This window comes from Micromonospora marincola (assembly GCF_056150385.1).
The window spans coordinates 1-57,509 of record NZ_JAXCFT010000008.1 but is presented as its reverse complement, the minus strand read 5'-3'; the positions used below and the strand labels follow the sequence as shown (position 1 = coordinate 57,509).

At 72.6% G+C, this 57,509-nt stretch carries 47 protein-coding genes and 1 pseudogene; 22 read left to right on the top strand and 26 right to left on the bottom strand.

Annotation, left to right across the window (positions count from 1 at the left end; all coding sequences use genetic code 11):
- Nucleotides 1-26 precede the first annotated feature (26 nt).
- The 3 genes from SM450_RS18670 (at nucleotide 27) to SM450_RS18660 (ending at nucleotide 2,014) form a co-directional block, all read left to right on the top strand.
- On the top strand, nucleotides 27-773 hold the full coding sequence (locus SM450_RS18670; RefSeq protein ID WP_474621022.1) for a TetR/AcrR family transcriptional regulator: 747 nt from the start codon (nucleotides 27-29) through the stop codon (nucleotides 771-773).
- Between the two features lie 151 nt (nucleotides 774-924).
- On the top strand, nucleotides 925-1,554 hold the full coding sequence (locus SM450_RS18665; protein ID WP_474621021.1) for a DUF6230 family protein: 630 nt from the start codon (nucleotides 925-927) through the stop codon (nucleotides 1,552-1,554).
- Nucleotide 1,555: 1 nt separating this feature from the next.
- A complete protein-coding gene (locus tag SM450_RS18660) occupies nucleotides 1,556-2,014 on the top strand; it encodes a DUF6114 domain-containing protein (protein WP_474621020.1) in 459 nt (152 codons plus the stop codon).
- 1 nt (nucleotide 2,015) lies between these two features.
- Here SM450_RS18660 and murD read toward each other — a convergent pair whose 3' ends face one another.
- Nucleotides 2,016-3,362 carry a UDP-N-acetylmuramoyl-L-alanine--D-glutamate ligase gene (murD, locus tag SM450_RS18655; RefSeq protein ID WP_474621019.1) on the bottom strand — a complete coding sequence of 449 codons (1,347 nt, stop codon included), beginning with the start codon at nucleotides 3,360-3,362 and terminating at the stop codon, nucleotides 2,016-2,018.
- 88 nt (nucleotides 3,363-3,450) lie between these two features.
- Here murD and SM450_RS18650 point away from each other — a divergent pair, with 88 nt between their 5' ends.
- The gene (locus SM450_RS18650) at nucleotides 3,451-4,800 is read left to right on the top strand and encodes a MurL-like N-terminal domain-containing (RefSeq protein ID WP_474621018.1); all 1,350 of its coding nucleotides are present in this window, start codon (nucleotides 3,451-3,453) and stop codon (nucleotides 4,798-4,800) included.
- A gap of 471 nt (nucleotides 4,801-5,271) precedes the next feature.
- Here the strand turns inward: SM450_RS18650 and SM450_RS18645 are convergent, their stop codons facing one another.
- The 5 genes from SM450_RS18645 to SM450_RS18625 all read right to left on the bottom strand — a co-directional run bounded on the left by SM450_RS18645 (nucleotide 5,272) and on the right by SM450_RS18625 (nucleotide 12,402).
- On the bottom strand, nucleotides 5,272-7,107 hold the full coding sequence (locus tag SM450_RS18645; RefSeq protein ID WP_474621017.1) for a PucR family transcriptional regulator: 1,836 nt from the start codon (nucleotides 7,105-7,107) through the stop codon (nucleotides 5,272-5,274).
- A gap of 50 nt (nucleotides 7,108-7,157) precedes the next feature.
- A complete protein-coding gene (gene argG, locus SM450_RS18640) occupies nucleotides 7,158-8,609 on the bottom strand; it encodes an argininosuccinate synthase (RefSeq protein WP_474621016.1) in 1,452 nt (483 codons plus the stop codon).
- Nucleotides 8,610-8,637: 28 nt separating this feature from the next.
- Nucleotides 8,638-9,450 carry a TrmH family RNA methyltransferase gene (locus SM450_RS18635; RefSeq protein ID WP_474621015.1) on the bottom strand — a complete coding sequence of 271 codons (813 nt, stop codon included), beginning with the start codon at nucleotides 9,448-9,450 and terminating at the stop codon, nucleotides 8,638-8,640.
- Nucleotides 9,451-9,505: 55 nt separating this feature from the next.
- The gene (locus SM450_RS18630) at nucleotides 9,506-10,066 is read right to left on the bottom strand and encodes a dihydrofolate reductase family protein (RefSeq protein ID WP_474621014.1); all 561 of its coding nucleotides are present in this window, start codon (nucleotides 10,064-10,066) and stop codon (nucleotides 9,506-9,508) included.
- A 155-nt stretch (nucleotides 10,067-10,221) separates the two neighbouring features.
- Nucleotides 10,222-12,402 (bottom strand): transglycosylase domain-containing protein, encoded by a 2,181-nt coding sequence (locus SM450_RS18625; RefSeq protein WP_474621013.1) that lies wholly within the window; start codon nucleotides 12,400-12,402, stop codon nucleotides 10,222-10,224.
- Nucleotides 12,403-12,621: 219 nt separating this feature from the next.
- On the opposite strand from SM450_RS18625, the gene SM450_RS18620 reads away from it, so the two are divergent.
- Nucleotides 12,622-14,307, top strand: a complete 1,686-nt coding sequence (locus tag SM450_RS18620; protein ID WP_474621012.1) for a glycoside hydrolase family 27 protein — start codon at nucleotides 12,622-12,624, stop codon at nucleotides 14,305-14,307.
- A 10-nt stretch (nucleotides 14,308-14,317) separates the two neighbouring features.
- Here the strand turns inward: SM450_RS18620 and SM450_RS18615 are convergent, their stop codons facing one another.
- From SM450_RS18615 to SM450_RS18605, 3 genes are all read right to left on the bottom strand, one after another.
- The gene (locus SM450_RS18615; RefSeq protein ID WP_474621011.1) at nucleotides 14,318-15,136 is read right to left on the bottom strand and encodes a hypothetical protein; all 819 of its coding nucleotides are present in this window, start codon (nucleotides 15,134-15,136) and stop codon (nucleotides 14,318-14,320) included.
- Between the two features lie 129 nt (nucleotides 15,137-15,265).
- Nucleotides 15,266-16,372, bottom strand: a complete 1,107-nt coding sequence (locus SM450_RS18610; protein ID WP_474621010.1) for an SPFH domain-containing protein — start codon at nucleotides 16,370-16,372, stop codon at nucleotides 15,266-15,268.
- Between the two features lie 5 nt (nucleotides 16,373-16,377).
- The gene (locus SM450_RS18605) at nucleotides 16,378-16,851 is read right to left on the bottom strand and encodes an NfeD family protein (RefSeq protein WP_474621009.1); all 474 of its coding nucleotides are present in this window, start codon (nucleotides 16,849-16,851) and stop codon (nucleotides 16,378-16,380) included.
- An 89-nt stretch (nucleotides 16,852-16,940) separates the two neighbouring features.
- Between SM450_RS18605 and SM450_RS18600 the strand changes: the two genes are divergently transcribed.
- Nucleotides 16,941-18,254 (top strand): serine hydrolase domain-containing protein, encoded by a 1,314-nt coding sequence (locus SM450_RS18600; protein WP_474621008.1) that lies wholly within the window; start codon nucleotides 16,941-16,943, stop codon nucleotides 18,252-18,254.
- 21 nt (nucleotides 18,255-18,275) lie between these two features.
- On the opposite strand, the gene SM450_RS18595 is transcribed toward SM450_RS18600, so the two are convergent.
- Entirely contained in the window at nucleotides 18,276-19,085 is an 810-nt protein-coding gene (locus SM450_RS18595; protein ID WP_474621007.1) for a DUF3097 domain-containing protein, read from the bottom strand.
- A gap of 162 nt (nucleotides 19,086-19,247) precedes the next feature.
- Between SM450_RS18595 and SM450_RS18590 the strand changes: the two genes are divergently transcribed.
- Nucleotides 19,248-20,042 (top strand): hypothetical protein, encoded by a 795-nt coding sequence (locus tag SM450_RS18590; RefSeq protein WP_474621006.1) that lies wholly within the window; start codon nucleotides 19,248-19,250, stop codon nucleotides 20,040-20,042.
- 9 nt (nucleotides 20,043-20,051) lie between these two features.
- On the opposite strand, the gene SM450_RS18585 is transcribed toward SM450_RS18590, so the two are convergent.
- From SM450_RS18585 to SM450_RS18555, 7 genes are all read right to left on the bottom strand, one after another.
- The gene (locus SM450_RS18585) at nucleotides 20,052-20,831 is read right to left on the bottom strand and encodes an HAD-IIA family hydrolase (protein WP_278104715.1); all 780 of its coding nucleotides are present in this window, start codon (nucleotides 20,829-20,831) and stop codon (nucleotides 20,052-20,054) included.
- Between the two features lie 36 nt (nucleotides 20,832-20,867).
- Nucleotides 20,868-21,899 carry a ferrochelatase gene (locus SM450_RS18580; protein ID WP_474621005.1) on the bottom strand — a complete coding sequence of 344 codons (1,032 nt, stop codon included), beginning with the start codon at nucleotides 21,897-21,899 and terminating at the stop codon, nucleotides 20,868-20,870.
- A 135-nt stretch (nucleotides 21,900-22,034) separates the two neighbouring features.
- Nucleotides 22,035-22,802, bottom strand: a complete 768-nt coding sequence (gene fabI, locus SM450_RS18575; protein ID WP_474621004.1) for an enoyl-ACP reductase FabI — start codon at nucleotides 22,800-22,802, stop codon at nucleotides 22,035-22,037.
- 24 nt (nucleotides 22,803-22,826) lie between these two features.
- Nucleotides 22,827-23,531 (bottom strand): 3-oxoacyl-ACP reductase FabG, encoded by a 705-nt coding sequence (gene fabG, locus SM450_RS18570; RefSeq protein WP_474621003.1) that lies wholly within the window; start codon nucleotides 23,529-23,531, stop codon nucleotides 22,827-22,829.
- A 570-nt stretch (nucleotides 23,532-24,101) separates the two neighbouring features.
- Entirely contained in the window at nucleotides 24,102-25,052 is a 951-nt protein-coding gene (locus SM450_RS18565; protein ID WP_474621002.1) for a VWA domain-containing protein, read from the bottom strand.
- Nucleotides 25,049-26,008, bottom strand: a complete 960-nt coding sequence (locus SM450_RS18560) for a DUF58 domain-containing protein (RefSeq protein WP_474621001.1) — start codon at nucleotides 26,006-26,008, stop codon at nucleotides 25,049-25,051. The genes SM450_RS18565 and SM450_RS18560 overlap by 4 nt, the downstream gene beginning before the upstream one ends.
- Entirely contained in the window at nucleotides 25,987-27,093 is a 1,107-nt protein-coding gene (locus SM450_RS18555; protein WP_474621000.1) for an AAA family ATPase, read from the bottom strand. Before SM450_RS18555 ends, SM450_RS18560 begins: the two co-directional genes overlap by 22 nt.
- Before the next feature lie 240 nt (nucleotides 27,094-27,333).
- Between SM450_RS18555 and SM450_RS18550 the strand changes: the two genes are divergently transcribed.
- From SM450_RS18550 to SM450_RS18540, 3 genes are read left to right on the top strand one after another with little or no spacing between them, the layout of a single operon-like run.
- Nucleotides 27,334-27,564, top strand: a complete 231-nt coding sequence (locus SM450_RS18550) for a hypothetical protein (RefSeq protein ID WP_474620999.1) — start codon at nucleotides 27,334-27,336, stop codon at nucleotides 27,562-27,564.
- 48 nt (nucleotides 27,565-27,612) lie between these two features.
- Nucleotides 27,613-28,149: a PH domain-containing protein gene (locus SM450_RS18545; protein WP_474620998.1), complete on the top strand. Its 537-nt coding sequence runs from the start codon at nucleotides 27,613-27,615 to the stop codon at nucleotides 28,147-28,149.
- Complete coding sequence (locus SM450_RS18540) at nucleotides 28,146-29,624, top strand: PH domain-containing protein (RefSeq protein ID WP_474620997.1); 1,479 nt, start codon at nucleotides 28,146-28,148, stop codon at nucleotides 29,622-29,624. The genes SM450_RS18545 and SM450_RS18540 overlap by 4 nt, the downstream gene beginning before the upstream one ends.
- A 123-nt stretch (nucleotides 29,625-29,747) precedes the next feature.
- Here SM450_RS18540 and SM450_RS18535 read toward each other — a convergent pair whose 3' ends face one another.
- On the bottom strand, nucleotides 29,748-30,806 hold the full coding sequence (locus SM450_RS18535) for a phosphatase PAP2 family protein (protein ID WP_474620996.1): 1,059 nt from the start codon (nucleotides 30,804-30,806) through the stop codon (nucleotides 29,748-29,750).
- A gap of 104 nt (nucleotides 30,807-30,910) precedes the next feature.
- Here SM450_RS18535 and SM450_RS18530 point away from each other — a divergent pair, with 104 nt between their 5' ends.
- Both SM450_RS18530 and SM450_RS18525 read left to right on the top strand, forming a co-directional pair.
- A complete protein-coding gene (locus SM450_RS18530; protein WP_474620995.1) occupies nucleotides 30,911-31,315 on the top strand; it encodes a thioesterase family protein in 405 nt (134 codons plus the stop codon).
- Complete coding sequence (locus tag SM450_RS18525) at nucleotides 31,312-32,142, top strand: MBL fold metallo-hydrolase (protein WP_474620994.1); 831 nt, start codon at nucleotides 31,312-31,314, stop codon at nucleotides 32,140-32,142. The genes SM450_RS18530 and SM450_RS18525 overlap by 4 nt, the downstream gene beginning before the upstream one ends.
- A 50-nt stretch (nucleotides 32,143-32,192) precedes the next feature.
- On the opposite strand, the gene SM450_RS18520 is transcribed toward SM450_RS18525, so the two are convergent.
- Entirely contained in the window at nucleotides 32,193-32,636 is a 444-nt protein-coding gene (locus tag SM450_RS18520) for a MarR family winged helix-turn-helix transcriptional regulator (protein ID WP_474620993.1), read from the bottom strand.
- A 79-nt stretch (nucleotides 32,637-32,715) separates the two neighbouring features.
- On the opposite strand from SM450_RS18520, the gene SM450_RS18515 reads away from it, so the two are divergent.
- On the top strand, nucleotides 32,716-33,957 hold the full coding sequence (locus SM450_RS18515) for a multidrug effflux MFS transporter (protein WP_474620992.1): 1,242 nt from the start codon (nucleotides 32,716-32,718) through the stop codon (nucleotides 33,955-33,957).
- 116 nt (nucleotides 33,958-34,073) lie between these two features.
- Here the strand turns inward: SM450_RS18515 and SM450_RS18510 are convergent, their stop codons facing one another.
- A complete protein-coding gene (locus SM450_RS18510; protein WP_474620991.1) occupies nucleotides 34,074-35,003 on the bottom strand; it encodes a carbohydrate kinase family protein in 930 nt (309 codons plus the stop codon).
- Between the two features lie 323 nt (nucleotides 35,004-35,326).
- On the opposite strand from SM450_RS18510, the gene SM450_RS18505 reads away from it, so the two are divergent.
- The gene (locus tag SM450_RS18505; RefSeq protein ID WP_474620990.1) at nucleotides 35,327-36,466 is read left to right on the top strand and encodes a lytic polysaccharide monooxygenase auxiliary activity family 9 protein; all 1,140 of its coding nucleotides are present in this window, start codon (nucleotides 35,327-35,329) and stop codon (nucleotides 36,464-36,466) included.
- 57 nt (nucleotides 36,467-36,523) lie between these two features.
- On the opposite strand, the gene asnB is transcribed toward SM450_RS18505, so the two are convergent.
- Complete coding sequence (gene asnB, locus SM450_RS18500; protein ID WP_474620989.1) at nucleotides 36,524-38,485, bottom strand: asparagine synthase (glutamine-hydrolyzing); 1,962 nt, start codon at nucleotides 38,483-38,485, stop codon at nucleotides 36,524-36,526.
- 114 nt (nucleotides 38,486-38,599) lie between these two features.
- On the opposite strand from asnB, the gene SM450_RS18495 reads away from it, so the two are divergent.
- The 3 genes from SM450_RS18495 (at nucleotide 38,600) to SM450_RS18485 (ending at nucleotide 44,450) form a co-directional block, all read left to right on the top strand.
- Nucleotides 38,600-40,075, top strand: a complete 1,476-nt coding sequence (locus SM450_RS18495) for an aminopeptidase P family protein (protein ID WP_474620988.1) — start codon at nucleotides 38,600-38,602, stop codon at nucleotides 40,073-40,075.
- A 289-nt stretch (nucleotides 40,076-40,364) separates the two neighbouring features.
- A complete protein-coding gene (locus SM450_RS18490) occupies nucleotides 40,365-42,155 on the top strand; it encodes a hypothetical protein (RefSeq protein WP_474620987.1) in 1,791 nt (596 codons plus the stop codon).
- A gap of 273 nt (nucleotides 42,156-42,428) precedes the next feature.
- On the top strand, nucleotides 42,429-44,450 hold the full coding sequence (locus SM450_RS18485; RefSeq protein WP_474620986.1) for a hypothetical protein: 2,022 nt from the start codon (nucleotides 42,429-42,431) through the stop codon (nucleotides 44,448-44,450).
- Between the two features lie 68 nt (nucleotides 44,451-44,518).
- On the opposite strand, the gene pulA is transcribed toward SM450_RS18485, so the two are convergent.
- Nucleotides 44,519-50,014 carry a pullulanase-type alpha-1,6-glucosidase gene (pulA, locus tag SM450_RS18480; RefSeq protein WP_474620985.1) on the bottom strand — a complete coding sequence of 1,832 codons (5,496 nt, stop codon included), beginning with the start codon at nucleotides 50,012-50,014 and terminating at the stop codon, nucleotides 44,519-44,521.
- Nucleotides 50,015-50,145: 131 nt separating this feature from the next.
- The gene (locus tag SM450_RS18475) at nucleotides 50,146-50,847 is read right to left on the bottom strand and encodes a cellulose binding domain-containing protein (RefSeq protein ID WP_474620984.1); all 702 of its coding nucleotides are present in this window, start codon (nucleotides 50,845-50,847) and stop codon (nucleotides 50,146-50,148) included.
- A 189-nt stretch (nucleotides 50,848-51,036) separates the two neighbouring features.
- Between SM450_RS18475 and SM450_RS18470 the strand changes: the two genes are divergently transcribed.
- Nucleotides 51,037-51,636, top strand: coding sequence for a GNAT family N-acetyltransferase (locus SM450_RS18470; RefSeq protein WP_474620983.1), 600 nt, complete (start codon nucleotides 51,037-51,039; stop codon nucleotides 51,634-51,636).
- Nucleotides 51,637-51,727: 91 nt separating this feature from the next.
- On the opposite strand, the gene SM450_RS18465 is transcribed toward SM450_RS18470, so the two are convergent.
- The gene (locus SM450_RS18465; RefSeq protein WP_474620982.1) at nucleotides 51,728-52,381 is read right to left on the bottom strand and encodes a GOLPH3/VPS74 family protein; all 654 of its coding nucleotides are present in this window, start codon (nucleotides 52,379-52,381) and stop codon (nucleotides 51,728-51,730) included.
- 194 nt (nucleotides 52,382-52,575) lie between these two features.
- On the opposite strand from SM450_RS18465, the gene SM450_RS18460 reads away from it, so the two are divergent.
- On the top strand, nucleotides 52,576-54,084 hold the full coding sequence (locus SM450_RS18460; RefSeq protein WP_474620981.1) for an APC family permease: 1,509 nt from the start codon (nucleotides 52,576-52,578) through the stop codon (nucleotides 54,082-54,084).
- A gap of 62 nt (nucleotides 54,085-54,146) precedes the next feature.
- Here the strand turns inward: SM450_RS18460 and SM450_RS18455 are convergent, their stop codons facing one another.
- A complete protein-coding gene (locus SM450_RS18455) occupies nucleotides 54,147-54,536 on the bottom strand; it encodes a hypothetical protein (RefSeq protein WP_474620980.1) in 390 nt (129 codons plus the stop codon).
- A gap of 40 nt (nucleotides 54,537-54,576) precedes the next feature.
- On the bottom strand, nucleotides 54,577-55,302 hold the full coding sequence (locus SM450_RS18450) for a hypothetical protein (RefSeq protein ID WP_474620979.1): 726 nt from the start codon (nucleotides 55,300-55,302) through the stop codon (nucleotides 54,577-54,579).
- Between SM450_RS18450 and SM450_RS18445 the strand changes: the two genes are divergently transcribed.
- The 3 genes and pseudogenes from SM450_RS18445 to SM450_RS18435 form a co-directional block, all read left to right on the top strand.
- Nucleotides 55,301-55,489, top strand: a complete 189-nt coding sequence (locus tag SM450_RS18445; protein WP_474620978.1) for a hypothetical protein — start codon at nucleotides 55,301-55,303, stop codon at nucleotides 55,487-55,489. The genes SM450_RS18450 and SM450_RS18445 overlap by 2 nt on opposite strands.
- Nucleotides 55,490-55,532: 43 nt before the next feature.
- Entirely contained in the window at nucleotides 55,533-56,264 is a 732-nt protein-coding gene (locus SM450_RS18440; RefSeq protein WP_474620977.1) for an alpha/beta hydrolase, read from the top strand.
- A gap of 1,001 nt (nucleotides 56,265-57,265) precedes the next feature.
- Nucleotides 57,266-57,509, top strand: a pseudogene (locus SM450_RS18435) (C39 family peptidase); the annotation flags it as partial.

Sequence of the window (57,509 nt, the reverse complement as noted above, 5' to 3'; positions counted from 1 at the left end):
TCAACGCATCAAGGAGGGCCGATCTTTTGACCATCCAGAGCCCGCCCCCGCCGGCCCCCCTGCCGGGCGCGCGGCACGGCCGCGATCCCGACCGGGCGATCAAGCGCGGCCCGCGCCGCGTACCGGCCGAGGAGGTGGCGGCGACCCAACGCGACCGCCTCTTCGACGGGCTGGTGCGGGAGGTCGCCGCCCGGGGGTACGACAACGCCCGGGTCAGCGACATCTGCCACGCCGCCGGGGTCACGAGGCCGGCGTTCTACGCCCTGTTCAGCGGCAAGCAGGACGCGTTCCTCGCCGCGTACCGGCACGGCATCGCCGTGGTCTCGCAGTTGATGGAGGCCGCCTACGCCGAGGCCGGTCCGGCTTGGCCGGAGGCCGCCCGCGCGGCGCTGCGTACCCTGCTCGACGTGCTGGCGAGCGTGCCCGCCTTCGCCCGGATGGCGCTTGTCGAGGTGGACGCGGCAGGTCCGGACGCGCGCCGGGAGCGGGACGCGCTGGCGCACAGCTTCCGCTGGTTCTTCGCCGACGCCGGTCCGGGGCCGGCGGTGGCCGGGGTGGACCGCGACGTGCTCGTGTCCACGGTGGTCGGCGGCATCTACGCGACGGTCCGCGCCCGGGTGGCCCAGGGGCGGGCGGAGGAGTTGCCGCTGTTGCTGCCGGTCCTCACGTACGCGGCCGTCGCGCCCTTCCTCGGCCCCGAGGACGCGCGCCGGGCCACCCGGCCGGACCACCCGGACGACGGACCGACCACTGTGGCTCCCTGCGCGCCCTGACGGGTCGAAAACCGCAGCGGTTTTTCACTTTGGCCGCAATTGGCAGATGCCGGGCAACGATCTGTTGACCCTCCCTTTACTCAGCGGTAACTTCGGCCTGCGCGAGCAATTCACATCGTCCCGAATGAATTGATCTCGAAAGGGAGCCGCCATGTCGGAGCAGACCGCACCGATCGAGTCCGGCCAACCGAGCAGCGGCGTGCGCTGGCGCCGGTTCGCCGTCACGCTCGGCGCCGTCGCGGCCGGCGCGGCCGGCATGGTCGTGCTCACCGCCCAGGGCGTGCTCGGCGCGCAGTTCGCCATCTCCGGCATGCCGTTCACCGTCACCGCCGACAAACTCGAAGGCACCGGGTTCGAACAGTTCGCCACGCTCGACCAGATGATCCCGGACAGCCCCAACCAGGGCGACACCGGCGGTCAGGTGGTGGTGATCGTGTCGGCCATCGACAAGGCCGAGCTGACCAACCTCTGCCAGAGCATCAGCCTGGGCGGGATCAACCTGCGGATCACCGCCGGCGGCTCCGGCAAGCCGGTCACCGCCCGCACGCTCGTGGTCGACGGCGACGAGGTGGCCGGCAACGCCTCGTTCAAAAACATCAACGTCGGCCAGGACGCCAGCACGGTGGACCAGGTCCCCGGCGTGAAGGGCAACGCGGGTGTCTTCGCCCAGCAGGCCGACTCGGTGACCATCACCAACCTGCGGCAGAACAACTACGCCACCACCGCTGCCGTCTTCACGCTGCCCAACCTGCACATGGGCTTCAGCTCCGACGGGTGCTGAGGTGACCGCCGGAGCGCACGCGGCGCCTCTCGCCCGTGCACGGTGGCGCCGCTGGCGGCGGGCCCGGCCGTTCACCGCCGGTGTGCTCGTCGCGCTCGGCGGCGCCGAGATGCTCGTGACGCTGCGCGCGCCGCTCGGGGTGCTGCTGCACGTCGGGCCGCAGGGGCTGGCCGCGTACCTGGTGCCGGCCGTCCTCGTGCTCTGCGGGGTGCTGCTTGTCGCCACCCCGCAGCAACGGGTCTTCTACGCGCTGCTGTCCCTGCTGCTCGGGCTGGTGTCCTGGCTCACCTCGAACCTGGGCGGCTTCCTGATCGGCATGCTGCTGGCGCTTGTCGGCGGCGCGCTCGCGTTCGCCTGGACCCCGGACAAGCGACAGGCGCCGCCCGCGCCACCCGCGCCCGCCGCACCGGCACCGGCACCGGCACCGGCACCGGCCGACGACGCGCTGCCCGCCGGGTGACTCAGCGGGCGGTGTCGGCCACCGCCTGCGCGAACACCTCCGAGCGGTGCTCGAAGTTGCGGAACCGGCCGTAGCTCGGCGCGGCCGGGGACAGCAGCACCACCCCGCCGGCCGGGGTGACCTTGCGCGCCAGCCCGACGGCGGCGACCAGGTCCTCGGCCAACTCGGTACGCACCGCCGGCAGCCCGGCCAGCGCCTCCACGATGCGGGGGCCGCTGTCCGGGATGCCGATCACGGTGATCTCCCGCTCGGCGAGGTGCTCCCGCAGCGGCGCGTAGTCGAGCCCCCGGTCGGTGCCGCCGACGATCACGGTCAACGGCCGCCCCTCGTACGCGTCGATCGCGTGCATCGCCGCGTACGGGCTGGTCGCGAGCGTGTCGTCGACGAAGGTCAGGCCGGACGGGTCGGGGATCTCGGTGAGCCGGTGGGCCAGCCCCTGAAACTCGGCGACCGCCACGGCCAGGCTGTCCCGCCGCGCGACCACGTCCACGCCGAGCGCGTCAAGCACGGCAAGCGCGACGCACAGGTTGCCCTCGTTGTGCCGGCCGACGAGCGGCAGCACCGCGCGCGGGAAGAGCGGGGCGTCGCGCATGTGGAACCACGGCGTGCCGTCCGGGCCGGTGGCCACATGGGTGGTGTCAGGTGAGCCGGCCCGGACCGCGGCCCGGCCGCCCAGCTCCACGGCCAGCCGCGGGTCGACGCCGTTGACCACCACCGTGTGCGGGCCGTGCGCGACCAGGTTCAGCTTGTCCCGGTAGTACTCCCGCTCGCCGCCGTGCGCGTCCAGGTGCTCGGGGAAGAGCGCGGTCACCACCGCCACCCGGGGCGAGTCGGTCAGGTCGGCGCACTGGTAGCTGGACAGCTCCAGCACGTACAGCTCGGCCTCGGGCAGGTCGAGCAGCGGCACCCCGATGTTGCCGCCGAAGACGTTCGGCCGGTCCATCGCGGTGAGCAGGTGGCTGATCAGGCTGGACGTGGTGCTCTTGCCCTTGCTGCCGGTCACCCCGACGGTCCGGTCGGCGTGGTCGGCCATCCAGAGCGCGCTGCCCTGGGTGATCGGGACACCACGGCGGCGCAGCTCCCCCATCCACGGGTGGGTGTTCGGCACCCCCGGCGAGCGGACCACCACGTCGGCGGCGGCCAGCCGCTCGAAGCCCTCCTCGCCTGTCACCAGCGGCGCCGCGGCGGCGAGCGGACCCTCCCAGGGCAGGCTGAGGAAGTTCGCGCTGTCGTCGACGGCGACCAGGCCGGCCGGGCCGTGCGCGGCGATCGCGGTCACCGCGGCCCGGCCCTCCCGGCCGGCGCCCCAGACGGCGACATGACGTCCGCGCAGATCAGACAGGCGCACGGGCTCTCCTCGGACTCGGTCGGTGGGCGGCGGGCGGGGGTCCCGCCCAGCCGGACACGGGCGGACGAACCAGGGCCTAGTATGGCGTGTGCCCAACGAGCAGCTCCGGCGGATGGACGCCTTCACCTTTCCGTCCTACTCGATCGACTTCGCCACCGGTGAGGTCCTGTTCGACTACGCCCTGACCGGTCCCGACGGCGAGCAGCGGTTCACCGAGGTGATCACGCTCCCGCTCCCCGCCGAGCCGGTCTCCGACGCCACCGCGGCCACCCTCGGCCGGGTGCTGGACCTGCTGCACGTGATCGCCGGCGTCAGCTACTACAAGGCCGCCGCGCCGCCCCGGCTGGTGCTGCCCGCGCCGCTGGGCGCCGCCGCCGTCGAGCTGGTCACCGCCGTCTACACCAAGGGCCTCGCCGAGTACGCCTACCGCAACGACCTGTCGTACGTGCTGACGTTGCGCCCCGAGGTGCCGGCCGGCTCGGTCGAGGCGGCTGCCCCACTCGACAACTCCGACCGCCGTCCGCTGTCGGCCGTCGGCGGCGGCAAGGACTCCATCGTCACGCTTGAGGCGCTGCGCCGGGCCGGGTTCGACCCGGTGCCCTTCTCGGTCAACCCCAACCACGTGATCGTCTCCGTCAACGAGGCGTCCGACCTGGTGCCGCTGGCCGCCCGACGGCGGCTCGACCCGGCGCTGTTCGAGCTGAACGCGGCCGGCGCGCGCAACGGGCACATCCCGGTCACCGCGATCAACTCGCTGATCGCGGTCGCCACCGCCGTGCTGCACGGGCTCGGGCCGGTGGTGATGTCGAACGAGCGCTCCGCGTCAGACCCGAACCTCATCTGGCAGGGCCACGCGATCAACCACCAGTGGTCCAAGGGGGTCGAGGCGGAGGGGTTGCTGCGGGCCGCGCTGGCCGAGCACGCCGGGCTCACCGAGCCGTACTTCTCGCTCCTGCGCTCCCTGTCCGAGCTGCACATCGCCCGGCTGTTCGCCGAGATCGACAGGTACGACGCGGTGGTGACCAGTTGCAACGCGGCGTTCAAGCTGCGCGACGCGAGCGAACGCTGGTGCCGCGACTGCCCGAAGTGCCGGTTCGTCTTCCTGGCCATGGCGCCGTTCATGCCCCGCGAGCGGCTCACCGGCATCTTCGGCGGCGACCTGCTGGCCGACGGGTCGCAGCTCCCCGGCTATCGGGAGTTGCTCGGCATCGACGGGCACAAGCCGTTCGAGTGCGTCGGCGAGGTGGAGGAGTCGGTGGTCGCGCTGAGCCTGCTCGCCCAGCAGGACCAGTGGCGGGACGCCCCGGTGGTCCGCGCCCTGGTCGCGGAGTTGCCCGACACCGCCTGGCAGGCGGCGTCCACCTCCGACGTCTTCACCCCGGCCGGCCCGAACTTCGTCCCCGCCCCCTACGCGAAGGCCCTCGCCGCCCTGACCTGACCGTACGGCCGGCCCCATTCCGTGATCGGCACCTCCGATATCCCAACTCCATGGTCGACTGCCGGCTCCGGCCCGCAACTCAGGGCGGTCCGTCCCTCCCGAATCGAGTAGCGGAGAACTGGCAGGCGCCGAACGGGGTGATCAAGGAGTTTGCGTAGCCCTGGAGGCGGCGACGCGAACTCCTTGATCACCCCGGCAGTGGGCCGGGGCCGAGGGCCGAGGCGGGGTGATCATGAAGTTAGACCGAGGTTTCGCCTTATTTGTCCCCGCCAACCTCATGATCAGGCATCGGTCCGCCCCGGCCCAGCCCGGCCCAGCCCGGCCCAGCCCGCCACGGTCCGTCGATCTTGGAGTTGTGGCACCTCGCAAGACCGGCTTTTCGGGCGCATCTTGGCACCACAAGTCCAAGATCGACGAGGCAGGGCGGGGCAGGGCAGGGCGGGGCGGGGCGGGGCGGGGCGGGCGAGGGGGTCACACGGTGCGGACGGCGTCCAGGGCGAGCAGGGCCACGTGCAGGGAGAGGCACTGGTCGACCGAGTCGAGGTCGGCGTCGAGGATGCGGCCGATGCGAGCCAGCCGCTCGTAGAAGGCGGGGCGGGACAGGTGCGCCGCCGATGCCCCCGCCGACTTGTTCCGCCCCTGCTCCAGATAGGCCCGCAGGGTGCCGAGGAGCTGCTCGCGGGGGTGCTGGGCGTCGTAGGCGAGCAGCGGACCGAGTTCCCGCTCGACGAACGTCTGCAACCGGGGTTCGTCGCGCAGCAGGTGCAGCAGCCCGGCCAGCCCGACGTGCGGCAGCCGGAAGCAGGGCAGGTCCCGCGCGTCCCGCCGGGCCGCCTCGGCGATCTGCCGCGCCTCGACAAGTGACCGGCGCGCCTCCCGCAGGCTGCCCACCCCGGAACCAGCCGCGACCACGATCGCCGGTCGGGCCGGAACGTCAACCGGGCGCCCCGACCCGGCCGAGCCACGAACGACCCCGTCAACCGGGCGCCCCGACCCCGCCGAGCCACGAACAGCCCCGTCAACCGGGCGCCCCGACCCCGCCGAGCCACGAACAGCCCCGTCAACCGGGCGGGCCGGGTGGGGAGCGGGCGGGCGGACCGGGGCGGCGTCGAGGCGTACCCGGCGCAACGCCGTGGCGAACGCGGCGAGCGACTTCTCCTCGGCGGCCGGGTCGGGCAGCGCCAGCAGCGCGCCCACGGCCTGGTCGTCGACGGCGCTGGTGAGTGCCGTGAGGTTGGCTTCCCGCACGGCCTGGCCGACGGCCTCGGCGAGGTCGCGCAGCCGGGCCGGGCCGGCCTCGGGCCCGGTGTCGGCCCCCGGCGCGGCGGCGTCGCCGGCCGGGTCGTCGCTGCGGTGCCGGACCACCACGCCGACCAGGTGGCGGCGGTCCAGGGTGACGCCGAGCGCCTTGGCGCGCAGCGCCACCTCGTCCACCGGGCGGGAGTGGTCGATAAGCGCGGTCAGCAGGGTGCGGTGGATCTGCCGTTCCAGGCCCTCGGCGTCGCGGCGGATCAGCCGGCCCAGGGCCAGCGTGGAGGCGGCCCGCTCGATCAGGATGGTGAGCCGCGTGGGCGGCGCGGCCTCGGCCGCCGCCCAGCGCAGCAAGAGCCGCCCCCAGTCCTGCCCGCGCGCGCCGACGGTGGTGACCAGCCAGCCGCTGTCCGGGTCGTACGCGGTGCGTCCGGCCGGCCGGATCCGCCGGGAGTGCTGCTCCCAGCCGTCCAGCAGCAGCTCCGCGTTCTCCCCCGCCGGGTCGTACGCGAGCACCTGCCGGGACAGGTTCTCCAGCACCACCGGGCAGCCGGCCAGCTCGGCGGCCTGGCGCAGCACCTCGGCCGGTTCGGCGCCCTCCACGGACAGTTCGGTGAACCGCTGGTGGATCTCCTCGGTGGCGCGCAGCTCGGTGAGCTGGGCGTCCACGATCAGCGCGTGCACCGCTTCGGTGATCCGGACGAACGGCGTGCCGTGACGCAGCTCGATCAGGGGTAGTCCGCGCCGTTCGGCGGCGGCGACCATCACCCGGGGCACCCCGCTGACGTAGCGGCGGCCCAGCTCGACGACCAGCCCGGAGACGCCGACGTCGGCCAGGTCGCCGATGAACGCGCGCAGGCCGGCGTCGTCCGCGGGCAGCCCGATGCCGGTGGTCAGCACCAGCTCCCCGCCGCCGAGCAGGGTGGCGATGTCTGGTACCTCGGCCACGTGCACCCAGCGCACCGGGCGGTCCAGCCCGGCGTCGCCGGCGACCAGGCGCGGCGCGCCGTGGCGTACCGGACCCAGGGCGAGCACCTCACGCACGGTAGGGAACACGGGCGCCACGCTACCGTGCGTCACAAGGGTGCCGGACGGGCTGCCCCGGTTCAGTCGACGCCGAACTCCATCGCGGCGCGGTCGAGCCACTCGTCCGCCGCCGAGGGGACGCCCCGGGAGGCGATGGCCTCCGCGCCGCCCTCCGGCATCGCGCCGATCAGCCCGGTCGAGGCCGCCTGCGCGGCGCCGACCATCCGGTGCGTGCCGGCGCCGCCGACCATGCCGAGCGAGGCGTACTGCTCAAGCTTCGCCCGCGAGTCGGCGATGTCCAGGTTGCGCATGGTGAGCTGGCCGATCCGGTCGGACGGGCCGAACGCCGAGTCCTCGGTGCGCTCCATGGACAGCTTGTCCGGGTGGTAGCTGAACGCCGGGCCGGTGGTGTCCAGGATCGAGTAGTCCTCGCCCCGGCGCAGCCGCAGCGTCACCTCGCCGGTGACCGCCGTGCCGACCCAGCGCTGCAACGACTCGCGCAGCATCAGCGCCTGCGGGTCCAGCCAGCGGCCCTCGTACATCAGCCGGCCCAGGCGGCGGCCCTCGGTGTGGTAGTTCGCCAGGGTGTCCTCGTTGTGGATGGCGTTGACAAGCCGTTCGTACGCGGCGTGCAGCAGCGCCATGCCTGGTGCCTCGTAGATCCCCCGGCTCTTGGCCTCGATGATCCGGTTCTCGATCTGGTCGGACATGCCCAGGCCGTGCCGGCCGCCGATGGCGTTGGCCTCCAGCACCAGGTCGACCGGGCTGCCGAACTCCTTGCCGTTGATCGTCACCGGGCGGCCCTGGTCGAAGCCGATCGTGACGTCCTCGGTGGGGATCTCCACGGCCGGGTCCCAGAATCGGACCCCCATGATCGGGCTGACCGTCTCGATGCCGGTGTCGAGGTGTTCGAGCGTCTTCGCCTCGTGCGTCGCGCCCCAGATGTTGGCGTCGGTGGAGTATGCCTTCTCGGTGCTGTCCCGGTAGGGCAGGTCACGGTCGAGCAGCCACTCCGACATCTCCGTGCGCCCACCCAGCTCGGTGACGAAGGCGGTGTCGAGCCACGGCTTGTAGATCCGCAGTTGCGGGTTGGCCAGCAGGCCGTACCGGTAGAACCGCTCGATGTCGTTGCCCTTGAAGGTCGAGCCGTCGCCCCAGATCTGGACGTCGTCGGAGATCATCGCCCGCACCAGCAGGGTCCCGGTCACGGCGCGGCCCAGCGGGGTGGTGTTGAAGTAGGCCCGCCCGCCGGAGCGGATGTGGAAGGCCCCGCAGGTAAGTGCGGCCAGCCCCTCCTCGACCAGGGCGGCGCGGCAGTCGACGAGCCGGGCGACCTCGGCGCCGTAGCTGAGCGCGCGACCGGGCACCGAGGCGATGTCGGGCTCGTCGTACTGGCCGATGTCGGCGGTGTAGGCGCAGGGCACGGCGCCCTTGTCGCGCATCCAGGCGACCGCGACAGAGGTGTCGAGGCCGCCGGAGAAGGCGATGCCGACGCGTTCGCCGATGGGCAGGGAGGTGAGAACCTTGGACACAAGGAAGATTATGCGTCAACGCGCATGGTCATGCAAGCGGATCGTCCCGACCGAGTTCCCAGCAGGCCACCGCCGTGGCCGCGGCCACGTTCAACGAGTCGACGCCCCGGCGCATCGGGATCACCACCCGCACGTCGCTGGCCGCCATCGCCGCCCCGGTCAGCCCGGCGCCCTCCGCGCCAAGCAGCAACGCCGCCCGGGCCCGCTGGTCGCCGGTGAGCCGCTGGATCGGTACGGCGTCCGGCGCCGGCGTCATCGCGAGCACGGTGAAGCCCGCCTCCCGCACCTGGTCCAGGCCTGCCGGCCAGCTCTCCAGCTTCGCGTACGGCACGGCGAACACCTCACCCATGCTGACCCGGACGCTGCGCCGGTAGAGCGGGTCGGCGCAGGTAGGCGACAACAGCACGGCGTCCACCCCGAGCGCCGCCACGGCCCGGAAGATCGCGCCCAGGTTGGTGTGGTTGTTGACGTCCTCCAGGATCACCACCCGCCCGGCGGCGGCAAGCACCTCGGCGACCGACGGCAACGGCTTGCGGTGGAACGACGCGAGCACGCCCCGGTGCACGTGGAAGCCGGTGGCCCGCTGGAGCACGTCAGGCGTGGCCGCGTACACCGGAGTCTCACCGGTGTCGAGGTCGGCGAGCTGGTCCGCGCGCTTCGCGTCGACCAGGTACGACCGGGCCGGGTAGCCGGCCCGCAGCGCCCGCCGCAACACCAGCTCCCCCTCCGCGATGAACAGCCCGTGCGGGGGCTCCCAGCGGGTCCGCAGCTCCACGTCGGTCAACGCGCGGTAGTCGGCGATCCGGTCGTCGTCGGGGTCGGTGATCTCGTGGACGGGCACCGCACGATTCTGCCGTACCCCCGGCCGCCGACCTGCCGCACCCGCCGCCGACCGGTCACGCCCGCTGGTAGCGCAGCAGCACCGCGCGGCCGTCGAACGGACGCGTCTCGACCAGCTTGAGCTCCTCGCGGGCCAGGTAGGGCAGCACCTGCTTTCCGCCGCCGAGCAGCACCGGGTGCACGATCACCTGGTACTCGTCGACGAGCCCGAGCGCGGCCAGCGCGGTGGCCGCGCCGGTCCCGCCGGTGACCAGCAGATCCCCGCCGAACCCCGCACGCGCCTCGGCCCACTCCGCCGCCAGGTCGCCGCCGCCGACCACCCGGGCGCCGTGGTCGGCCCCGGCGAGCGTGCGGGAGACGACCACCTTCGGGGTACGCCGCCAGATCGGCGCGAACGCCAGATCGTGGGGATGGTCGGAGATCGACTCGACCTGCGGCCAGTAGGAGGACATCATCTCCCACACCCGCCGCCCGTAGACGAACGCGTCGGCCCGCTCGGTCAGCTCCAGGGAGTACGCGGACAGCTCGTCCCCCATCGCCGGCCAGTCGAACTCGCCGTTCGGCCCCTCGATGAAGCCGTCGACCGACTGGTGCACGAAGTAGATGACCTTGCCCATGCTGTGCTCCTCCGCGTAGCGGTGCACCCTCGGCGGGCGCGCTCACCGGTAGGTCGGAGCCCCTTCGCCCGATCCGACACCGGCCGCCAGTATTCCGGGGCAAGTGTTAGAAGGGGCCCCCTCCTATACCAAATGCGTTAAGCGGGGGCCCCGCCTTATCCCCGACCTTGGAGCCAGCGGAGGAGGTCCTGCGGGAGGTTGCGGTTGTCGTCGCGGGGCGGGGTGGGCTGTGGGCGCTGGGGGGTGCCGGCCAGCTCCCGGCTCGGCGCGGTGAAGTCCTTCACCGGCTTGCCGGTGACCGCCGTTTTGATCACCCGGGCCACCGCGTCGATCACCTTGGTCTGCACCGCGGAGCCGACCAGGTCGGCCGCGTCGTCCGGGTTCGCCGCGATGCCGGCGACGGCGACCTGCGGGGTGAACCCGACGAACGTCTCGGTGGCGTTCCGCTCCGAACTGCCAGTCTTGCCGGCCACCGGCCGACCGACGATCCCGTCGACGCCGGTGGCGGTGCCGCCGTTGCACTGCCCGTACGCCGACTGCTGGCCCACCGGGCAGCGGGCCGCGTCGGTGGCCGCCCGGGCCACGTCCGGCTCCAGCACCTTCTTGCAGGAGGGCTGCCCGACGTCGACCGTCCCACCGTCGGACGCGGTGACCGAGACCACCGGCAGCGGCGAGCAGTAGGTGCCCTCGGCGGCCACCGTCGCGTACGCGTTGGCGAGGTCGAGCGGGGTGGTGGCGGCCACGCCGAGGGTGAACGCCCCCCAGTTGGCGGCGTTGTCGCGGGCGAACGCGGCGTCGGAGTCGGCCCGGAACGTGATGCCGAGGCGCTGCGCCATCTCCACCACCTTGTCCTCGCCGACCTGCTCGGCCAGCCACACGAAGTACGTGTTGACGGAGCGGCCGAAGCCGTCCCACATCATCCGGTAGCCGTCCATCCACTCGGGGTTGGCGTTGCCCGGACACCACGTGCCGTCGCAGTTGCCCTCGTCGTCGGAGGCGTAGCGGGTGGGCAGCTTGGCCGGCGCGTCGAAGCCGGTGGCGAGGGGCTTGCCCGCCTCCAGCGCGGCAAGCATGGTGAACAGCTTGAACGTGGAGCCGGCCTGGTAGCCGTCGACGCTGGCGCCGCCGGAGATCAACGGGTTGACCGTGTTCGGGTGGTTGCCCTGCCCGTCGGGGTTGTCGGCCAGGCTGTAGTGCCGGTTGACCGCCATGGCGAGCACCCGGCCGGTGCCGGGTTCGACCGCCGCGATCGGCAGCGCGCGCTTGTCGTCGTACCCGTAGACCTTGGTGGCCTGTGCCTGCGCGGTCTGCTGGATCTTCGGGTCGAGCGTGGTGACCACCCGGTAGCCGCCGCGGCGCAGCGCCTGCTCGCGCTCCTTCGGGGTGTCGCCGAAGGCCGGCTGGGTGAGCCACCACTGGCGCAGGTAGTCGCAGAAGAAGCCCCAGTCGTCGTGGCCCTGCGCGGTGGCGGTGCAGCCGTTGGGCTGGGCGGTCGGGCGCAACGTGAGCGGCTCGGCCTTGGCCGCCGCGGCCTGCCGCGCGGTGATCGCGCCGGTCTCGGCCATCGAGTCGAGCACGTACGCCCGGCGGGCGAGCGCCTGGTTCTTGTCGCCGTCGATCGGGCTGTACTCGTCCGGCGACTGGACCAGGCCGGCGAGCAGCGCCGCCTCGCCGAGCGTCAGGTCGGCCGGTGCCGTGCCGAAGTAGCGCTGGCTCGCGGCGGCGACGCCGTACGCGCCGGAACCGAAGTACGCGATGTTGAGGTAGCGGTTGAGGATCTCGTCCTTGGACAGCGACTGCTCCAGCGCGTTCGCGTACCGGATCTCCTGGAGCTTGCGCCCGACGGTCTGCTCGGTCGCGGCCTGCCGTTCCTCCGCGGTGCGGTTCGGGTCGGTCTTGAGCACGTTGCGGACGTACTGCATGGTCAGCGTGGAGCCACCCTGCTCGGTGCCGCCGCCCTTCACGTTCGCCACCAGCGCGCGGGCGATGCCGCGCAGGTCGGCGCCGCCGTGGGAGTAGAACCGCCGGTCCTCGGCCGAGACGATCGCCTGGCGCATCACGGGCGCGATCTCGGCAAGCGGCACGTCGGTGCGGTTGACGTCGTAGAACGTGGTGAGCAGCGTCTTGCCGTCGTTGGCGTAGAGGTAGGAGCGCTGCGGCTGCGCCGGGGTGCGCAGCGCGTCGGGCAGCTCCGCGTACGCCCCGAGGCTCGCCTTGACGACGAACCCGCCGAGCAGGCCGGTCGGGAGCGCGGCGAGCGCGAGGACGAGCCCGGCGAGCAGGCCCGCGAGCAGCACGGTGAGGAGCCGCGCGAGCGGCGACCGGGAAGACGGCATGGGCTCCAGGATTGCCGCGAAAGCCTCGTTCCGACCACCCTCGGCGACGGGTTGCCAGCAAATTCACCGGTAACCGCCGGGTGCCCCTCTCCCGATCGGCCCGCGTGTCCCGGCCTGTCCGGTACCCCCGTGACGAACGCAACACGATTGACACATAGCTATGTTAGCGCTAACAATGACGATGTTCCCGCAACCTCCCCGAAACGGAAGGAACGTCCGATGAGAGGTCCGATCGAGCGGGTCGTGGCGGCCGTGGCCCTCGCCCTGGCCGCCACGGCGGTGGCGCCGACGCCGGCCGGGGCGACCGCGGCGGAGGCGACCGAGCCCGAGGCGGCGGCGGAGGCGGCCGTGGCACCCGAACCGGTGGTGAGCCGACCGCCCATGGGGTGGGCGTCGTGGAACACGTTCGCCGCGAAGATCAACTACAACGTGATCAAGGCGCAGGTCGACAGCCTCGTGTCGAGCGGCCTGGCCGCCGCCGGCTACGAGTACGTCAACATCGACGAGGGCTGGTGGCAGGGCACCCGGGACGCCGCCGGCAACATCACCGTGGACACCGCCGAGTGGCCCGGCGGGATGACGGCCATCGCGGACTACATCCACAGCAAGGGCCTGAAGGCGGGCATCTACACCGACGCCGGCCGCGACGGCTGCGGCTACTACTATCCGACCGGCCGGCCGGCGGCGCCCGGATCGGGCAGCGAAGGGCACTACGACCAGGACTTCCTGGCGTTCTCCAGGTGGGGCTTCGACTTCGTCAAGGTCGACTGGTGCGGCGGCTCCGCCGAGGGGCTCAACCCCCGCACCGCCTACCAGGCCATCAGCGACTCGATCGCCCGCGCCACCGCGCAGACCGGCCGGCCGATGGTGCTGTCGGTCTGCAACTGGGGCGTGCAGAGCCCGTGGGACTGGGCGCCCGGCATGTCCACCATGTGGCGCACCAGCGGCGACATCATCTACTACGGCCAACAGCCGTCCATGGACCGCGTGCTGGCGAACTTCGACTCCGCGCAGCACCCCGCCGCCCAGAGCGTCGGCCACTACAACGACCCGGACATGCTTGTCGCCGGCATGCCCGGGTTCAGCGCGGCACAGAACCGCACCCACCTGAGCCTGTGGTCGATCTCCGGCGCCCCCCTGCTCGCCGGCAACAACCTGACCACGATGTCCGCGGAGACCCGGGCCATCCTCGGCAACCCGGAGGTCGTCGCCATCGACCAGGACCCGCTGAGCCGGCAGGGCGTCAAGGTCGCCGAGGACGCCGCCGGCCTCCAGGTCTACAGCAAGGTGCTCGCCACCAGCGGCCGGCGGGCGGTGGTGCTGCTCAACCGCACCGGCTCGACGGCGAACGTCACCGCCCGCTTCGCCGACCTCGGGCTTGGCGCGAGCGCGACCGTCCGCAACGTGTGGAGCGCCACCGACCTGGGCACCCGGACCACCAGCTACACCGCGAGCGTGCCCGCCCGCGAGGCCGTCCTGCTCGTGGTCGGCGGCACCGAGAACCCCGGCGGCGGCGCCCGCACCGGTTCGCTCGCCGGCCGGCAGTCCGGCCGGTGCCTGGACATCAACAACTTCGCCACCACGAACGGCACCCAGGCCCAACTGTGGGACTGCACCGGCGCGAGCAACCAGACCTGGACGTACACCTCCGGCCGGCAGCTCATGATCTACGGCAACAAGTGCCTCGACGCGTACAACGCCGGCACCACGAACGGCACCAGAGTGGTCATCTGGGACTGCAACGGCCAGGCCAACCAGCAGTGGAACGTCAACTCCGACGGGACGATCCGGAGCGCGCAGTCCGGCCTCTGCGTCGACGCGTCCGGTGCGGCCACCGCGAACGGCACCAAGATCCTGCTCTGGACGTGCGGAACCGCCGACAACCAGAGATGGAACTGGCGATAGGAATCTCCGGTCAGCCGGCGGCGAGCGGACCGCCGCCGGCACCGGGAGGCGCGCCGCCGGGAGGCGCGGCGGGCGTGGCGAGGCTGGCGCTCGCCGCGTCCCGGGCGATGGCCTCGGGCACGAGGCGACCCCTGCGGTAGCCGATGCCGATGCCGGCGACCAGCACGAAGATCGCGCCGAACGTCTGCAACGACCCGATCAACGCGCCGCCCAGGCCGAGCAGCGGCGCGGCGATCATCAGCATGATCCCGTCGCCGTAGGAGAACATCCCCGACCGGCCCACCGACCACCCGGTGAGGAACCAGCCCACGCTGTAGCAGGTCGCCCCGAACAGCACGATCCCGCGCGCGGTGAGCCCGAACACCGGCGTCTGCTCGGCCAGCCCGGCGAACGGCAGCATCAGCACCATCCCGCCGATGCTGGCGAGCAGCCCGGCCAACGCGACCCGCCGGCAGCGGGTGGCCGCGAGCAGGCCGGTGAGCGCGAGCAGGGCGAGCAGGCCGAGCCAGATCGACGCCACCCAACCGACCAGGTAGAGCGGCTGGCCGTCGGCCGGGTACGGGTCGTTGCCCACCCCGCCGTCGCTTGCCATCGCCACCACGCCGTAGAGGACCGCGTACGCCGGCAGCAGCCACACCGCCGCGCGGGCGAACCGGCGGACCGACCAGGCCCAGGTCGCGTCCGTGGCCGGCGCCCCCGGCCCCGGCTCGGAGACGAACGGCAGGACCACGAACCCCCCTCCGGTACGCCGGGAGCCGAGCGGTCCGCCGGGATCGTGCGCGCCGGGGACCGGGGTCCCGGAGAAGAGCCGGTTCGCCGGTTCCTTCATGCGTCACCTCGCTCACCTCAGGGGCGGCCCGGGCCACACGACGGCGCCCCGGCCCTGCTCACCACCGTCCTTCCAGACCGATGGTGGCAGGCGCCGGGGCGCCGGATGAGCGATTCTCGGATTTGCCGGTCAGCCCCGCTCGCGCTGGTCCGCCGGGTCGGTGAGCAGCGTCTCCGGGGCCACCGGCTCCGGGGCCGGCAGACCCTGCGGCGCGTTGCCGCCGGTGGCCTGCGCCTCGGCCACCCGTACCTCGTCGTGGATCTCCTGGGCCGCGATGGCCGCGGCCTGGGCCGCCTCGGCGGCCTCCCGCTCGACCTCGCTCGCGGTCCTGGCGGCCTCCGGCGACGGCTGGTCGCCGACCATGTTCGCCAGCCCGCCCAGCGCGCCGCCCATGCCCTCCAGGGCCCGGGTCAGCTCGGTCGGGACGATCCACACCTTGTTGGCCGTGCCGTTCGCGATCTGCGGCAGCGCCTGGAGGTATTGGTAGGCGAGCACCTTCTGGCTCGGGTTGGCGGTGTGGATCGCGTCGAAGACGGTGCGGATGGCCTTGGCCTGGCCCTCCGCCTGGAGGATCCGGGCCTGCCGGTCACCGTCGGCGCGCAGCACCGCGGCCTGCTTCTCACCCTCGGCGGTGAGGATCTGCGACTGCTTGTGCCCCTCGGCGTTGAGGATCGCGGCGCGGCGGTCCCGCTCGGCGCGCATCTGCTTCTCCATCGAGTCGCGGATGCTCGGCGGCGGCTCGATCGCCTTGATCTCGACCCGGGTCACCTTGATGCCCCACCGTCCGGTCGTCTCGTCAAGCACGCCGGACAGGTGCCTGTTGATCTCCTCGCGGCTGGTAAGCGCGCGCTCCAGATCCAGCGAGCCGATCACGTTACGCAACGTGGTGACGGTGAGCTGCTCGATCGCCTGGAGGAAGTTGGAGATCTCGTAGGTGGCCCGGACCGAGTCGACCACCTTGAAGTAGAGGACCGTGTCGATCGAGACGACCAGGTTGTCCGAGGTGATCACCGGCTGGGGCGGGAAGCTGACCACCTGCTCCCGCATGTCGACCTTGGTGCGCACCGCGTCGACGAACGGCACCAGCAGGTTGAGCCCGGGGCTCAGGGTGCGCTTGTACTTACCCAGCCGCTCCACCACGTCCTGGCGCTGCTGCGGCACGATCCGCACCGCCTTGGCCAGTGTCACCACGACGATCACCGCCACGGCGATCAGAAGGATCGCTGCAAACTCCATATGGTTCACCCTCTCGCTTCGGGCAGCTCGCCCGGGGCGGAAATGTCGTCCTGCCAAACCAGGGCGGTCGCGCCCCGGACCTTTATCACCTGCACCCGCTCGCCCGCCGCGTAGCGCCGCGTCGCGTCGAACGACCGGGCCGTCCACACCTCACCATCGATCTTGACCATGCCGCGCTCGGCGTCCACCGGCTCCAGGACCACCGCGGTGGACCCCTCGATCGCCTCGACGCCGAACGGCTGCTCACCGCTCTCCAGCGCCGACCGGGCGTTCCGGCGGATCACCGGCCGGGCCACCGCCAGGGAGAGCGCCGACACCACGGCGAAGATCACCGCCTGGAGCGCCACCGGCGCGCCGAGCGCCGCGGCACCCGCGGCGGCGAACGCCCCGACGCCGAACATGATCAGGAACAGCGTCGTCGTGAAGATCTCGGCGACGGCCAATACCACACCCAGAACGATCCAGAACACGGCGTCCACGTGACCAATCGTGACACGTCCAGGCACGTGTCATCGAACTGTCATGATCGCTAGGCTCGATCCCACCGTACGGCGACGAGGAGGACGAGATGGCGCTACTGCCCGAGACCGCACGCCAGATGGACCTACTGGTCGCCCGCGCCCAGGCGGAGGGACGCGGGCCCTCGCTGGCCCTCGGCGTGGTCCGCGACGGTGACCTGGCGCACCTGGCGGTCGCCGGCGAGCGGCCCCGGCCCGACGGCGACCTCCAGTACCGGATCGGCTCGATCACCAAGACCATGACCGCGGTGCTGGTGATGCAGCAACGCGACGCCGGGCGGCTGGCCCTCGACGACCCGCTCGACAAGCACCTGCCCGGCACCCCGGTCGGCGCGCTCACCGTCCGCCAACTGCTCGGGCACGCCAGCGGCCTGCAACGCGAGCCGGACGGCGGGTGGTGGGAGCGCGCGGCGGGCATGGACCTGGACACCCTGCTCGCCGGGCTGACCCCGGACAAGATCGCCTACCCGCCGCACCACGTCTACCACTACTCCAATCTGGCGTACGGGCTGCTCGGCGCCGCGCTGGAACGGATCACCGGCACGCCCTGGATCGAGCTGCTGACCGGCCGGCTGCTGGCGCCGCTCGGCATGCGCCGCACCACCTTCGGCCCGAGCGAGCCGTTCGCCCGGGGCTTCGTCGTCCATCCCTGGCACGAGACGCTGCGGGCCGAGCCGCTTACCGAGACCGGGGCGATGGCGCCGGCCGGGCAGCTCTGGTCGACAGTCGAGGACCTAGCCCGCTGGGCGGCGTTCCTCGCCGACCCGGACCCGGCGCTGCTCGACCCGGCGACGCTCACCGAGATGTGCGCGCCCGTGGTGATCAGCGACCTGGACTCGTGGACCGGCGGGCACGGCCTCGGCATCGAGCTCTACCGGGTCGGCGACCGGGTTTACGTGGGCCACGGCGGCTCGATGCCCGGCTACGTCGCCGGCCTGGTCGTGCACCGCCCCACCCGGACCGCGGTGGTGGACTTCGCCAACTCCTACGGGCTGCGCGGCGGGCACCACATCACCGGGCTGGCCCGCGACGTACTCACCCGGATGCTGGACGCCGAGCCGGCCGCGCCCGCACCGTGGCTGCCGGCCGCCCCGCCCGCCGCCGACCTGGCCGAACTGACCGGCCGCTGGTGGTTCATGGGCGGGGAGTACGAGTTCCGCGCCGACCCCGCCGGTCATCTCGTGGGCGGGCCGGTGGGCCGGCCGGTGCTCCGCTTCACGCCGGAAGGGCCGGATCGCTGGCGCGGCCGGTCCGGCCCGCAGGACGGCGAGATCCTCACCGTCGTCCGCGACGCCGCCGGCGCGGCCGTCGCGCTGGACATCGCCACCTTCCTCCTCACCCGCACCCCCGACCAGGCCCCCTGAGCCCCGGCCCTCAACCACCCACTACGGCGAGGTGACGAAATCGATCAACCGCTCCATAGCGTTGATCAGCGGCGTCTCCACGTCGGCGAAACTGTCCACCCGGGACAGGATGTGCCGCCACATGTCCGCCGGCTCGGCCACCCCGAGCGCGGCGCAGACGCCCTCCTTCCAGGGGCGTCCCGGCGGCACCACAGGCCACGCCGCGATACCGAGCGCCGCCGGCCGCACCGCCTGCCACACGTCCACGTAGGGGTGACCGGTGACCAGCACGTGCGGCGAGGTCACCTGGGCCACGATCCGGCTCTCCTTGGAGCCGGGCACGAGATGGTCGACAAGGACGCCGAGCCGGCGGCCCGGGGCGGGAGCGAATGCGCGCACCTCGGCGGCGAGCGCGTCGATGCCGTCCAGCGGCTCCACCACCACACCCTCGATCCGCAGGTCGTCGCCCCAGATCCGCTCGACGAGCGCGGCGTCGTGCACGCCCTCCACCCAGATCCGGCTGGCCTTGGCGACCTGCGCGCGTACGTCGTTCACGGCGATCGAGCCCGAGGCGGTGCGACGGCGGGCGGCGGGGGCCGGGGCGCGGGCCGGGCGGCGCAGCGTGACCGGCCGGCCGTCGAGCAGGAACGCGGCGGGCAGCAGCGGAAAGTTACGCCGCCGCCCGTGCCGGTCCTCAAGCACCACGGCGCCGGTGTCGAAGCCGACCACCGCGCCGCAGAAGCCGGAGTCGGCGTCCTCGACCACCAGGTCGGGCTCGGCGTCGACCTCGGGGGTCACCTTCCGCCGTCGCCAGTCGCCCGCCAGCACATCCCCGTCGTATCGCCCTGCCATGGCGGCCACGCTAGCCACCGCACCCGGCGTGTCGCTCGCCGACGCGCCAGGCGAGCGCCCATCCGTCGACACGAAACGGTGCGAAGGGGGTAGTTGGGGGCAGGCCACGCCACTGGAGCGGCAGCCGAGACAGCGGCGGCGGCCACCACGTACCCTTTCCGCATGTCCTCCCCCGCAACGGGCGCGGCCACACTGGCTGCGCGCCGGTCGAGCCGGTTCGTCGCCTGGGTACGCGCCTGGCGCGCCGGCCTGGTGCCGTTCGACGAGGTCGCCGACGCCATCGCCGGCGACGAGGAGCACCTCGTCGCGGACGCCCCCGGCACCTGGACCGACGTGTCCCTGCGGGAGGCGCTGCCCAGCCTGGCCAAACACTCCCCGGACGAGATCCGCCTGGTGCTGCCGGCGCCCGGTGACCCGCGCGGGCTGCCCGGCCCCGGCGCGTTCGCCGGGGCGGCGCTCGTGGCCGGCGAGGCCGTGGTGGCCAGCGGGCTCGGGCTGGTGCCCGAGGTCCGCACGCACACCTCGGGCTCGGGAATGACCTGGGAGACCGTGCTGTGGCGGGTCCACTCGCTGCCGGCCGACGCGCCGAAGGCGTCCCTGACCACACCTGGCGCGGCGGAGGCCGAGGCCGAGCTGGCCGTCGCGCTGGCCGAGACGACCGCGGCGCTGACCCGGCTGGACGTCGCCCAGTGGCGACCCGAGCTGGCCGGCGCGCTCGCCGCGCTGCGCCGCCCCGACGGCGGCACCGACCTGCCTCCCGGCTTCGACCCGCGGGCGCGCCGCCTGTTCGCCCGTGCCGCCGTGCTGGACCGGGTGCTCGCCCTGGCCGGGGAGAGCGCACCTGGCGGCGCGGTGAACACCCACGAGGCGCAGCAGCGGGACGCCGCGCTGCGTCCGCTCACCACCGCCTGCCGGCAGGCCCTGGTGGCCGCCTGCAACGCGCCGCTGCGGCCGTAGGGCCCCGGCTCAGACCTCGTCGATCAGGTCGGCCACCGAGTCGACGATCCGGGACGGCCGGTACGGGTACCGCTCGGCCTCGGCCCGGCTGCTGATCCCGGTGAGCACCAGGATCGTCTCCAGCCCGGCCTCCAGCCCGCAGAGGATGTCGGTGTCCATCCGGTCGCCGATCATCGCGGTCGACTCCGAGTGCGCGTCGATGGTGTTCAACGCGGAGCGCATCATCATCGGGTTGGGCTTGCCGACGAAGTAGGGGTCCACGCCTGTCGCCTTGGAGATCATCGCCGCCACCGAGCCGGCCGCCGGCAGCGCGCCCTCGACCGAGGGGCCGGTGGCGTCCGGGTTGGTGCAGATGAACCGCGCGCCGTCGTCGATCAGCCGGATCGCCTTGGTGATCGCCTCGAAGCTGTAGGTGCGGGTCTCCCCCAGCACGACGTAGTCCGGGGCGAAGTCGCTCAGCACGTATCCCACCGCGTGCAACGCCGTGGTCAGGCCGGCCTCGCCGATCACGTACGCGGTCCCGCCCGGCCGCTGGTCGGCCAGGAACTGGGCGGTGGCGAGCGCGGACGACCAGATCGCCTCCTCCGGCACGTCAAGCCCCATCCGGGCGAGCCGGGCCTGGAGGTCACGCGGGGTGTAGATGGAGTTGTTCGTCAGCACCAGGAACGGCTTGCCCGAGGCGCGCAGCTTCTTGACGAACTCCGGCGCGCCGGGCACCGGCTGCCCCTCGTGCACAAGCACGCCGTCCATGTCGGTGAGCCAGCTCTGCACCGGCTTGCGGTCATGCATCGTGTCCGTCCCTGGGATGTCGGTGGTCGGTCGGGCTCAGGGCCGGCGAGCCTGGGGTACGCAGCACAGCGCCGGGCAGGTGTCCCAGGCCGGCAGCTCGCCGAGCCGGCGGCGCAGTCGCTCCCCGTCCGGCCCGGTGCGCTCCCGCACCAGCTCGCGGACCATCGCCACGAACCGCGGGTCGGTGCCCGGGGTGCCGGCGCGGACGAAGTCCAGGCCGAGCTGCTTCGCCGTCTCCAGGGCCTCGGTGTCCAGGTCCCACACCACCTCCAGGTGGTCGGAGACGAAGCCGATCGGGCTCACCACCACACCTGTCACGCCCTGCTCGGCCAGGCCGGTCAGGTGGTCGTTGATGTCCGGCTCCAGCCACGGCACCTGCGGCGGGCCGGACCGGCTCTGCCACACCAGGTCGTACGGCAGGTCGGGAGCGGCGGCGGCGTGGACCAGCCGGGCGGTCTCCTCGAGCTGGGCGGTGTACCGGCCGCCGTGCGGGCCGGCGGTGGCGGCGGCCGACACCGGGATCGAGTGCGCGGTGAAGACCAGCCGGGTGGTGTCCCGCCGGGCCGGGTCGAGCTGGGCCAACGCGCTGCGGACCGCGTCGGCGTGCGGCTCGACGAAGCCGGGATGGTCCCAGAACTGACGCAGCTTCTCGATCGACGGCGCGTCCGGACCGACCGCGGCCCGGGCGGCGGCGATGTCCTCCTGGTATTGCCGGCAGGAGGAGTAGCCGCCGTACGCGCTTGTGACGAACGCCAACGCCCGGGTGATCCCGTCGTCGCGCATCCGCGCCACGGTGTCGGCGAGCATCGGGTCCCAGTTGCGGTTGCCCCAGTAGACCGGCAGGTCGACGCCGTTGGCGGCGAAGTCGTCGCGGATCGCCGCGAGCAGGTCGCGGCACTGCCTGTTGATCGGGGACACGCCGCCGAAGTGCAGGTAGTGCTCCGCGACCTCGGCCAGCCGCTCCGGCGGCACGCCCCGGCCCCGGGTCACGTTCTGGAGGAAGGGGAGCACGTCCTCGGGCCGCTCCGGGCCACCGAACGAGACCAGCACCAACGCGTCGTACGCCATGGCCTCTATTCTTCCCCGCCCGCCGTGACACCCGTGCGACGCCCCCTGCTCAGCGCGGTTAAGCCCCCGCTGCGGGGTGTTAAGCGGGGGCCCTTCCTATACCGGAGACGTTAAGAAGGGGCCCCGCCTTACATCTCAGGCGCCGATGGCGTGGTAGCCGCCGTCGACGTGGACGATCTCACCGGTGGTGGCCGGGAACCAGTCGGACAGCAGCGCCAGGCAGGCCCGGGCGGCCGGCTCCTGGTCGGTGAGGTTCCAGCCCAGCGGGGCGCGCTCGGTCCAGGCGTCCTCGAACTGGTCGAAGCCGGGGATGGACTTGGCCGCGATGGTGCGCAGCGGGCCGGCGGCGACGAGGTTGCTGCGGATCCCCTGCTTGCCCAGGTGCAACGCGAGATAGCGGGAGGCGGACTCCAGCCCGGCCTTCGCCACGCCCATCCAGTCGTAGACCGGCCACGCCTTGCTGGCGTCGAACGTGAGGCCCACCACCGCCCCGCCCGCGGACATCAGTGGCAGCGCCGCCATGGCGAGGGACTTGTAGGAGTAGGTGGACACCTGCAACGCGGTCGCCACGTCCGCCCACGGCGCGTCGAGGAAGCCGCCACCGAGGCAGCTCTGCGGGGCGAACCCGATCGAGTGCACCACCCCGTCCAGCCCGTCGACGTGCTCGCGGACCCGATCGGCCAGGCCGGCCAGGTGCTCGTCGTTGCTGACGTCCAGCTCGATCACGGGCGCCGGCTCGGGCAGCCGCTTGGCGATCCGCTCCACCAGGGAGAGGCGGCCGTAGCCGGTCAGCACGACCTGGGCGCCGTTCTCCTGGGCGAGCTTCGCCACGGAGAACGCGATCGAGGCGTCGGTGATGACGCCGGTGACCAGCAGCCGCTTACCGGCGAGAAATCCGGACATTGCGCAGTTCCTCCGTGCTCGTGGTCAGTGGCCCATGCCGAGGCCGCCGTCAACCGGGATGACGGCGCCGGTGATGTAACCGGCGGCGTCCGAGGCGAGCCAGGTGACGACCGCGGCCACCTCCTCCGGCTCGGCGAACCGGCCGGCCGGGATGGCCTTGCGGTATTCGGTGCGGCGCTCCTCGGGCAGCGCCGCGGTCATCTCGGTGTCGATGAAGCCGGGCGCCACCACGTTCGCGGTGATGTTGCGCCCGCCCAGCTCACGGGTGATCGAACGGGCCACGCCGACCAGGCCGGCCTTGCTCGCGGCGTAGTTCACCTGGCCGGCGCCGCCGTAGAGGCCGATCACCGAGGAGATGAAGATCATCCGGCCCCACTTCGCCCGGAGCATCTTCTTCGACGCCCGCTTGGCGACCCGGAACGAGCCGGTCAGGTTGGTGTCGAGGACCCGGGTGAACTGCTCGTCGGACATCCGCATGAGCAGCGTGTCGTCGGTGATGCCGGCGTTGGCGACAAGCACCTCGACCGGGCCCAGCTCGGCCTCCACCGCGGCGAACGCGGCGTCCACCGACTCCGCGTCGGTCACGTCGCACCGCACCCCGAACAGCCCCTCCGGCGCGTCCCCGCCCCGGTGGGTCACCGCCACCCGGTCGCCCTGCTTGGCGAAGGCCTGCGCGATGGACAGGCCGATCCCCCGGTTTCCGCCGGTCACCAGCACGGTACGGGCCACGGGTCCCCCTCTGCTCAGCTGATCTCCCAGTCGGACGGAGCCTAGGGGTTACCGACAGGTAAGCGCTAACCCGTACCAGGCCGGCGGCACCGTCGACCAGGGCCCACGCCGACCGGGTCGGCCGAGTGCGCGGCCCGTCCCTCCCCGGTGTACGCTGAGCACTGTCTGCGGGCCGGTCTGCGCCCGCGTTCCGGGCCCCGCCGACCGCAGGAGGTGATCGCTGTGCGAGATAGCGATCCTCCCAGTCGTGGCCGGGCCCACCGTCAGCCCCGCTGAGCCACGGCTCGGTCGACGCGGCTGACCCGCTTCCCGCCCTCCGCACCGCATCCGCTCCCCGGCGAGCACCGCCGGCGGTGGCCCTGCCGCGCGGCGGAGCACCCGGTCACGACTTCGTGTGCGTCTTTCCCCGCGTCCCCCTCGCGGCCCGCGTCACCGGGCCGACCGTCGCCACGGAGCACAACCATGAGCCGTTACGCCGCACCGCTGGGATTCACCCTCGCCGCCGTCTGGGTGGCGGTCCTGTTCGTGCTGGCCGGCGGCGGTCACTGACCGCCACCGGCCCGGCCCGGCTCAGATCAGGCGGGACGTCCAGAGCAGACTCAGCCCGCCGGCGCAGAGCGCCAGCAGCAACGCGATCCCGGCGTACCACTGGGTGATCTCGCGCGGCTCCGTGCGATAGCCGATCGAGCTGCCCATGTCCTGATAGACCTGCTTCAGCTCGCTCACCGAGGCGGCCTCGTAGAAGAAGCCCTGGGTGGTCTCCGCGAGCTGGGACAACGCGGTGCGGTCCACCGGCACCCGCTGGAGCTGGCCACCGATGTCCACCTGGCCCGAGTCGGTGCCGAACGCGATGGTGGAGACCGGCACGTTCGCCGCCTGCGCCGCCGCTGCCGCCTCCTCCACCGAGCGGCCGGAGGTGCGGTAGCCGTCGGAGAGCAGCACGATCCGGGCCGGCGGGATGCCCGCGGCGCCGTCGGCCGGCACCGACCGGATCGCCTCCAGGCAGGTGAACACCGCCTCACCGGTGGCGGTGGCCTCGGCCAGCACCAGGCCGTCGATGGCGGTGGTCACCGCGCCCCGGTCCTTGGTCGGCGGCACAAGCACGTTCGCCGACTTCGCGAACGAGACAAGCCCCAGGTTGTAGCTCTCCGGCAGCTCGCCGACGAACTGCTTGGCCGCCTCCTGCGCCGCCTCCAGCCGGTTCGGCGCCACGTCGTCGGCCTGCATGGACAGCGACACGTCGATGGCGAGCATCACGGTCGCCCGCTCCAGCGGCTCCCGGGTGTCGATCGCCGGCCGGGCCAGCCCGGTGGCCAGCACCAGCAGGCAGAGCAGGAACGCGGTCGCCGCCGCGTGCCGGCGCCAGCCGAGCCCCTTGGGCGCGACGGTACGCAGCAGGTCGACGTTCGTGAAGCGCAGCGCGTACTGCCGGCGGTGCAGTTGCCGCCAAACGTACGCGGCGGCGAGGGCGAGCACCGGCAGCACGGCCAGCAGCCACCACGGTTGCAGAAAACGGATCATCGGGTCGTCCCTCGGGTGCGGGCGTGCCGCTGCGCGGCGACGAAACGCACCATGTCCAGCAGCCAGTCTCGGTCGGTACGCAGGCGCAGGTGGGCCGCGCCCGCGGCGCGCAGCTCGGCGGAGATCGCCCCACGCTGGGCGGTCGCCGCCTCGGCGTACCGGCGGCGCAGCACCGGATCGGCGGTCTGCACCTCGTGCAGCTCACCGCACTCCGGATCGACCACCGGCAGCACCCCCACGTCGGGCAGTTCCAGTTCTCGCGGGTCGACCACCTCGACGGCCAGCACGTCGTGGCGGACCCGCAGTTTACGCAGCGGGCGGCCCCACTGCGCCGGTGGCGACAGGAAATCGGAGATCACCACCGCCACGCCGCGCCGCCGCGGTGGCCGGTTGAGCATGTCCACGAGCGCGCCGAGGTCACCGCGACCGGGCCGGATCTCCGCGCCGGCGACGGCCCGCAGCAGCCCCTGTGCCTCCTTGCGGCCGGCCCGGGCGGGCAGCCGCAGCATCCGCCCCGGCCCGCCGGCGGTCGCGCCGGTGCCGACCACCGCGCCGATCCGGTTGCCGCCGCGCACGGTGAGATGGGACAGCGCGGCCACGGCGGCCACCGCCACGTCCCGTTTGAGCCACCGGCCGGTGCCGAAGTCGAGGCTTGCCGACAGGTCGACCGCCAGCCACGTCTCCAACTCCCGGTCGGCGACCGTACGCCGCACGTGCGGCATCGTGGTGCGGGCGGTGACCGGCCAGTCCATCCGGCGCACGTCGTCGCCGGGGCGGTATTCGCGGGACTCCCCCGCCTCGCTGCCCGGGCCGGGCAGCAGGCCGGCGTAGTCGCCCTGGAGCAGCCCGTCCAGCTTGCGGGTGACCATGAGCTGGAGCCGCGCCAGCGCGGCGCCCGAGCGGTCGCCGGTGGCCGGCAGCCGGGTGGGCGGGGTCACGGTCGCGGCCCGGGCCATCCGTTGTGCGGCACCGCCGGTGGTGGCGGTGTGGCCTGCTGGCGGGGCGCGACCGCCGGCAGCGGGATGGTGGACATCACCCGGTGCACGATGTGGTCGGCCGGCACGTCGTCGGCGAGCGCGTCATAGCTGAGCACCAGCCGGTGCCGCAGGATGTCCGGCGCGATGTCCTGCACGTCCTGCGGCAGCGCGTAGTCCCGGCCGCGCAGCAGCGCCAGCGCGCGGGTGGCCCGGACCAGGCCGAGCGAGGCGCGCGGGCTGGCGCCGTACTGGATGAGCTGGGCCACGTCGGGCATGCCGTGCTCGGCCGGGGCGCGGGTGGCGAGCACCAGCCGGACCGCGTAGTCGACGAGCGCGTTGTGCACGAAGACCTGGTCGGCCTTGCGCTGGAGCGCGATCAGCTCGGGGGTGTCGAACACCCGGACCGGCTCGGGCGGGGCCACGCCCATCCGGTAGACGATCTCCCGCTCCTCGGCGTCGGTCGGGTAGCCCACCACGATCTTCATCAGGAACCGGTCCCGCTGCGCCTCCGGCAGCGGGTAGACGCCCTCCTGCTCGATCGGGTTCTGGGTGGCCATCACCAGGAACGGGTCGGGCACCCGGTGGGTCTCGCCGCCGATGGACACCTGCCGCTCGCTCATCACCTCCAGCAGCGCCGACTGCACCTTGGCCGGGGCCCGGTTGATCTCGTCGGCGAGCAGGAAGTTGACGAAGACCGGGCCCAGCTCGACGTCGAACTTCTCGGTCGACTGCCGGTAGATCCGGGTGCCCATGATGTCGGCGGGCACCAGGTCCGGGGTGAACTGGACCCGGGCGAAGGACCCGCCGACGACCTGGGCGAGCGTCTCCACGGCGAGCGTCTTGGCCACCCCGGGCACCCCCTCCAGCAGGCAGTGCCCCCGGGCCAGCAGCGCGACGAACATCCGCTCGACCATCCGGTCCTGGCCGACGATCACCCGTTTGATCTCGAACAGCGCCCGCTCCAGCAGCGTGGCGTCCTGCGCCGGGGTGGTGCTCGCCGCGGGTGCGGCCTCCGGCGCCGCCTCGGTCGGGGTCGGCACGTCGGGCGTGGTCGGCTGGGCCACCGGTCCTCCACAGCTTGGTCGTCGTCGCGTCGTGGTGCGTGTCAAGACTGTCATGCCTCGCTGAGAGCCGAGGGTGGGAGAGGCACGTTTTCCGCCACGCTTCGGCAGTCGCACGGAAAACGCTGAACACGGGTGGACAACCAGGGGTCCGGCGCGTGTACGATTCACCCCGTCGCCGGGCGGCTCCCCCCGTGGCCGCCCGGCGCTAAAACTCTCGGAGTGCGGCCTAGAATCGCCCCGGTGACCACTCCCAGCCCCGCCGACGACGCGCTGATCTGCTCGGCGCGGGGGTGTCGCGCCCCCGCGGAGTTCCAGTTGCGCTGGCAGAACCCTCGGCTGCACACCCCCGACCGGCGCAAGACCTGGTTGGCCTGCCCGACGCACCGCACCTCCCTGGGCGACTTTCTCGACGCGCGCGGCTTTCTGCGCGAGGTGGTGCCACTGCCCGGATCGCCTACGCTCGAATCGTGAGCGAGCAGACGATCAGGCCCCGCGCCGGCGAACACGGCGGTCCCCTTCGTGAACGGTGACGACCTCGCCGGCCGGCCGGGCACTTCGACCACCCCGCCCGGCCCGCTGGAGCCCTGGCCGGAGACGGTCGCCTGGCAGCCGATCTCGCGCGACCTGATCTGGGTGGAGCTGATCCGGCTCGGCATCGGTCTCGCCGTGGCGCTCGTGGTCCTCGGAGCCGCCTGGGCGCTCTCCGGGCACTGGCTGCTCGGCGCCGCCGTCGGGGTGGCGCTGCTGCTGTCCGCCTGGCGGGCGATCACCATCGTGCGCGCGGTCCACGCCTGGGGGTACGCCGAACGCGCGGACGACCTCCTGGTGCGCCACGGCCTGCTGGTGCGGCGGCTCACCATCGTGCCGTACTCGCGGATGCAGTTCGTCGACGTGAGCGCCGGTCCGCTTGAACGCGCCTTCGACCTGTCCACCGTGGAACTCCACACCGCCGCGGCGGCGAGCGACGCCCGGGTGCCCGGCCTGCGCCCGGCCGAGGCGTCACGACTGCGCGACCGGCTCACCGCCCTGGGCGAGGACCGGGCGGAGGGCTTATGAGTACGCCGGGCTCCGGCGCGCCGCCGCCCCGGGATGAGCAGCCGCTCGGCTACCCCCCGCCACCCGGCCAGGGGCCGTGGCCCGGTCAGGGGGCGCAGCCGGCGCTCGGGCCGTGGTCCGGTCCGGTGCCGCCGCCCCCCGGCGCGTGGGGGCCGCCGGGCGGGGAGGAGCCCCGGCAGCGGCTGCATCCGCTGAGTCCCGCGCTGCACGGCGCGAAGTCGCTGGTCGTGGTGATCGCCGGCCTCTCCTGGTCGACCCTGTCCCGGGTCGGGTTCGGCTGGTTCGCCGCGCTTGTCGCGGTCTTCGTCCTCGGCGCCACAGTGCTGTCGGTGATCAGCTGGTGGAACACCGGATACCACGTGGTCGGGCGGGAGCTGCGGGTGCACGAGGGGCTGCTGTGGCGTCGCACCCGGGCCATTCCGTTGGAGCGGTTGCAGGCGGTGGAGGTCGTCCGACCACTGCTGGCCCAGCTCACCGGGCTGGCGGAGCTGCGGCTGGAGGTGGTCGGTGGCGGCAAGACCGAGGCGCCGCTGGCGTACCTCAGTGTGGCCGAGGCCACCGCGCTGCGGCAGCGGCTGCTCGCCGTGGCCGGTCGCGCCCCGGCGCCCGCGACCGCGCCCACCGACGGCGGCGTGCCGGCCGCGCCCGCCCCGGCCGGGCGGCGGCTGCACGTCGTACGCAACCAGGACCTGCTGGTCAGCCAGTTGCTCACGCCGCAGGCGTTCCTGCTGCCGGTCGGCGTGGCCTTCGTGGTGACGCAGTTCCTGTCCGAGGGCTCGTGGTCGTTCATCGCGGTGGCCAGCACGCTCACCGCGATGGCCGGCGTGGTGCTGCAACCGATCCGCCGGGTGCTCGACGACTGGAGCTTCCGGCTCGACCGGGACGGCGACACCCTGCGGGTGCACAACGGGCTGCTGGAGACGCGGATGCAGACGGTGCCGCTGCACCGGGTGCAGACCGTCGGGGTGACCTGGCCGCTGCTCTGGCGGGTGAAGGGCTGGCTACGGCTGCGCCTGGAGGTGGCCGGCTACTCGGCCGGCGAGCCGGACGACCGGAACCGCCCGGACCGGCTGCTGCCGGTCGGCGACGCCGGCACCGGGGAGCTGGTGGTGGCGGAGGTGCTGCCCGGCGTACGGCTGGACGCGCTGCCCGGCACGCCGCCGCCGCCCCGGGCCCGCTGGCTGCGCCCGCTGAGCCGGGCGGCGGTCGGCGCCGGCCTGGACGAGCGGGTCTTCGTGGCCCGCTCCGGGCTGTTGACCCGCCGGTTGACGCTTGTGCCGTACGCCCGGATCCAGAGCGTGCGGGTCACCCAGGGCCCGGCGCAGCGGCGGCTGCGGCTGGCCACCGTGCACGCCGACACGGCGGGCGGGTCCGGGGCGGCGGCGGTCGACCGCGACCTGGCCGACGCGTGGGAGCTGGCCGCCGAGCTGACGGCCCGCTCCCACGACGCGCGCCGCGCCGACCGTTCCGGGTAAGGAGGGGCCCCTTCTTAACGTATCCGGTATAGGCGGGGCCCCTTCTTAACCACCCGCCACGCGCGCCCGGCACGCGCGCCCGGCACGCGCGCCCGCCACGCGCGCCCGGCGGGCCGGGCCGGGTCAGCGGTGGTCGGCGGGGATCGCGTCCTGGTCGGCGGTGAGCGTGGCGTCCGGGCCGGCGGCGGGGGCGGTGACGCCGGTCACGGCGGCCGGCGCGCCGTCGCGGCGGGCCCGCCGCGCCCGCCACAAGCGTTCGGCCAGGCCGACCACCAGGAACGTCATCCCCACGTACGCCCAACCGACAAGCACGTCGATCAGGTAGTGCTCGCCGCTGTAGATCAGGGTGAACGTCATGGCCAGCGGGTACGCCAGCAGCAGCGGCCACCACCGCCTGCGCACCGAGCGCAGGAAGAACAGCACCACGAACAGCGCGAACGCGGTGTGCAGCGACGGCATGGCGGCGACCGGGTTGGAGGCGATCTGCCCGGCGTTGAGCAGGTTGCCCGCGCCGTGCATGCCGATCTCCTTCCAGCCCCGGGTGGAGATCCGGGCCACCTCGCTGAGCAGCCCGTTCTGCGCCGCCCACCACGGCGGGGCGGCCGGGTAGACGAAGTAGGTGACAAGCCCGGCGGCGCAGAGGAAACCCCACCGGGCCATGTACCCGATCCAGCGCTCCCGGTTGCGCATCCAGAGCACGGCGGCGGCGGCGAGCGTGGCCACGAAGTGCGAGAAGTAGATCCAGCTCACCAGCACGTCCCACCAGCGCACCTGGCCGGGGTCGTAGAGGTGCTGCTGGAGCCATACGGTCGGCACCTCGCCGCCGGTGGCCCACCCGGTCAGGAACCGGTCGGCGACGACCAGTTCCATGGCGTGCGGGGTCGCGCCGTTGTCGGCGAATCCGCGGGACAGGTTGTACGCGGCGAGCAGCAGCACGACCGGAATCCAGTCCCGGGCGAAGCGCAGGTGGGTGCGCCACGGCCGGGCCGAGTTCCAGGCGACCGTGCCGGCCCAGATCCACAGGAACGCGTACGCCGGGTCGGTGGGCAGGCCGATGGCGAACCAGGCGGCTACGAAGGCGATGCCCCAGACGGTCATCGCGATCACGCGGCGACGCCCGCCGTCGGGGGACGCGGTCGGTCCGGCGGGGGCGGGGGGCGGGGGATCTGTCAGCACGGCCATCGCCGACAAGGTTAACGGCGGGCGACGGGCGGGCCGACGCCGACCGGCGGAGCGCCGGGCCGGAGGTCGGACGACTCCCGCCCCGCTGCACTAGGCTCGGGCGCATGCAGGAGCAGCCGGAGTCGCCCGTCGCGCCGGGGCTTACCGCTCGGGTCGAGCTGACCGTGACCGACGCGGACACCGCCCTGGCGCTGGGCTCGGGGGACGTGCCGGTGCTCGGCACTCCCCGGGTGGTGGCGCTGGTCGAGGCGGCGACGGTGGCGGCCCTCACGCCCCGGTTGCCGTCCGGGTCCACCACCGTCGGCGTCCGGGTCGAGCTGGAGCACCTGACGGCCACCCCGGTCGGGCGGACCGTGGCCGCCCACGCCGAGTTGGTCAAGGTGGACGGCCGCCGGTTGGTCTTCGAGGTGACAGTCACGGACGGGCACGCGATGGCCGCGCAGGGGCGCGTCGAGCGGGCGCTCGTCGACAGGCAACGCTTCGTCGAGCGGGCCGTGCGGGCGTCATGACCGCCGGCTTCGCCGAGATCGCCGCCGGCGTACACCTGCTGCGCGAGCCGCTGCTGCACGTCAACGTGGTGCTTGTGGTCGGCGACGGCGCCGCGCTGCTTGTGGACACGCTCTCCACCGCCGGCCAGGCGCGGGAGCTGTCGGCCGCCGCGCGGGTGGTGACGCCGCACCAGTGGACGATCGTCAACACCCACCACCACTTCGACCACTGTTTCGGCAACGCCACGTTGGCCGCCGAGCCGGGCACCCGGATCTACGCGCACGCCCAGGCCGTGGCCGTGCTGCGGGATCATCCCGACGAACTGCGCCGGGCGGCGTACGAGGAGATGCGCGTCGAGCAGCCGGCGCTTGCCGAGGAGTTGGCGCGCACCGAGCTGAGGGCGCCGACGCACGAGGTGTACGAGGAGACGGCGCTTGATGTCGGCGGGCGGCGGGTGGTGCTGCGCCATCCCGGGCACGGGCACACCGACGCCGACCTGGTGGTGCACGTGCCGGACGCGGACGTGCTGATCGCCGGCGACCTGGTGGAGCAGAGCGGGCCACCGGCGTTCGAGGAGTCGTACCCGTTGCGGTGGCCGGAGGCGGTGGCCGACCTGCTGCGGCTGACCACGCCGGCCACGGTGGTGGTGCCGGGCCACGGCGAGCCGGTCGATCCGGCGTTCGTCCGCGAGCAGCACGCGCAGCTCGCGCGGCAGGCGTGGCTGATCCGCGCTGGCCACACCGGCAGCGCCCCGCCGGAGCGGGTGGCCGCCGAGTCGCCGTTCGGCGCCCGGCCCGGCCTGATCGCGGCCCGCCGGGGCTACGCGGAGCTCGACGGCACGACCTGAACGCCCGGAACGGCGACGGCCCGCAGGCGGGCGGTCAGGGGGCGGCGGTCTCAGGGGCGGGCGCGCAGCGCGGTGAGCAGGGCGTCGACGTGCGGGGCGGCGGCGAGCACTGCCGCCCGGGCCGGCGGGTCGAGGTCGGCCAGGGCCTCGGTGAGCAGCGCGGCGCGGTGCACCTCGTGGTCGGCCATCCGCTGAATCGCGACCTCGGTGAGGCGCAGCCGGACCACCCGACGGTCGACGGGATCGCGCTCGCGGACCAGCAGCCCGGCGTCGGTGAGGTCGCGCACAAGCGTGCTCACCGTGTTGGGGGCGGTGCCGAGCCGTCGCGCCACCTCCTTGCCGCTGATCCCGGGCGTGGCCCGGACGAGCAGGAGCACCTCCACCTGCGCCTCGGGCAGTGGGTCCCGGTCGGCGCGGGCGACGGTCCTGCGCCGCAGCAGCCGGTGCAGTTCCCCGAGGCCCGCGCCGAGCCGTGCGATCTCGTCGGTAGCCACCGGGTCACCTGCTTCACATCGCAATAGTTCTGACTACAGAGATAAGGTAACCCGGAACACCGATCCTGGGAGACCCCTCGTGAGCCACCCCGTGCGGACTGCCGCGCGCCCGTCCGCCGACCGCCACGCCCCGCACGGCGGCGGCGTGACCCTGCTGGTGCTGCTCGGCACGCTCACCGCGATCGGCCCGCTCTCGCTTGACATGTACCTGCCGGCGTTCCCGGCGATGACCCGCGACCTCGGCGCCGAACAGGCCGGCATCCAGCTCTCGCTCACCACCTGCCTGGTCGGCCTGGCCCTGGGCCAACTGGTCACCGGCCCGCTCAGCGACCGCTGGGGGCGACGCCGGCCGGTCCTGGTCGGCGTCGTCGCGTACGCGGTGCTCGCGCTTGCCTGCGCCGCCGCGCCGAACGCCCCGCTGCTGGCCGCCGCGCGGTTCGCGCAGGGGCTGGCCGGCGGCATGGGCGTGGTGGTCGCCCGCGCGGTGGTGCGCGACCTCTACGCCGGGCGGGACGCCGCGAAGTACTTCTCCCGGCTCACCCTGGTCTTCGGCGTGGCGCCGGTGGCCGCGCCGAGCGTCGGCAGCCTGGTGCTCCGGTTCGGCTCCTGGCAGGCGGTCTTCGTCACCCTGGCCGTCATCGGGGCGCTGCTCGCCGTCGCGGTCGCGCTGCGCCTGCCGGAGACGCTGCCGGCCGACCGCCGCAGCACCGGCGGCCTGGCCAGCACCGCCCGGACCATGCGGTCACTGGCCGCCGACCGGGTCTACCTCGGGTACGCGCTGACCCAGGGCTTCGCGTTCGCCGGGCTGTTCGCGTACATCTCGGGGTCGTCCTTCGTCTTCCAGGACGTCTTCGGCGTCTCGGCGGTCGTGTTCAGCGTGATCTTCGGGGTGAACGCGCTCGCGCTGGTGGCGACCGGCCAGGTCAACGCCCGGCTGCTCGACCGGTTCAGCCCGCGCCGGCTGCTGGTCCCCACGCTCGTGGTCGGCCTGGTCACCGCCACCGGCGTCCTGACCGGCGCGCTCACCGGCAGCCTCGCCGTGACGGCGGTCGCGCTGTTCGCCTTCGTCGGCTCGCTGGGCATGGTGATGCCGAACAGCACCGCGCTGGCGCTTGACGCGCATGCCCGGCACGCGGGCACCGCCGCCGCGCTGATGGGCGGCATCCAGTCGGTGGTCGGCGCGCTCGCCGCGCCCCTGGTCGGCCTGGGTGGCGAGGGCAGCGCCCTGCCGATGGCCGTCGTCCTGGCCGGCGCCGCCGCCCTGTCCCTGACCGCAGTCCTCACCCTCGCCCGCCACCGCCGCCCAGCGCCGAGCGCCTAGTACGCGGCGCCGGGCGCGCGGCGCCGGGCGCGCGGCGCCGGGCGCGCGGCGCCGGGCGCGCGGCGTTAATAGGGGCCCCCGCCTCTACCGAATGCGTTAATAAGGGCCCCCGCCTTTCACGCGAAGCGGGCGGTTACGGCGGGGCGGGTGGGCATGGCGGTGGCGCCGCCGGGTGACTCGCACACGAGAGCGGCGACCCGGAGCGCGAACGCGACCCGGTCCCGCCAGCCGGCGGCGTCGGCCGGCTCGCCGGCGGCGAGCAACTCGGCCACGAGCGCGCCCATCACCGAGTCACCGGCGCCTGTGGCGTCCACCGCGTCGACCTTCGGCGCGGGCACGCGGACCACGTCGTCGGCGACCGCGACCAGTGCGCCGTCCGCGCCGAGCGTGACCACCACGGTGGCCGCGCCCAACTCCCGCAGGTACGCGGCGACGCCCTCGACCGGCTCGTCCGGGTAGAGCACCTTGGCGTCCGCGGCGCTCAGCTTGACCAGGTGGGCGGCGGCGGCGAACTCGGCGACCACGGCCCGCAGCCCGTCCAGCGCGCCCGGCGCGGTGAGCAGGCTCGGGCGCACGTTCGGGTCGAACACCCGCAGCCCGCCGGCGATCGACCAGGCCCGGCGGGCGGCGGCCAGCACCGGCGGGTCGAGCAGCACGATCGAGCCGCAGTAGAGCACGTCCGCGCCCTCGACAAGCGCCACGTCGAGATCGTCCGGGCCGAGCAGGGCGTACGAGCGCGGCTCGCCGTAGAAGCGGAACTCCGGCTCCGGGCCGGCGAAGGTGGCCACGGCCAGCGCGGTCGGAGCGGGCACCGTCACCGCCCCGGCCACCCCGACGCCGGCGTCGGCGAGGAAGCCGCGGATCCGGGTGGCGAGCGCGTCGTCGCCGAGCGACCCGACGAACTGCACGTCGCCGCCGAGACGGGCGACGGCCACCGACACGTTGAGCGGCCCGCCGCCGATCGCCTGCCGGTAGACGGGTTCCCCGTCGTGCACGGCGTCGAGCAGGTCGACCAACGCCTCGCCGAGCACCACCGCGTACCCCATCCCTGCTCCCCTCGTTGTCCTGCTGTCGATCCTGACTCATCCCCGGGGCCCGATGTGACGCGACCCGGCGCATCGACTCGCGGCTATTGCGTGCGGGGGCCGGACGTGGTGGGATTGTCCTACCGGGAAGGGCGCGGGGGGCTGCCGCGTCGCCGGGTCGAGCCGACGCGAGGGCATCCACGGTCCGTGGCACGGACCGCAGGCGGTGCGCGTCCCCGAAAGCCCCGGCCGACCGCCGGGCGCGGGCACCGCGATCATCGCATCCGCTCGTCGCAGCGGGGCGGACCGAAGGTGGGTCACGCTCCGCGAGTCAGGAGATCCCCGTGCACCGATCCCGTACGGCCGCGCTGGTCACCGCGGCCCTCACCCTGGCCCTGGGCGCGTTCGCCCTGGCCTCCAATTCCGACCCGGCCGCCGCGCACGGCGCGGCGATGACGCCGGGCGCCCGTACCTACCTGTGTTGGAAGGACGGCCTCACCGGCAGCGGTGAGATCCGGCCGAACAACCCGGCATGCGCGTCGGCCGTCGCCGAGAACGGCGCGAACTCGCTCTACAACTGGTTCAGCGTGCTGCGCTCCGACGCGGGCGGCCGGACCACCGGGTTCATCCCCGACGGCAAGCTGTGCAGCGGCGGCAACGCCAACTTCAGCGGCTACGACGCGGCCCGCAACGACTGGCCGGTCACGCACCTGACGGCCGGGCGGTCGATGGAGTTCCGCTACAGCAACTGGGCCCACCACCCGGGCACGTTCTACTTCTACGTGACCAAGGACAGTTGGAGCCCGACCCGGGCGCTGGCGTGGAGCGACCTGGAGGAGCAGCCGTTCCTCCAGGTGACCAACCCGCCGCAGAGCGGCGCGGTCGGCACCAACGACGGCCACTACTACTTCAACGGCACCCTGCCGTCGAACAAGAGCGGCCGGCACATCATCTACTCGCGCTGGGTCCGCTCGGACAGCCAGGAGAACTTCTTCGGCTGCTCGGACGTGACGTTCGACGGCGGCAACGGCGAGGTGACCGGGATCGGTTCGGGCAACGGCAGCCCGACGCCGACGCCGACCCGCCCGACCCCCACGCCCACCAACCCGACGCCGACGCCCACCAACCCGACCCCCACGCCGACCGGCGCGACGCCGACGCCGACGCCGACCATGCCGGCCGGCAACTGCATGGCGGTCTACAAGGTGGTAAGCGCCTGGGGCGGCGGCTTCCAGGGCGAGGTCATGATCATGAACCACAGCACCCGGACGTACTCCGGGTGGACCGCGAGCTGGACCTGGCCGAGCGGACAGACCATCAACCAGGTGTGGAACGGCACGCTGAGCGGTAGCGGGGCGTCGGTGACGGTCACCAACGCCGCCTACAACGGCAGTGTCGCACCGGAGGGCACCACCACGTTCGGCTTCACCGCGAACATCTCCGGCCAGAACACGCTACCCACGGTCACCTGCACCGGTAGGTGACACCGCACTGAGGAGGGCCCCCGGCAGCGCGCCGGGGGCCCTTCGTCTCGCCGTGGGTCAGCGCACCATGCTGCCGACCACAGGCTTGGTGAGAAGCGCCGACTGGTTGCGCTGGATGCCCGGGTCAAGGGTCTTCGCCACGAAGATCGCGTGCCAGATGCAGAAGATCAGCACGGTCCACACCTTGCGGGAGTGGTCGGCTTCCTCCCGCTTGTGCTCGTCGAGCAGCCGCATCGCGTACGACAGGTCGACCAGGTCACCGGCGCCCGAGGTGGACAGCACGTGCCGGGCCCACTCGTACATCTCGCCGCGCAACCAGACCCGGGTCGGGGTCGGGAAGCCCAGCTTCTTGCGGTTGACGATGGCCGGCGGGACGACGCCCTGCAACGCCTGGCGCATGGCGTACTTGGTGGCCTCGGAGCGGGGCGGCAGCTTCAGGTCGACCGGGATGCCGGCGGCGACGTTGAACACCTCCCGGTCCAGGAACGGCACCCGGACCTCGAGCGAGTGCGCCATCGAGATCCGGTCCGCCTTGACCAGGATGTCGCCGCGCAGCCAGGTGTAGAGGTCGACGTACTGCATCTTGGTGACGTCGTCCAGCTCGGTGCACTCGGCGTAGATCGGCGCGGTCACGTCGGTGTAGCGCACCGAGGGGTCGTAGCGGCGCAGCAGGTGCTGCTTCTCCTCCTCGGTGAACATCCGGGCGTTGCCGTAGTAGCGCTCCTCGATCGGGGTGGTGCCGCGCTCCAGGAAACTCTTGCCCTTGACCCCCTGCGGGATGGCCTTGGAGACCGCCCGCAGCCCCTTCTGCACGCCGTCCGGCAGGCCATTGACCGAGCTGAGCGACAGCGGCTCCCGGTAGATCGTGTAACCGCCGAAGAACTCGTCCGCGCCCTCGCCGGAGAGCACCACCGTGACGTGCTCGGCGGCCTTCTTCGCCACGAAGTAGAGCGGCACCAGGGCCGGGTCGGCGACCGGGTCGTCCAGGTGCCAAACGATCTTCGGCAGCGCGTCGATCATGTCCTGCGGCCCGATCTTCGTCGGGATGGTGGTCACGTCGAGGTGCCGGGCCGATTCCTGGGCGACGTCGATCTCGGAGTAGCCGGGCACGTCGTAGCCGACGGTGAAGGTGAGGATGTTCGGATTGAACTCCCGGGCCAGCGCCACCACGGCGGTGGAGTCGATGCCGCTGGACAGGAACGAGCCCACCGGCACGTCCGAGCGCATGTGCATCCGGACGCTCTCCCGCAGCGTCTCCCGGATCTCGTGGTAGAGCTTCTGCTCGTCGGAGACCGGCGCCGGGCGGAACACCGGCCGGTACCAGCGGCGTACGTCGATCCGGCCGTCCGGACTCCAGGTCAGGTACTCCCCCGACCCGATCCGGCTGATCCCCTTGTGCAGCGTGCCCGGCTCGGGGACGTACTGGAGGGTCAGGTAGTGGCTCAGGTTCGCGGTGTCGATCCCCGCGTCACCCTGGTAGGCGGAGTGCGCGAACGGCAGCAGCGCCTTCTTCTCCGAGGCGAGGTAGAGGCCGTCCTGGGTCTGGAGGTAGTGCAGCGGCTTGATGCCGAAGTAGTCCCGGGCGCCGAAGGCCCGCCGCTCCTGCCGGTCCCAGATCACGAACGCGAACATGCCGCGCAGCTTGGTGAGCACCTGCTCACCCCAGTAGTGATAGCCGGCGACGATCACCTCGCCGTCGCCGTTGGTGGCGAACTGGGCGCCGAAGTCGCGGACCAGCTCGTCGCGCAGCTCGATGTAGTTGTAGATCTCGCCGTTGAAGGTGAGCAGGTAGCGCCCGCCCGCGTACGGCAGGGGCTCGTGGCTGAGCGCCACGTCGATGATCGCCAGCCGCTTGTGCGCGAACACGCCGTCCGCGTACCGGCCGGAGGCGTCGCCGACCACCTCGACCCCGGTCTCGTCCGGGCCACGGTGGTGCAGGCACTCCAGTGCGCCGGCGATGTGGTCGCGGTGGGCGGCGGCGTCGCCGCGCGCGCTGAAGAAGGCCAGGAGTCCGCACATGGGGGCCATCTTTCCACGCGCCGGAAGCCACCGTCGCGGCACCGCAGGCACTCCCCGCCGTCGTGCGCGCGGTACCGTCGGGACCAGCGACGAGGCTCAGGGAGGGGCGGGATCATGGCCGAGGATCGGGCGCAGCAGGGCAAGCCGGCGGACGGCACGGAGTCGCACGACCCGGACTTCCCGGAGGCGTTCCTGTCGTTCATGCGGCAGGGCTGGCGGGACACCGAGCTGTCGGTCGCCCCCCGCCCGGAGGCGCCCGACCACGCCAAGCGGCGGGCCGCGCTGGCCGAGGCGTTCCCGGGCGAGACGCTTGTCGTCCCCACGGGCAACGAGAAGGTACGCGCCAACGACACCGACCACCGGTTCCGGCCGGGCAGCGACTTCGCGTACCTGACCGGCGACCACGAGCCGGACAGCGTCCTCGTGCTACGTCCGGGCGGCGAGGCCACGCTCTACATGCGGCCCCGGTCGTCCCGGGCCACCGACGAGTTCTTCCGCAGCCGGCACGGCGAGCTGTGGGTGGGCCGCCGGCCGACGCTGCGCGAGAAGTCGACCGAGCTGGGCCTGCCGACGGCCGACCTGGGCGAGCTGGACGCGGCGCTCGCCGAGCTGGCCCCGGGGCGGACCCGGGTGCTGCGCGGCTTCGACGCCCGGGTGGACGCCGCCGTTCGCCGCTACGACGGGCCGCGCGCCGAGGGCCAGCCGGCCCGTGACCGTGAGTTGGCCATCACGATCTCCGAGCTGAAGCTGGTCAAGGACGAGTGGGAGATCGCGCAGCTCCAGGAGGCGTGCGACGCCACGGTGCGCGGCTTCGAGGACGTGGCGCGGGCGCTGCCCGCCGACCGGCCGATCTCGGAGCGACTGCTGGAGGGGCTGTTCGCGCTGCGGGCCCGGCACGACGGCAACGACGTCGGCTACGGCTCGATCGTCGGGGCCGGCGAGCACGCGACGATCCTGCACTGGGTGCACAACCACGGCGCCACCCGCCCCGGTGACCTGCTCCTGATGGACATGGGTGTGGAGAACCGCAACCTCTACACCGCCGACGTCACCCGGGTGCTGCCGGTCGACGGCCGGTTCACCCCGCTCCAGCGTCAGGTCTACGACGCGGTCCACGCCGCCCAGCAGGCCGGCATCGACATGTGCAAGCCGGGTGTGGGGTTCCGCGACGTCCACCTGGCCTCGATGCGGGTGCTCGCCGAGGCGCTCAAGGATCTCGGGCTGCTGCCGGTGAGCGTGGACGAGGCGATGGATCCGGCCTCCACGGTCTACCGCCGCTGGACGCTGCACGGCACCAGCCACATGCTCGGCATCGACGTGCACGACTGCGCGAACGCGCGCAAGGAGACCTACCGCGACGGGCCGCTCGGCGAGGGGTACGTGCTGACCGTCGAGCCCGGGCTCTACTTCCAGCCTGAGGACGAGTTGGTCCCCGAGGAGTTGCGGGGCATCGGCGTCCGGATCGAGGACGACATCTTGGTCACCGCAGACGGCCCGGTGAACCTCTCGGCCGGGTTGCCGCGCCGCTCGGACGAGGTGGAGACGTGGCTGGCCGAGCAGCGGGAGGCCGGCCCCCGCCTGCCCGGCTGACCCGCGCCGCCCCGCGCGCTGATCATGAAGTTAGCGGCTAAGAGAGCGCTCCCACAGCCGCTAACTTCATGATCAGCGCCGTGGGGTGACCTCCTGGCGGTCGCTGGTTCGTCGAGGGGGTCCGCCCGGTGTCCTTCTTGACGCTTATGTGGGTGTTCTTCGGATACGTCATTTTCGCGAGGGTGCTTCTTTTACGGTGCATCTCGGAGGCTGCGACGTTTTTGTGGCCTTCTCGTGCGGCCCGTGGCCGTATGACCGTTTGAGACGGACCGAAGGGCGGAATGCGCGCATGTCTGACGACGTGACGACACCTGACGACGGGGCGCCGATGGTGCCGCCGCGGAACAGCAGGCGACGGGCGCTCTGGGTCGCCACCGGCGTGGCCGGGCTGACCGGCGTCGTCGGCCTGGCGGCGCTTGGCGGGCTCGCCGCCCGCAACGACAGGGCCGGCGACCCGGAGCGGGTGGCGGACAACCGCGCGACCGCGCCGCAGAACGCCGACGACGACTCCCCCGAGGACGGCCGGACGGGCGAGGACAGCGCCGGTCACGGCCCGAAGAACGAGGACAGCGCCGGTCACGGCCCGAAGAACGAGGACAGCGCCGGTCACGGCCCGAAGAACGAGGACAGCGCCGGTCACGGCCCGAAGAGCGAGGACAGCGCCCACACCGGCCCGGGCCGGGACGACGCCCACGGCCAGAAAGGCCCGGACAACGAGGACGCCCACGGCCAGGAAGGCCCGGGGTGGGGGGCGCGGGGTGACGCGGAGGAGCACGACGGGACCCGTGACGTGCCCTGCGACGACGACGCCCTGGTCGACGCGATCGAACTGGCCAACCGCGACCACGGCGGCACGCTGAAACTGGCCGAGAAGTGCACCTACGAACTCGGCGTCAAGGACCGCAAGATCGGCGGCGCCCTACCCGAGATCAAGCAGGACGTCACCATCAAGGGCAACGGCTCCACCATCACCCGCGACGCCGAAGACTCCTTCCGAATCTTCCGCGTCGTCGACGGCGGCGCCCTCACCCTCAAGGACCTCACCATCTCCGGCGGCAACGCCGCCGAGTTCGCGTACCCGGGTGGGTCGGTCTCGTCGGCCCGGGCGCTCGGCGGCGAGGAGCGGGGCGGGGGTGACGGCGGCGCGCTGCTTGTCGAACGCGGCGGCAAGGCCCGCCTCTCGCACGTGACGCTCACCGGCAACGACGCCGAGGGCGACGGCGGCGCGGTGGCGAACTTCGGCCGTGTCCGGCTGGAGGACAGCAGGGTCGTCGACAACCACGCCCAGGGCGACGGCGGCGGCGTGTTCAACCGCGGCATCCTCAAGGTCGAGGAGACCAGGGTCGACGACAACACCGCGGGCGGCACCGGCGGCGGCATCGCCAACGGCAACGGCGGACGCCGCACGGGGGTCGGGCACGACGCCGGCACCGTGGAGATCATCGGGGCCTGGGACGGCAAGGACGCCTCGCCGAGCACCCTCAGCCGCAACCGTGCCGGGAGCAACGGTGGTGGGCTGTTCAGCGGCGGCGGTTACGTCACCGTCTCCTTCACCGCCGTCACCGGCAACACCGCCTGCGGGAACGGCGGCGGCATCTACGCCGTGAACACCGACCTCGACGTGGCAAAGGTCATCATCGCCGGCAACCACGCCGACGATGACGGCGGCGGCCTGGTCAGCACCGAGGGCAGCGCCACCATCGCCGACAGCGTCATCGTCGACAACACCGCCAACCGCTTCGGCGGCGGCATCTTCAACGGCCAGTGGCTAATCAAGATCGAGGACGGATTCCTCACCCGCCCGCAGGACGAGGACGACAACGCCGCCCTCACCCTGCGCAACACCGTCATCAAGGGCAACACCGCCCTCAACGGCGGCGGCATCTTCAACAACAAGGCAACCATCACCCTGACCAAGACCCACGTCACCGAGAACACCGCCACCGACACCGGAAAACTCCACCGCGTCGCCGGCGGCATCCTCAACCACGAAGGACGCGTCAAGCTCGACGACGAATCCCTCATCAGCAACAACGACCCCACCAACTGCGCCAACACCGTCGAGGACTGCTTCAACTGAACCGACGGCCCCGGCGAGCCCTCCTTCTGCCGACCCTCCGGTGGGAGGAGGGCTGCCACCTTCCGGGCGCGGTGTCCCCGGCCGGGGCATCCTGTCCCCGCTGCGCCGGCCCGACCAACCCGCACCCTTATGCGGGTTTTTTTCGTATCCGACCACGAGGCGAAGAACGTTCTCATAAGTTCGTTCTCAGCAGCTACAACCGATTTGTAGCGAAGGCCGCCTCGCTGTGGCGAAGCGACCTTGTCAGGTACAAGGAGAGGGCAGAGAGCTCCGATGTCCAACTACCTTCGCAATAACGATGACGCCACCACCCGCGAGACCATCTCCCCGTTCCGGCGCCGCCGGCTGTGGCTCGCCACCGGCGTTGTGGGCCTGACCGGAGCGGTCAGCCTCGCCGGCGTCGCGTACGCGACCACCGGGGCGACCGGTCCGCACCGACTCGCCGACGTGAAGTGGTCGACCTCGCAGCAGCTCACCGACGGTGAGCACGGCGACGAGGCCGCCGAGGACGAGCACGGCAAGGGCGAGTACGGCGAGGACGAACACGGCACGGACGGCAAGGACGAACACGGCAAGGAGGGCCGCGACCAGGGCGAGTGGGGCGAGTGGGGCCCCGAGGGCGACCACGGCAAGGCACGCGAGGTGCCCTGTGACGACGACGCCCTGGTCGACGCGATCGAACTGGCCAACCGCGACCACGGCGGCACGCTGAAACTGGCCGAGAAGTGCACCTACGAACTCGGCGTCAAGGACCGCAAGATCGGCGGCGCCCTACCCGAGATCAAGCAGGACGTCACCATCAAGGGCAACGGCTCCACCATCACCCGCGACGCCGAAGACTCCTTCCGAATCTTCCGCGTCGTCGACGGCGGCGCCCTCACCCTCAAGGACCTCACCATCTCCGGCGGCAACGCCGCCGAGTTCAAGTACCCGGGTGAGCCCGAGATGGTGGCGCCCGCCGCGGCGAACGGCACGGCGGCCCTGCCGGCCCCCGCCGCCGCCCCGGCCCAGCCGGCGGTCGCGGGCACGACGGCCACCACCGCGGCCAAGGCCGCTACCGCATCGGCGCTCGTCGCACCGGCCGCTCCGGCAGCCGTGAAGGCCGCCCCCGTCACCGCGGCCCAGGCCACCACGACCCAGGCCACCACGACCCAGGCCACCACGGCCCAGGTCGCGTCGACGGCGGTGGCCACGACGACGGTGGCCACGGCCACGGCGACAGCCACGGGTCCGGTCGGCGAGGAGAGCGAAGGCGAGGGTGACGGCGGCGCGCTGCTTGTCGAGCGCGGCGGCAGCGCCCACCTGTCAAACGTCAAGCTCACCAAGAACAACGCCGAGCACAACGGTGGCGCGGTGGCGAACTTCGGCCGCGTGTGGCTGGAGGACAGCAAGGTCGTCAACAACCACGCCCAGGGCGACGGCGGCGGCGTGTTCAACCGCGGCATCCTCAAGGTCGAGGAGACCAACGTCGACGACAACACGGCAGGCGGCAACGGCGGCGGCATCGCCAACGGCAGCGGCCTCTCCGGCAAGTACGGCGCCGACGCCTCGAAGCTGAAGAGCTACGTCCCGACCGGCAAGCACGACGAGGCCGGCACGGTCGAGATCATCGGTTCCGACCACGGCAAGGACGGCGGCAAGGACGGCGAGAAGTCCTCGGTGTCGGACAACCACGCCGGCAAGAACGGTGGTGGGCTGTTCAGCAGCGGCGGTTACGTCACCGTCTCGTTCACCCACATCACCGGCAACACCGCCTGCGAGAACGGTGGCGGCATCTACGCCGAGAACACCGACCTCGACGTCGACCACGCCGTCATCGCCAAGAACCACGCCGACGGCGACGGCGGTGGCGTGGTCACCAGCGGCGGCAAGCACTGGGGCTACCCGAACACCAAGGACGAGGGCAGCGCCACCATCGCCGACAGCGTCATCGTCGACAACACCGCCAACCGCTTCGGCGGCGGCATCTTCAACGGCCAGTGGCTCATCAAGATCGAGGACGGATTCCTCACCCGCCCGCAGGACGAGGACGACAACGCCGCCCTCACCCTGCGCAACACCGTCATCAAGGGCAACACCGCCCTCAACGGCGGCGGCATCTTCAACAACAAGGCAACCATCACCCTGACCAAGACCCACGTCACCGAGAACACCGCCACCGACACCGGAAAACTCCACCGCGTCGCCGGCGGCATCCTCAACCACGAAGGACGCGTCAAGCTCGACGACGAATCCCTCATCAGCAACAACGACCCCACCAACTGCGCCAACACCGTCGAGGACTGCTTCAACTGAACCGACGGCCCGGGGTACGCACCGGCCCCCCTGCCACTCGTGGCAGGGGGGCCGGTGTCGTCGCGGGGTCAGCTCTGGACGAAGACCGCCACGCTACGCGCCGGCACGGTGAACGTGCCGCCCGCCCGGTCGAACGACGCCGTCCGCAGCGCCGGGTCGGCCGAGTCGCGCAGCACCGGGTGCAGCGCCACGCTCGCTCCGCGCAGGCCGGTGACCGTCTGCTTCGCCGTTTCCGGGGTGGCGTTGAAGACGACGGTCACCGACTTCCACGTCCCGCTGAGCCCGCGAGCGTCCAGGGTCATGGTGAGTACCCCCGGGGTCTCCGTCGCCCCGGAAAGCGGGAACGCGACCCGCTTCTGCACCTCCCGCGCGGTGGGCAGCCCGAACACCGGCGAGGACCGGCGGATCCGCAGCAGTTCCGCGTACCGGGCGTCGGCCAGGTCGATCGCCGCGCAGCCCGGCACCAGCTTCGGGTCGGCGAGCAGCGGCTTCGCGTACGGCCACTTGTCCTTGTTGTCCTGCTCCGGTGGCAGGCCGGCGCCGAATCCGTTGCCCTGGGCGCAGTCCCAGCGGATCTGGTTGAACCAGTCGCCGGAGTTGAACGAGTTGCGATCGAGCGACTTCGAGCGCAGCCGCTCCGAGCCCGCCGTCACGAAGCCGGGGCCCTGCCCGAGGGCGGTGGTCGCCAGCGCGAGCACCTGCATCCGGGCCCGGTCCTGCGCCGAGGTGCCAGGCGGCAGCTTGTACGCGAGCGCGTCGTACAGGATCTCGTTGTCGTGCGCGTCGACGTACGTGACCGCCTCGCCCGGCGCGGCGGTGTAGCCGGCCGGTGAGCCGTTGTAGTCGACCTGGCCGCCGGTGACCCGCCTGCCGGAGGAGTCGGTGAACAGGTAGTCGCGCAGGTTGCCGGTCAGCCCCACCTTGATCAGGTCGTGGGAGTGCAGCAGCCGGGCTCGCTGCTCGGCCGCCGAGCCGTTGACCTCGTCGCCGTTGGGGTCGGTGAAGAGCCCGGAGGCGAAGCCCTGCATGCGTGGGTTGGCGTCGAAGGGTCCGCCGCCGCGCACCGCGTCGCGGAGCCGGTCGTTGAACGTGCCGATCCCGGTGCCGGCCATGTTGGCCTGGGTGGCCTGCGTGAACCGGGCGTCGTCGGCGACCTCGCCGAAGTTCCAGCCCTCGCCGTAGAGCATGATCTTCCGGCCGTCGACGCCGTCGCGAGCGAGCGTGAGTTTGTCGAGCGCCGCCCGTACGGCCAGGATGTTCGCCTTCGGGTGGTGGCCCATCAGGTCGAACCGGAAACCGTCCACCTTGTACGCCTTGGCCCAGGTGACAAGCGAGTCCACCACGAGCTTGCCCATCATGGCGTGTTCCGGGGCGGTGTTGGCGCAGCAGGTCGAGTTGGCGACCGTGCCGTCGTCGAGCAGCCGGTGGTAGTAGCCCGGCACCACCTGGTCGAGCACGGACTTCGGGTCGGCGCCGGCGGCCGAGGTGTGGTTGTAGACGACGTCCATGACCACCCGCAGGCCGGCCTGGTTCACCCCAGCGACCATCTGCCGGAACTCGGTGGTGCGCCTCGCGCCGGTCGGGTCGACCGCGTAGCCGCCCTCCGGCACGGTGTAGTGCAGTGGGTCGTACCCCCAGTTGTAGCCGTCGGTGTCGGCGACCGCCGCGACGCACTTCTGCTGCTGGTCGGAGTCCGGCGGCAGCTTCGCCAGGTCGCAGGCCGGTTGGGCCTGGTCGGCCCGCTTCTCCGGGATGGTCGCGAAGTCGAACGCCGGCAGCAGGTGCAGGTGGGTGACCCCGGCGTCGCCGAGCGCCCGCAGGTGCGTCATGCCTGCCGTCTTCGGGTCGGTGAACGCGAGGTAGGTGCCCCGTCGCTCGGCCGGCACGGTGCTGTCGGCGATGGAGAAGTCGCGTACCGACAGCTCGGAGATCTGCGCCTTCGACGCCGGCACGGGCGCCGGCTTGCGCAGGTTCGCCCAGCCGGCCGGCGCGAGCGCCGGGTCGGCCAGGTCGACGATCTGACTGTGCGTCGAGTTCGGCGCGAGCGCCACCGAGTACGGGTCGGTCACCGAGGCGGTGACCATCTTCTGCGCCGCCGGCTGCCACGCCTGCACCTGGTAGCGGTAGTAGCGGCCGGTCCACGCCCGGCTGCCGCGCACCGACCAGACGCCGGTGCGGTCGTCGCGGCGCATCGCCACCGTGCTCGGCTGCGCGGTCGGCGAGTCGAACAGTTGCAGCGACACCTTCCGCGCGGTCGGCGCCCACACGGCGAGCGTCGGCACCCGGCCGGCGAATGTCGGGCCGAGCTTCGCCGAGGTGGCCGCCGGGTAGACGTCGTCGAGGACGCCGGGGATCTGCACCCCGGTGGCGCGCAGCAGCGCGCCCTCGGCGTCCCGTTCGGTCACCACGAGCTGCCCGCGCAGCGCCGCCGGCACCTTGGCCAGGTCGGCGCGATCAAGCGCGAAGGTGCGATGGGCCCAGAGATGGGGGTACGCCTGCCGTTGCGCCTCGGTCAGCCCGTTGCGCTGTGCCCGCAGCGGGAGCGTGGTGTACGTGCCGGTCAGCTCGCCGTCGGCGATGCCGATCCCGCCGGCCGGCGCGGCGACGAGCGCGTACCGCCTGCCGTCGGTCGGCCCGGTGGCCCAGGCGACGGTGGACCTGTCGATCCACTGCGCCCTCTGCTTGGTGAGGTCGACGTCCGTGGCGGCGCCGGAACTGGTCGCCGGCAGCAGCCGGCCCGTGACGCCGGCGAGCAGCCACACCTCGTGCCCGACTGTCAGGTCGAGTCGCTGGTCGTCCGGCTGGTCCTTCTCGTCGCCGTTGTGCAGGATGTAGCTCAGCCCGGTCGCGCCGGCGGCCAGGGGCACCCGGAACACCGCGCCGTACGCGTCGATCTTCTCCGGCTCGAGCGGGGCGGCCCAGTCGGTCGGGTTGGCCGCGCCGTCCCACAGGTGCAGGCCCCAGCCGTCGTAGTTGCCGTCGGCCTTGCGCCAGTGGATGACCGCGGTGCCCTCGTCGACGGGTGGGGCGGGCTCGCCGGTGGCCGCCTCGCGGGTGGGATAGAGCGCCGGGTCGCCCTGCTTGACCCAGACCTCGCCGGTCTGCGTCACGTCGATGGTGCGGTCGTTCGCCACGTCCTTGTTGCCGTCGGAGTCGACCACGAGGAAACCGACCGACGTCGCGCCCGGCTTGAGCTTGACCCAGGCGAACCGGCCGTACGCGTCCTCACCGGCGAACGGCTGCCCCTTGGGCCATTCGGTGGCGTACGCCGGGTCGATGTCGCCCCAGGCGTAGAGGCCCCAGTCGGCGTACCCGCCGGCCGGGCGCTTGTAGTGCACGATCGCCCAGTCCCGGGACGCGCCAGGCGCCGGGGTGCCGACCGTGCCGGTGGTGCGGGCGGTGGCGGTGCGGCCCCTGCCGTCGCGGACCACCGCCTTGTATTCGACTGTGGTGCCGCCGGCCAGGCCGGTCAGGTCGTGGTGGACGGTGTACGGGGCGCGGTCGGCGGTGCCCAGCAGCGTCCACTTCCCGCCGGGGACCCTCGCTGCGAACGTGACGGTGGCGAGCGGGTCGCCGGTGACCTGGGCGGTGACGGCGGCGGTGGTGGCGACCGGGTCGGCACCCGGCTCGGTGAGCGTGACGCGCGGGGCCGCGCCGGCCGACGGGATGGCCCGGTCGGCCTTGAGCACCATCGCCGACATGGCCGGCACGGTGAGGCTCAGCTTGCCGTCGGCGCCGGCCGTCGCGGTCGCGGCGCCGCCGTAGATGCCGGTGAAGCGGGTGCCGGCCGACCAGGTGTCCACGGTGACAGTCTGCGGGGTGGGCGCGTTGTTCAACGCCGCGACGTGTTCCACCCGCTCGGTGGGCAGGACGCGGGAGAACGCGAACACGCCGGGGCCGTCGGCGGCGTACCTGGTGATCTGGACGCCGTCGCGTAGCGCGGGGTGCGCCGCCCGGAGCCGGCCCAGCTCGGCGATGGTCCGGTAGAGCGGGTGCCGGGTGTCGTACTGGTCGACGGCGTGGGTGCGGCTGGTGCCGATCAGGTCGTCGTCGAGGTAGTCGGCGGTCCGCGAGGCGAACATGTCCTGCCGGGCGTCCTTGTCGCCGCCGGGGCCGGTGAAGCCCTGCTCGTCGCCGGAGTAGACCACCGGCTGGCCGCGGGTGAGGAACATGAGCTGGTGGGCGAGCTGGTCGCGGCGCAGTTGGGTGGCGTCGTCACCGCCGGCGGCGGCGATGAACGAGCCGATCCGGCCCATGTCGTGGTTGCCGAGGAACGTGGTGAGCCGGTTCGCGTCGGTGTCCCGCGCGGAGTACAGGTCGTCCTTGGCGTAGACGTCGGCGAGCGCCCGGGCCGAGCCGTCGGCGGCGGTGTAGCCGCGTGCCGCCTCCTGGAACGAGAAGTCGAGCGTGGCGGGCAGGCCGCCCTGTCGCACGTACGTCGACTCGATCGCCTGGTCGGCGCTGTAGACCTCGCCGAACATGAAGAAGTCCTTCTTGCCGGCCTTCGCCGCGGCGGCGTCGATGCCCCGGGTGAACTGCGGCCAGAAGTCGAGGTTGGCGTGCTTGACGGTGTCGAGGCGGAACCCGTCGACGCCGGCCTTGCCGATCCACTGGCCGTAGATGTCGGTCATGCCCCGGACCACCTCGGGACGCTCGGTCCACAGGTCGTCCAGGCCGAAGAAGTCGCCGTACTCGCTGTTCTCCCCGGCGAAGGTGGAGTCACCGCGGTTGTGGTACATGGTCGGGTCGTTGAGCCACGCCGGGACCTTGACCTTCGCGTCGGCCGGGCTGGCGAACGTCGGGGTGTACGGGAAGGACTGCGCGTCGACCCGGGGGAACGTCCGGGTGCCGTCGGCGTAGTTGCGGTCCTCGAAGGCCCGCCCCTGCGCGTCGCGGTACGGCGCGGTCTTCTTGTCCACGTAGCCGTACTTGTCCTGGGCGTAGCGGATGATGTCGGCGGTGTGGTTGACGATGATGTCGAGGTAGACCTTGATGCCGCGCCGGTGGGCGAGGTCGACGAGCTTCGTCAGCTCGGCGTTGGTGCCGAAGTGCGGGTCGACCTGGGTGAAGTCGGTGATCCAGTAGCCGTGGTAGCCGGCCGAGACGTCGGCGCCGACGCCCTGCACGGGCCGGTTCTTGAAGATCGGGGCGAGCCAGATGGCGGTGGTGCCCATCCCCTGGATGTAGTCCATCTTGTCGATGACGCCCTTGAGGTCGCCGCCGTGGTAGAAGCCCTTGTCGGCGGGGTCCAGACCGGTGGTGAGGCGGTCCCCGGTCAGCCCGCCGGTGTCGTTGCGCCTGTCGCCGTTGGCGAAGCGGTCCGGCAGCACGAAGTAGAACTGCTCCGCCTTCGCGGCGCTGGTCCCGGCCTTGAGCAGCGCCTCGGCGGACGGCTCCCGGTTCCACTGGGGAGCGTTGCCGGCGGCCAGGACGTCGGGGGTGGTGGCGCGGTCGGTGCCGCCGGCGGTCACCTGGTGGAGGGCCACCGGGATGCCGACGAGGGTGAGGACGAGGGAGGAGACCAGGGCGAGCAACGCCTTGGGGGAAATCGGCGTCGGTTTCATCGACGGCCTTTCTCTGGTCGCTGATTCGCCCGCACGCTAGCCCTTGCCGAAAGATTCTGCAATGCCTTGCAAACATAGTTGCAACACGGCAGAAATCTTGCGGAGGTTGGCGTTTGTCGGCGCTCGGCGACTCAGAGACCGGCGCAGGTCACCCCGTCGACCGTGCAGGTGTCCGGACGGGTGGTGCCGGTCTGCTCGAAGTGGAACCGCACCGGCACCGACGCGCCCGCGCCCAGGTCGACCCCGCTGCGATAGGTGAAGACCCGGCCGTCGAACCCGAACGGGCCTTGCTCTGCGCCCTCCACCCAGGCGGTGACCAGCCGGCCGCGCGGGAACGTCAGCCGCACCGTCCAGCCCTGCGCCGACCGACCGGTGTTGACGAGCAGCACCTCGCCGATGAAGCCGCCGTCGAAGGTGCTCAGCACGCCGTACCGGCCGGTCACCGCGGACCGCGGAACCGGCGGCGCGGGCGGCGGAGGCGCGGGCGGAGCCGGTTGGACGTCGCCGCGCGGGCTGCCTGTCGACGCGGCAGGCGTCGGTCGGGCGGGCAGCACTGTCGACCGGGGCGACAGCCCGGGCGCCACCGGACGCGACGCCGCGCCCGGCGCCCCGCCGGTCGGCGTGGGACTTGTCGCCGGCGCGACCGGGAAACCCGGCAACGACATGGCCGGGTCCGTCGGCCCCTGCGCCGGGAACGTCCGCCGCCCGCGCACCGCGCCGAGCGCCACCACAAGCAGCACCAGCATCACGACCACCCCGGTGGCGACCAGGATCCACGGGGACGAGGTGACGGCGGACGCGGGCGACGGGGTGGCGCGACGCGAGCGGGACATGTTCCTCCTGTCGGCGGGCGAGGAACGCCCGGCTGCCCTCCCCCGTTGGCGGACTGCGCCAGCCTAGCCAGAAGGACCGGTGTGCGGCGAGTGTCCGATCCGCGGCCCTGCCGCGCGGCGGAGCCACCTGATACGTTGCACGCCGATCGATGACCACAATGGCTCGTGCGGCGGTAGGACGGGTGGCCAATGACTGAGTGGCAGGGCAACATCAGGCGTGCGTCCACGGCGGACCACGCCGCCGTGACCGGAATCCTCGCCGAGGCGTTCATGCGTGACCCGGTGAGCGGCTGGATCTTCCCGGCGGACGACCACCGGGCGCGGGTCCACCCCGCCTTCTTCGGGCCGTTCGTCGCGCTGGCCCTGCGCACCGGCGAGGTCCACGTGGCCGGCGACGGGCTGGGCGCCACGCTCTGGCTGCCGGTCGACGGCGACCACGACGGCGACGAGGGCGAGGAACTGGCTGAGCTGGAGTCCGCGATCGGCACGGAGGCGATGAAACGGTTCGCCGTGCTCGACGAGTTGATGGCGGCGAACCACCCGGGCGAGCCGCACTGGTACCTGCCGTTCATCGCGGTGCATCCCGACCACCACGGCAAGGGCGTCGGCACGGCACTGCTGCGACATCGGCTGACCGATTTGGATCACGCCGGCACTGCCGCATACCTGGAGGCCAGCACGCCGCGCAACGCCGCGCTGTACGAGCGGCTCGGCTTCCGGCGTCGCCCCGTCACGCTTGACCTGCCCGGAGGGCCCAGCCTCTACCCGATGTGGCGCGACCCCGCCTGAGCGCAGTCCGCCCGTCCCGCCCCGCTTCCGCCGGGGCGGGACGCGGCCCGGCGCCGCGACGTGCCGCTCCCGTCGGGCGCGCCGCGGAACGTCAGCGGCGCACCGTCGTGGTGCTGACGTCGAGCGCGCCCACCACCGCGGTGAGCAGCCCGTCGAGCTGCGCCGGCAGGAACCGGCGGCAGTCCCGCATCCGGCCACCGACCTGCGGGTCGAAGATGTGCGCGGCAAGCCCGACCGCCTCGGCGAGACTCGCCAGCAGCAGCGTGCCCGGGTCCAGCTCGGCCGGCGACGAGTGCATCAGCATGGCGGTCAACCGGACCCGCGGCGAGGCCGCCTGATTCGGGTCGATGGCCGGCCACCGCACCTGACGGCCGATCAGCTTGCCCTGCTCCCGGCGGAGGACGCCGGCGGTGACCAGCCGGGTGCCGACCCGCTCGTTGATGTTGAGCTGGCTCCGCAGGTAGCGGATCCACAGCCGGGCGGGATGCGCGCCCTCCCGGCGAAGAATCTCGGTGATCAGCAGGTCGGTAAGCGGTTCCTGCCAGAGCCGCGGGTCGACCGCGGCGATGCCGCCACCGTCCAGGGCGATCCGCCCCTCGAACATCAGCTCGGCGAGCGCGGCGCCGGCCAGCCCGCACTCCAACCGGTCGACGGCGACGTGCGGCTTTCCGGTGAACTCGTCATGTCCGATAAGGAACAGCGCATCGGCGAGCCTGTACGTTGCTTGTGCCCCGGGGTAGGTCATGGTCCATCCTCGAACGGTGGCCGTGATCGTCGACACGGGACGGTACGGCATGACCACGCACAGCTCAATTCCGGTCCGACAGGCGCGCCCCAATCGATATCGAAGTGGGGTTGTCACGATCAGTGATCACCAATACCCTGCTTCAGGCTGTTCCGAAGTAGACAATCAACCCCTTCCCCTCCCCTGGAGAAGCCTTGTCCTCCGATCCGTTCTTCTCCGACGGTGGGCTGCGCCGTGGTCGTCTCGGCACCGCTCACCTCGTCTTCTTCACCGTCGCCGCGTCGGCCCCGCTGACCGTTCTGGGCGGCGGCGTCACCACCATGTACGCGGTCAGCGGCAACATCGGCGCGGCGCTCGGCTACGTACTCCTCGCGGTCGTCCTCGCCCTGTTCGCCACCGGCTACGCCGCGATGAGCAGGTACGTCGCGAACGCCGGCGCGTTCTACGCGTACATCGCCAACGGCCTCGGTCGAGCCGGCGGGGTGGCCGGCTCGGCGGTCGCGCTGGCCGCCTACAACGCGATCCAGATCGGTCTCTACGGGCTGTTCGGCGCGGTCATGAAGGACTTCATGACCGCCAAGGCCGGGCTCACCCTCGACTGGTGGGTCTGGGCGCTCCTGGCCTGGGTCTTCATCGGCCTGCTCGGCGTGCTCCGGATCGACCTGAACGCCAGCGTGCTCGCGGTGCTGCTCGTCCTCGAATGCGTGGCCGTGCTCATCTTCGACCTGGTCGCGTTCGCCCACCCGGACGGCGGCAGCGTCACCACCGCCGGCATCAGCCCCGGTCACCTCTTCGGGGCCGGGTTCGGGGCCGTGCTCGCGTTCACCATCGCCTCGTTCACCGGCTTCGAGAGCGGCGCCATCTACAGCGAGGAGGTCAAGGACCCGCGGCGCACCGTGGCCCGGGCCACCTACATCGCGGTCGCGTTCACCGGCCTGTTCTACGCCTTCTCCGCCTGGGCGCTCACCGTGCTGACCGGGCCGGAGAACGCGCCGCAGGCAAGCGCCGAGGCCGGCGCGGGCGTGATCTTCGGTGCCCTCGACCAGTACTCCGGCGCCGTCGTCGCGGACATCGCGAACGTCCTGTTCATCACCAGCGTGCTCGCCGCCCTGCTGTCGTTCCACAACGGCGTGGCCCGCTACCTGTTCGCGCTCGGCCGGGAGAACGTCCTGCCCCGCTTCCTCGGCGCGACGTCCAGCCGCAGCGGCGCCCCGATCGCCGGCTCGGTGGTGCAGAGCATCCTGGCCGTGGTCGTCTTCCTGGCGTTCGCGATGACCGGCCGCGACCCGGTCATCGACCTGTTCACCTGGCTGTCCGGCGCCGCCGCGGTCGGCGTCGTCCTGCTGATGACGCTCACCTCGGCCGCCGTGGTCGGCTTCTTCCGGGGTCGCGGCGGACCGGAGTCGGCCTGGCAGCGGGCGATCGCGCCGACCCTCGGCACGGTCCTGCTCACCGCCGTGCTGCTGGTGCTGCTGTTCAACTTCGACGCGCTCCTCGCGCCGGACACCGCCAGCTACCTGAAGTGGCTGCTGCCGGCGATCCCGGTGGTCGCCGGTGTGCTCGGCCTGATCTGGGGCGCGGTGCTGCGGACCAGCCGTCCGGACACCTACCGCCGGATCGGCCAGCTCGACGAGGAGAACCTGCACGAACCGGGCCTGCACTCGGCCCCCGAGACCGACCGCTGGGCCGCCAGCCGCCGCTGAGCATGTAAGGCGGGGCCCCTTCTTAACGCTTTCGGTAGAGGAGGGGCCCCCGCTTAACACCGTCAGGCGGTGCGGATGACGGTGCAGATGGCCGGGCCCTCGTCGGTGGCCCGCAGCAGATAGCGGTAGCGCTCTCCGGGCACCGCGCCGCCCTGGCTGTCCAGGAACTCCCACCGCACCGCAACCTCGGTGAGCAGGGCGGACACCTGCTGCACGTCCTCGATCTGCGCGTTCGCGGCAACCAACTCCCGCTCCTGGTAGTCGGGTGCGGCGCCGACGAAGCTGAGCGCCACCGCCGCCGGCGAGGTGAACGAGAAGCTGTACGTGTCCGCCACCACCAGCCCGGGCAGCGCGTAGCAGGCGGCGATCGCCGGCACGTCGGCCGTGGTCAGGGCCACGCCGTACCGGTCGAAGAAGTCGGTGAGCGTGTCGAGGTCGGTGGAAGCCGTCACGACGATCACCTTTACCGGCCTGCCACCGAGGCAAACCTGGTCACCGGGGCGGGATGCGCACCTCGATCTCCGCGCCGAGCCGGGCACCGCCGGTCAGGGCCAGGCCGTCGCCGCTCCAGAACCGGCCCGGGTCGTACCAGTTGGGCCGCCGGCCGGCCGGCAGCAGCCCCATCGCCTCGTAGGTCACCGCCACCACCTCCGCGCAGTACGCCGTCTCCAGCGCCCGGTCGCGCACCGGCGTCCCGCCGTGCTGCGGCCTGCCGGTGCCAGCCCGGTCGCCGTCCGGCGTCCTCCCGCTGGCCGGCGTTCTCCCGCTGGCCGGCCCGGACGCGCGTCGGTGCGGGTGCGGCATCCGGCCCCGGGCCCAGCGCCAGGCGAGCTGCGCGGTGGACGGAAACGGTGTGCCGTCGAGACGTGCGACGGTACGCAGCACCGCCTCCTCCATGGCGGCGTCGGCGGGCGGTTCGAGCTGGCGCAGCCAGCCGCGCTGGCCGTACCGGTTGGCCCAGACGCAGACGGCGTCCCGCAGGTCGTGCAGTTGGACGCCGCGCTGGCGGGTGCCGGTCCACATGTCCGTGAGCGAGCGGCCCAGCTCGGCGTGCCACATCAACGGTGGCATGTCGTCAAGCACCACCGCCATGCCCACGTGGTTGACCGGGCTGTTGGTGGTGAACTGGATCGCACGGTCGGGCACGCTGCGCCCGCGGAACACCCACAGGTCGCCGGTGCGGGTCAGCTCCACGGCCTCGTCCAGGCTGATGCTCATGGAGGACTACCCTAAGCGGATGCGGCAACGGATGCGGTGGTGGAAGCTGCTCGGCCTGGCCGGTCTCGCCGGCGTGGCGGCGACCGGCGTGGTGGTGGCCCGGGCGGAACGGCAGCGCCGGGCCTATACCCCGGAGGAGATCCGGGACCGGCTGCGCGAGCGGCACGCCAAGTCTTCATCCTCCTGAGTGGAGGGTTCAGGGGGCAGTGCGCTGCCCTAAGATCGGCGTCATGGCAAATAGCTTCTGGGAGACACAGTTCGCGCTCGACCCGCAGCCCGCGCCGGTCGAGCGACACGGCGACGTCGACCTGCACCTGCCGGCCGGCGACGGCGACCACCCCGCGATCGTGGTGGTGCACGGCGTCCCCGGACCACCGGACGCGCCCGACGCCCGGGACTGGCCGCTCTACCACGGCTACGGCGCACTGCTCGCCGAACGCGGCGCGGTCGTCGCGATCCCCCGGCTCACCGTGGCGAGCCCCGACGACCTGACCACGGTCGCCACCCGGGTCGCCGACACGGCCGACCTCGTCCGCGCCGACCCGCGCGTCGACCCCGAGCGGGTGGCCGTCTGGTTCTTCTCCGGCGCCGGCCTGCTGCTCGGCGACTGGCTACGCGACCCGCCCCGCTGGCTACGCGGGCTCGCCGCGACGTACCCCCTGCTGGCGCCGCTGCCCGGGTGGCCGCCGGTCGACCCGCGCTTCCATCCGCTCGACGCCCTCGCCACGGGCCAGGCCGACCTGCCGCCGCTCGTGCTGACCCGGGTCGGACGGGAGCGGCCCGAGGTCGCCACCGGCGTCACGGCGTTCACGACTGCCGCCCGGCGGCGCGGGCTGCCGCTGCACGTGGTCGACGTGCCGAACGGGCAGCACGGCTTCGACGCCCTGGACCACGGCGAGGAGTCCCGCGCCGCCGTACGCCACGCCCGCGACGCTCTGTTCCACCTGCTCACCGCCGCCTGACCGCCCTTGACCGACTCCACGTCCCCGAGGTGGCACCGCCCGCGCCTTGATCGACTCCACGTCCCCGAGATGCCGGCATCCCGCCCCCCGAGGGTTTGCGGCACCCCACCTCCGCGGCCGTGATCATGAACATGACGGCGATGTTGATCTCTGCCGATGCCGTCAAGTTCATGATCACCCCTCCCCCTCCGGGCCCCTCTTCGGGCGTGAGCAAGGGGTTTGCGTCGGAGTCGATCTCGGCGGCGACGCGGACTCCTCGATCACGCGCCTACCCCTACCCGGCCGGACCACTTGCGCGACCCTCCATGCCTTGATCGACTCCACTTCGGCGAGGTGGTGGGGTTTGGGCGCGTCGGGATGCCGCCACTTCGGCGAGCTGGAGGTCGATCGAGTGAGAGTTCCCGCTTTCCGGGAGCCACTTCCCACCTTCGGGACAACTAGAGATCTTGGTACGGAAATGCCCCGGGAGGGGCCATCCCGTACCAAGATTCACTGAGCGTAAGGGCCGCCGGCGGGTCGGGATGCTGCCGGACGCAAGGGCCGCCGTCGCGGGCAAGGGGCCGATTCGGTGACAGAGCGTGCGCAGTGCGTAGATGGGTGCAGAGCAAAGGCGGCGGACGAGCGCACCCGGGCGGGCGCTGACGTCACGCAGGTTCGGCCTGTGGAGAAGGGGACCGGTGGGCGGTGTGGGCGGATTGCGCATGTCGCGGATGCGGTCGAGTTCGGGTGTGTCCGGTTGTGGGCGGGTGGGGCGTGGTCGGTGCCACCGCCACGACGGAATCGCCGCCAGGGGTCAGGCGTTATACCCGGCAGACCGCGCGGAGCCCGGCCCCCACCGAGGCAACCCCGGTCGGAATCACCGGCCACCAGCCGTCGTTACACACCCCCGGGCCACCCGAGCAGGTCCCCACGGATCGCCGGGCCCGCCCACCACAGTCTTTCCCGCACGCGGCCCCCCCTCGGGGACCTGTCGCGTCTTCCCCCAACCCCGGGAGGCCATCATGGCTACCACCCTGCTGCGTAAGACCGTGCTGAGCGCCGCCGGCATCGCCGCCACCACCGGCGGCATCGCCGGCCCCGCCATCGCCGCCCACGCCACCCCCACCCACGCCGACAAGACCACCATCACCGCCGACCGCAAGAGCGGCCACGGCGAACGCGAACTCAACGTCCGCTACGAAGCCCAACCCAACTTCTACTACTGCGGCCCCGCCGCCGCCCGCAACGCCATCAGCGTCCTCGGCA

Excerpts from the sequence above, each read along its gene's own strand:
- SM450_RS18560 (WP_474621001.1), bottom strand. The coding sequence starts at position 26,008 with ATGGCCCGGGCCGCGACCGTGACCCCGCCCACCCGGCTGCCGGCCACC.
- SM450_RS18665 (WP_474621021.1), top strand. The coding sequence starts at position 925 with ATGTCGGAGCAGACCGCACCGATCGAGTCCGGCCAACCGAGCAGCGGC.
- SM450_RS18470 (WP_474620983.1), top strand. The coding sequence starts at position 51,037 with ATGACTGAGTGGCAGGGCAACATCAGGCGTGCGTCCACGGCGGACCAC.
- SM450_RS18535 (WP_474620996.1), bottom strand. The coding sequence starts at position 30,806 with ATGGCCGTGCTGACAGATCCCCCGCCCCCCGCCCCCGCCGGACCGACC.
- SM450_RS18490 (WP_474620987.1), top strand. The coding sequence starts at position 40,365 with ATGTCTGACGACGTGACGACACCTGACGACGGGGCGCCGATGGTGCCG.
- SM450_RS18485 (WP_474620986.1), top strand. The coding sequence starts at position 42,429 with ATGTCCAACTACCTTCGCAATAACGATGACGCCACCACCCGCGAGACC.
- SM450_RS18580 (WP_474621005.1), bottom strand. The coding sequence starts at position 21,899 with ATGGCGTACGACGCGTTGGTGCTGGTCTCGTTCGGTGGCCCGGAGCGG.
- SM450_RS18585 (WP_278104715.1), bottom strand. The coding sequence starts at position 20,831 with ATGCATGACCGCAAGCCGGTGCAGAGCTGGCTCACCGACATGGACGGC.
- SM450_RS18610 (WP_474621010.1), bottom strand. The coding sequence starts at position 16,372 with ATGGAGTTTGCAGCGATCCTTCTGATCGCCGTGGCGGTGATCGTCGTG.
- SM450_RS18565 (WP_474621002.1), bottom strand. The coding sequence starts at position 25,052 with ATGATCCGTTTTCTGCAACCGTGGTGGCTGCTGGCCGTGCTGCCGGTG.
- SM450_RS18595 (WP_474621007.1), bottom strand. The coding sequence starts at position 19,085 with ATGGCAGGGCGATACGACGGGGATGTGCTGGCGGGCGACTGGCGACGG.
- SM450_RS18475 (WP_474620984.1), bottom strand. The coding sequence starts at position 50,847 with ATGTCCCGCTCGCGTCGCGCCACCCCGTCGCCCGCGTCCGCCGTCACC.
- SM450_RS18450 (WP_474620979.1), bottom strand. The coding sequence starts at position 55,302 with ATGAGCATCAGCCTGGACGAGGCCGTGGAGCTGACCCGCACCGGCGAC.
- fabI (WP_474621004.1), bottom strand. The coding sequence starts at position 22,802 with ATGTCCGGATTTCTCGCCGGTAAGCGGCTGCTGGTCACCGGCGTCATC.
- SM450_RS18530 (WP_474620995.1), top strand. The coding sequence starts at position 30,911 with ATGCAGGAGCAGCCGGAGTCGCCCGTCGCGCCGGGGCTTACCGCTCGG.
- SM450_RS18615 (WP_474621011.1), bottom strand. The coding sequence starts at position 15,136 with ATGAAGGAACCGGCGAACCGGCTCTTCTCCGGGACCCCGGTCCCCGGC.
- pulA (WP_474620985.1), bottom strand. The coding sequence starts at position 50,014 with ATGAAACCGACGCCGATTTCCCCCAAGGCGTTGCTCGCCCTGGTCTCC.
- SM450_RS18445 (WP_474620978.1), top strand. The coding sequence starts at position 55,301 with ATGGAGGACTACCCTAAGCGGATGCGGCAACGGATGCGGTGGTGGAAG.
- SM450_RS18525 (WP_474620994.1), top strand. The coding sequence starts at position 31,312 with ATGACCGCCGGCTTCGCCGAGATCGCCGCCGGCGTACACCTGCTGCGC.
- SM450_RS18510 (WP_474620991.1), bottom strand. The coding sequence starts at position 35,003 with ATGGGGTACGCGGTGGTGCTCGGCGAGGCGTTGGTCGACCTGCTCGAC.
- SM450_RS18540 (WP_474620997.1), top strand. The coding sequence starts at position 28,146 with ATGAGTACGCCGGGCTCCGGCGCGCCGCCGCCCCGGGATGAGCAGCCG.
- SM450_RS18590 (WP_474621006.1), top strand. The coding sequence starts at position 19,248 with ATGTCCTCCCCCGCAACGGGCGCGGCCACACTGGCTGCGCGCCGGTCG.
- asnB (WP_474620989.1), bottom strand. The coding sequence starts at position 38,485 with ATGTGCGGACTCCTGGCCTTCTTCAGCGCGCGCGGCGACGCCGCCGCC.
- SM450_RS18440 (WP_474620977.1), top strand. The coding sequence starts at position 55,533 with ATGGCAAATAGCTTCTGGGAGACACAGTTCGCGCTCGACCCGCAGCCC.
- SM450_RS18620 (WP_474621012.1), top strand. The coding sequence starts at position 12,622 with ATGAGAGGTCCGATCGAGCGGGTCGTGGCGGCCGTGGCCCTCGCCCTG.
- SM450_RS18630 (WP_474621014.1), bottom strand. The coding sequence starts at position 10,066 with ATGGGCAAGGTCATCTACTTCGTGCACCAGTCGGTCGACGGCTTCATC.
- SM450_RS18465 (WP_474620982.1), bottom strand. The coding sequence starts at position 52,381 with ATGACCTACCCCGGGGCACAAGCAACGTACAGGCTCGCCGATGCGCTG.
- SM450_RS18495 (WP_474620988.1), top strand. The coding sequence starts at position 38,600 with ATGGCCGAGGATCGGGCGCAGCAGGGCAAGCCGGCGGACGGCACGGAG.
- SM450_RS18625 (WP_474621013.1), bottom strand. The coding sequence starts at position 12,402 with ATGCCGTCTTCCCGGTCGCCGCTCGCGCGGCTCCTCACCGTGCTGCTC.
- SM450_RS18600 (WP_474621008.1), top strand. The coding sequence starts at position 16,941 with ATGGCGCTACTGCCCGAGACCGCACGCCAGATGGACCTACTGGTCGCC.